This window comes from Mesorhizobium sp. M0862 (assembly GCF_040319795.1).
Classification (GTDB): Bacteria; Pseudomonadota; Alphaproteobacteria; order Rhizobiales; family Rhizobiaceae; genus Mesorhizobium.
Genome location: NZ_JAMYOJ010000019.1, coordinates 1 through 55,342, shown reverse-complemented (window position 1 = coordinate 55,342; position 55,342 = coordinate 1). Strand labels below are relative to the sequence as shown.

Genomic DNA, 55,342 nt, shown 5'->3' with positions numbered 1-55,342 from the left:
AAACAGCGCCGAGCATGGAGGCTTTGCCGCGCAGCAGCGATTCAAGCACGATCCAGGCCACTGCCGCCGCCGCCGTGGCGACGAAGGTGTTGATCATCGCCAGCACCGCATAGGCGTTCGCTTCGAGGTTCGAACCGGCGTTGAAGCCGAACCAGCCGACCCACAGCAATGAAGCGCCGACCATGGTCAGCGTCATCGAGTGCGGCGCCATGATGTCCTTCTTGTAGCCGATGCGCTTGCCGATCATCAGCGCGCCGACGAGACCGGCAATGCCCGCATTGATGTGAACGACCGTGCCGCCGGCGAAGTCGATGGCGCCGAAGCTGAAGATCAGGCCGGACGGGTCGGCATAGGCGCTCGGGCCGCCCCAGAACCAGACCATGTGCGCGATCGGGAAGTAGATTAACGTCACCCATAGGATAACGAAAAGGATCAAGGCGGAGAATTTGACGCGTTCGGCGAATGCGCCGACGATCAGGGCGGGCGTGATGCAGGCGAAGGTCATCTGGAAGACGACGAACACCAGTTCAGGAATGGCGACGCCCTTGCTGAAGGTTTCCGAAAGCGTCGATACGTTGACGCCGGAGAGAAACATCTTCGAAAGGCCGCCGACGAAGGCGTTGCCCGGGGTGAAGGCGAGGCTGTAGCCGTAGAAGACCCAGATGATCATGACCACGCTGGTGATGGTGAAGACCTGCATCAGCACCGACAGCATGTTCTTGGTACGAACCAGGCCGCCGTAGAAAAGCGCAAGGCCGGGAATGGTCATCAACAGCACCAGCACGGTGGAAATCATCATCCACGTGGTGTCGCCCTTGTCGACAGTAAAAGCCGGCGCTGCTGGCGCTGCCGCCGCGACGGCGGGAGCCGCCTCCTGCGCGAAGGCAGCAACCGTGCCCAATGCTCCGAGCGCTAAGGAGCCCAGCAGCGCGGAGCGTGCCACTGACTTCAAGGTGGAAGGTATATTCATTGAACTCTCCATTGGAATACGTGTTCGCCGCTCAAAGTGCGTCGGTGTCTGTTTCGCCGGTACGGATGCGCACCGCCTGATCGATGCCGAAGACGAAGATCTTGCCGTCGCCGATCTGGCCGGTCTTGGCCGCCGCCGTGATGGCTTCGACGGCCTTGTCGACCAGGTCTGTGCTGACCGCGACTTCGATCTTGATTTTCGGCAGGAAACTGACCGCGTATTCCGCCCCGCGATAGATTTCCGTGTGTCCCTTCTGACGCCCGTAGCCTTTGACTTCGGTGACGGTCAGGCCCTGGATGCCGACGGCGGTGAGCGCTTCGCGCACCTCGTCGAGCTTGAACGGCTTGATGATTGCCATCACGATTTTCATAAGGTTTCACCCTTTGCTGTTGCGGTCCCCCGCGTTTGCACACCTTCACCGATCCCAAAAAGCCCGGAGAGTGCCCAACAGGATTCAAGCTCCGTGCCAGTTGCCGAAGCAGGGTGTTAACTCATTGTAAATAAACGGATTGCTCGAGTCCCGGCGGCACGGTGCGCACTGTCAACGGACAGTCACTGATTAAAAAGTAGGCAATTTTTCGAAAATGCCTATTCGGCAGGCGGCCGTTTCAGCCGGATCAGGCCTTCCTGGGCAACCGAGGCGATCAGCGTGCCGTCGCGGGCAAACAGCGAGCCGCGGGTGAAGCCGCGCGACCCCTGCGTCGAGGGGCTGTCCTGCGTGTATAGGATCCAGTCATCGAGCGGATGGCTGCGATGGAACCACATCGCATGGTCGAGGCTCGCCGCCTGGATGTCGCGGTCGAAAATGGCGCGGCCGTGCGCAAAGGTCGAGGTGTCGAGCAGCGTCATGTCGGAGAGGTAGGCAAGCACCGCCGCCTGGATGCCGCGGTCGGCCGGCACCGGGCCGGTGGTGCGGATCCAGATGTTCTGCTGCGGCTCCAGCTTTTCGCGGCTGGTGTAATGCTCCAGCATCACCGGCTTCATCTCAATCGGCCGGTCACGCTCCCAATAGCGCTTGATGCCGTCCGGCACCGCCTCGCCGAACTTGCCCAGCAATTCGCGCTGCGACAACAGGCTGTCGGGCGGCGGCACGTCGCGCGGCATCGGCAGCTGATGCTCAAGGCCAACCTCATCCTGCTGGAACGAGGCTTCCAGCGAAAAGATCGCCTGGCCGTGCTGGATCGCCACCACGCGCCGCGTGGTGAAGGAGCCGCCATCGCGGATGCGGTCGACCTCGTAGACGATCGGCACCTTGGTGTCGCCGGGCCGCATGAAATAGCCGTGCAGCGAATGCACGTGGCGCTCGGGCTCGACGGTGCGCTGCGCGGCGACCAGCGCCTGGGCGATGGTCTGGCCGCCGAAAACGCGCTGCCAGTCGAGCTTGGGACTGCGACCACGGTACAGATTGTGTTCCAGCTGCTCGAGGTCGAGAATGCTGAGAAGCTCGTCCATGGCCGCCGTCATGCTTCGTGACCTCGCCGTAAGATGCTATGGCGGTTTCCGACAGGAATGGCGGGCAGTCAAGGCCGGAATGCCCCAGTGGGCGGGGATGGTCGAGACTTCGAAAGGAATTGACATGGCGAACCGCAACACGGACGCAAAAACCCCGCTCGACGTGCTGGTCGCTGGCGCCGGCTATGTCGGCCTCGCGGCCGCAGTGTCGCTGAAACAGGCGCGGCCGGGCCTGGCTGTCGCCGTCGTCGATGCCGCGCCCCCCGGCGTCTGGCAAAAGGATGGCCGCGCCTCGGCGATCGCCGCCGCCGCCTGCCGCATGCTCGACCAGCTCGGCGTCTGGCAGGAAATCGTCGGGCAATCGCAGGCGATCACCGAGATGATCGTCACCGATTCGCGCACCGCCGATCCGGTGCGTCCGGTGTTTCTCACCTTCGATGGCGAGGTCGCGCCGGGCGAACCGTTCGCCCACATGGTCGCCAACAAGGACCTGAACGGCGCCTTGCGCCGCCGCGCGCAAAAGCTCGGCATCGACATCATCGAAGGTGTCGCGGTCGCATCGTTCGACGGCAATGGCGCCGGCATCACCGTGCATCTGGCCGACGGCGCGGCGATTGAGGCGCGGCTGCTGGTCGCCGCCGACGGCGTCAATTCCAAATTGCGCGACATGGCCGGCATCAAGACGGTGAAATGGGAATATGGCCAGTCCGGCATCGTCTGCACGGTGGCGCATGAGCGCCCGCACAATGGCCGCGCCGAAGAGCATTTTCTGCCGGCCGGCCCGTTTGCAACGCTGCCGCTCAAGCCGACCGAGGACGGCACCAACCGTTCGTCGCTGGTCTGGGTCGAACGTTCCGAGGATGCCGAAAAGCTGGTCTCGGGCGACGACCTCGTCTTCGAGCAGGAGCTTGAATTGCGCTTCGGCCTGAAGCTCGGCGAAATCCGCGTCACCGACAAGCCGCGCGCCTGGCCGCTCGGCCTGACCATCGCGCGCGCCTTCGTCGCCCCGCGCGTAGCACTTGCCGGCGACGCCGCGCACGGCATCCACCCGATCGCCGGCCAGGGCCTCAATCTCGGCTTCAAGGATGTGGCGGCCCTTGCCGAAGTGGTGGTCGAGGCCGATCGCTTGGGACAGGATATCGGCGCGCTCGACGTGCTCGAGCGTTACCAGCAATGGCGCCGCTTCGACACCGTGCAGATGGGCGTCACCACAGATGTGCTGAACCGGCTGTTTTCCAACGACATCGGCCCGCTGCGCCAGCTCCGCGACATAGGCCTCGGCCTTGTCGAACGGATGCCCAGGCTGAAGGAGTTCTTCATCCGCCAGGCGTCGGGGTTGTCCAACGGCACACCACGGCTGCTCAAGGGTGAGGCGATTTAGACCGGGAATGAGTGCCGCTTTGTCATAGACGCGGCTCGGCTCCTGACATCAGCCGCGCAATGTTGGCGCGGTGGCGCACGATCACGTAGATGCCGCCGGCGATGACCAGCAACCGGTAGGGCAATGGTTGTTCCATGCCGCCGACGAGGGCGATCGCGGTGAGCGCCGCCAGCATCGAACTCAGGGACACAATTCGGGAAACTGCCAACACCACGGCAAATGCCGTCGCCGCGCCTAGACCCACAGGCCAGGACATCGCCAACAAAACACCCAACCCCGTCGCAGCCGATTTGCCGCCGGTGAAATTCAGCCAGATCGAACGGCTATGCCCAAGCAAAACAGCGAGTCCGGCCAGGCATACAACCCGAGGAGCCCAAACGGGCATATCAGATATTGCCGACGGCGGCGTTGCGGAAGACCAGAAACAAAACCAACGGGCAAAGATGACCGCTGCCGCCCCTTTCAGCACGTCCACCAGAAGCACCACCAATGCTGGCCATTTCCCGAGTGTGCGCAATACATTTGTCGCACCGGTGGGCTTGGAGCCGTGCTCCCGGATATCGATGCCCTTAAGCAGTTTCCCCGCCAGATAGCCGGCAGGCGTAGAGCCGATAAGGTAAGCGGCAGCCGATCCTACCACGCTCGCTATCCAGAATGACATGCGCCCGGGCTGTTTCTCAGTTGACCTCGAAACCCAGCTTCTGCCGCAGTCGCAGCATGCGTTGGTCGGCGACCTTGAAACTCTGCTCGCCGCTCTTGGCAACACGATCCAGCATCTGCAGCAGATCTTCGCGCTCATGCGGATCGAGGCGCTCGCGCAGGAAGGGCGCCAGTTTGTCGATGACGATCGTCGGGTCGTCGATCTGCGCCGCGGCCCATTTGGCGTAGACGACGGCTTCATCGGTCTTCTTCTGGTTGTCCGCAATCTGCGAGATCACCTCGCGGATGACCGTTTCACGCTTCGGCAGGATCGGGCCGTGCTCCGCTGCCAGTGCGGTGATCAGCGTTGCCGCCGCCACCACCGGATCGTCGATCGCCGTCAGCGGCGACAGCGCCGCCTGCTTGCGCAGCTTCTTGCGCCTTATGTTGCCCTGGACGCGGCCGACGACGTCGGCGACCTCGCGCGCGGCTTCGTTCATGGCCTTCATGCGATACCACCAGAACGCCCCGGCTCCCAGCACGCCGAGAATAGCAATCAGGAAAGGCATGTCGAATTCCCCCGAAAATTGCGGCGACGATAGGAGAACTCCGGCGTTGCTTCAACACGCAAGAATTGTATCTGATGAGAAAACAGAGCTGGCCCCCTAATCATCCAGACGCCGAGATCGGACGTCCTGTGTTCAGGTCGCTCGTCACGGGCACTAATGATGCAACCGCTTGGCGATAACGCCGACTTCGCATCCACCCCACTCTACCTGCAAGATATTTCACATACTGAAATTTCGTTCGCCATCATTGACATGGCACAAATCCCGCCGTATTCAACCCCGCCAGAGATTTCATTTTATGAAATTTCTTGCAAAGCTGATGCGACGAGGCTTTCATCGTCGGGGAACCCGGAGGAGAGAATGAACAGGATTGGGCTGGTGGGCGCGCTGAGCGCCGCCGTGATGACGTTGACCCTGGCGATGCCAGCGTCGGCAGAGAGCAAGTTTCAGTGCAAGCCGGATGAGACCTACGTGATGAACGTCATGGTCTCCGCGCATCCCTATTGGGTGCCGGTCTATCAGGGCTTCAAGCAGGCGGCTGCGGCGATGGGCTGCAAGACAGTGTTTTCGGGCACGCCGGACTATGACATCGCCAAGCAGATCGCTTCCTTCGAACAGGATCTGATCAAGAAGCCGGCCGGCGTGCTGCTGCACCCGATGCAGGCCGATCCGTTCATCGAGCCGATCAACCGCGCCATCGAGAACGGCACCACCGTCGTCACCTTCGCCTCCGACTCGCCAAAATCCAAGCGCGTCTCCTACATCACCTCGGACAATCTGGCGGAAGCCAAGTTTGCCGCCGAGGAGATCGTCAAGCAGGTCGGCGACGACGCCGAATATGGCGTGCTTGAGAACCCCGGCCAGAGCAACCACGATCTGCGCGTCACCGCCTTAATCGACTATCTCGCCAAGAACTATCCGAAGATGAAGCTGGTCGGACGCCAGGCCTCTAACCAGGACGCCAATGTCGCCAACAAGGCGGTGGCCTCGATGCTGCAAGCCAACCCGAACCTCAAGGCGCTTTGGATTCCGGAAGCCGGTTCAGCCGAAGGCGCGGTCGCGGCCGTTCTCGAAGCCAAGGCCAAGGTGCTGATCATGCACGCCGACATCACCCCGGCGACGCTAGAGCAGATCAAGGCCGGCAACATCCACATGGCGCTGAGCCCGAACCAGGGAATGCAGGGTTATCTCGGCTTCGTCGCCACCTTCATGGCGGCGCATCCGGAACTGATCGACCCGTTCAACGACTACAAGACGTCGGGCCACAACCCGATGAGCATCCCCTTCGCCGATAACGGCTTTGCCGTCATCACCAAGGAGAATGCCGACTCGTTCGACCTGAACAAGTACATGCAGGGCCGCGATCCCAGCTAATCGCGTCCATCAGGCAATCGCGCCATCCGGCGCGGTTGCCTTATCCCTCCCTGAGCAGGTGAGCACACAAGTGGAAATCCCGGCCCTCCTCAAAATATCCGGCCTCCGCAAATCGTTCGGCCCTGTCCGTGCGTTGCGCGATGTTGGTTTCGAGCTGCGCGCCGCCGAAATCCACGCCATTGCCGGCGAGAACGGCGCCGGCAAGTCGACGTTGATGAAGGTGATCGACGGCATACTGCCGCCCGACAGCGGCGACATCCAGATCGATGGCCGCTCCGTTTCGATCCCCTCGCCGCTGGCGGCGCAAAAGCTCGGCATCGGCTTCGTTCATCAGGAGATCGCGCTCTGCCCCGATGTCTCGGTGGCCGAAAACATCTTCATGTCGATCACCAACGCCAGCAAGGCGCTGCTGATGAATTACCGCGACCTCGAGAAACGTGCGACAGCCATCCTGGCGCGACTTGGCAACATCGATCCGACCGCGATGGTGCGCAGCCTGTCGATCTCCCAGCAGCAGCTGGTCGAGATCGCCAAGGCGCTGACGCTCGATTGCCGCATCCTCATCTTCGACGAGCCGACCGCCGCGCTGACCGAGCGCGAGGCCAAGAAGCTGTTCGAGATCATCCACCAGCTTGCCGGCGAAGGCATCGGCATCATCTACATCTCGCACCGCATGGCCGAAATCTTCGAAAACTGCGACCGCGTCACGGTGCTGCGCGACGGCCAGTACATCACCACGCTCGACATATCGGCGACGACGCCAGAACAGGTCGTGGCGTCCATGGTCGGCCGCGTCATCGACAGCCTCTATCCCGAGAAGCTGCGCGGCGACGAGCAGTCCGAGGAAATTCTGCTCGAGGTCAGCAACCTCTGCGAGACGACCACCTTCCGCGACATCAGCTTCCAGTTGCGCAAGGGCGAAATCCTCGGCATTGGCGGCCTGATCGGCGCCGGTCGCAGCGAGATCGTTCGGGGTATCTGCCGGCTGGAGGGTCAGGTGACCGGCAATGTCAGCCTGCATGGCAAGCCGCTGTCGCTGGCCCATTATGGCGACAGCATCGCCGCCGGCATCGTCTACCTCTCCGAGGACCGCAAGGGCGACGGCTTGTTCCTCGACATGTCGATCGCCGCCAACATCTCGGCGCTGGCGGTGGATCGGATCTCGACGCGCTTCGGCCTCATCAACGACCGCCACGAGAAGCAGCGGGCGGAAACCATCGGCAGGCAGCTGTCGCTGAAATGCGGCCACGTCGGCCAGCCGGTTTCGACGCTCTCGGGTGGCAACCAGCAGAAGGTGGCGATCGCCAAGATGCTGTCGGTCGACCCGAAAGTGATCTTCCTCGACGAGCCGACGCGCGGCGTCGATGTCGGCGCCAAGGCCGAAATCCACCGGATCCTGCGCAAACTGGCGCGCGACGGCGTCGGCATCGTGGTCATCTCGTCGGAACTGCCGGAACTGATCGGTGTCTGCGACCGGGTGCTGATCGTACGCGAGGGACGCCTCACCGGCGAGGTCACCGGCGCGGAAATGACCGAAGAAAACATCATGGTCCTGGCATCGCTTGCCGATGACGGCCGGCAACGGAGCGCCGCATGAGCATCGTGGGGGAAAGCATGGACAGCGTGACGCCGCCGGCCCGCATCGGGTTCGGTGAAAGGCTTGGCGGCCTGATCAGGATGCGCGAGACCGGTCTGATCCTCATCATCGCCGTGCTCTTTGCGGTCATGTCGTTCGCATCGCCGTACTTCCTGACCTGGGACAACATGCGGGCGATGGCGATGGCCTTCGCGGTCGAAGGCATCGTCGTCGTCGGCATGACGATCCTTCTGATCTCAGGCGGCATCGACCTTTCGGTCGGTTCGGTCACCGCACTCGCCATGGTCATTGCCGGCCTGCTCTTCCTCGGCGGCGTCGACCCCTGGCTGGCATCATTGATTGCAATAGCGGCCTGTGCAGGCATCGGCGCCTTTATGGGCTTCTTCGTCACCAGGGTGGGATTGCACCACTTCATCGTCTCTCTGGCCGTGATGGTGATTGCGCGCGGGCTCTGCCTGCTCGGCACCGGCGGCCGCCCGCTCGGGCTCTATACCCTGCCGCCCGAGTTCAAATTCATCGGCCAGGGCGCCATTGGCGGCATTCCGGTCGTCATCATCATCTTCATCGTCTTCGTCATCCTGTCCGACTTCATGCTGCGCCGCACGACGATGTTCCGCAAAGTTTTCTACACCGGCAGCAATGAGAAGGCGGCCGCCTATTCCGGCATTCGCACCAAGAAGGTCGTGTTCCTGACGACAACTTTGTGCTCGACGCTGTGCGGCTTTGCCGGCGTGATCTACATGGCCCGCTTCGGCTCGGCCCAGCCGACCTTCGGCGCCGGCATGGAGCTGAACGTCATCGCCGCCGCGGTGATCGGCGGCGCCAGCCTCACTGGTGGCTCCGGCACCATTCTCGGCGCCATCCTTGGCACCATCCTGCTCTCCGTCGTTTCAAGCTCGCTCGCTCTGCTCGACGTGTCCGTCTATTGGCAGGACATCATCCGCGGGTCCATTCTGCTGACGGCGGTCACCGCCGATTACTACTTCAACAAGCGGCGGGGCTGAGATGGCGGACGGCAGGGAAGATTTCGAGGCGATCCGGCAGATCCACACCGTTCTGGTGCTGCACTTCGTCGACGGCATGAAGCAGAACGACATTGCGGCGGCGCTCAACCTTTCGGCGTCGAAAGTCAATCGGCTGATCGCGCAAGGGCGCAAGCTCGGCATGCTGAGGATCGCGGTCGAGAGCCCGTTCCAGCGCCTCGTCGACATCGAAAAGCAGCTGATCGAGGTCGCGCAACTGGCAGCCGCGATCGTGACGCCGACCGTGGCCGGCAGTCCCGACAGCACGCTGCAGCAGGTGGGGCGCGCGGCGGCCAACCAGTTGCTCGAGACTTTGCGCGACGGCGACGTCATCGCCATTACCGGCGGCAAGGCGATCAGCGCGCTGGTCGAAAACCTGCAGCCCGAGCGCGCCTTCGACGTCACCGTCGTGCCGCTGACCGGCGGCGTCCAGGGCAAGCACTATACCGACGTCAACCATCTGGCGACGCGGCTGGCCGAACGCCTCGGCGGCACCAGCATGCTCTTGCATGCGCCACTCTTTGCCGAAAGCCGCGAGCAGCGCGATCTCCTGCTGGACATGGCCTCGGTGCGCGAGATCTTCGACCTGGCGCGCAAGGCGGCGATCGCGCTGGTCGGCGTCGGGTCGATTCAGACGCCGGGATCGAGCTACTACGACCTCCACCCAGGCCTCGATCCCGACCGCGAAAAACTCGCCGCCAGCGGCGCGGTCGGCGAGTTCCTTGCGCATCTGATCCGCGACGACGGCGCGCTGGCCGACTACCCGCCCAATGACCGCCTGGTGGCGCTGGCGCCTTCGGAACTTGGCCGCTGCCGGTCGGTGATGGGGGTGGCCAGCGGCGCCGAAAAGATCTGGCCGATCCGTGCCGCGCTTCGCGGCAACTATCTCAAATCACTGGTCGTCGACGAAGAGACGGCCAATGCAGTCCTGAGCAATGCGGGGAGCATACGCAATGTCGCCTGAAATGTTGACGCGCACCATTGGCGCGTCGGGAATATCCGCCTCCGCAATCGGCCTTGGCACCTGGGCCATTGGCGGCTGGATGTGGGGCGGCACCGATGAGGCGCAGTCGATCGACACCATCCGCGCCTCGATCGACGAAGGCGTTTCGCTGATCGACACCGCGCCTGCCTATGGCCAAGGCCTGTCCGAGGAAATCGTCGGCAAGGCGATCAAGGGCCGCCGCGACAAGGTCGTGCTCGCCACCAAGCTTGGGCTGATCTGGCACGCGAAAAAGGGCAACCACTTCTTCGACTATGACGGCGCGCCCGTGCATCGCTATCTCGGTGCCGGCTCTGTCGTCTACGAAGTCGAGCAGAGCCTGCGCCGTCTCGGCACCGACCACATCGACCACTACATCACCCACTGGCAGGATCCGACGACGCCGGTCGCTGAAACGATGGAAGCGCTCGACCGGCTGAAAACCCAGGGCAAGATCCGCTCCATCGGCGCCAGCAATGTCAGCGTCGCCGATGTGAAGGCCTATCTCGCGGCCGGCCAGCTCGATGCGGTCCAGCAGGAATACAGCATGGTTGCGCGCGACATGGAACAAGACCTGTTGCCCTTCTGCGCCGGGAACAACGTGTCGGTGCTCAGCTATTCCTCCCTGGCGCTCGGTCTGCTCTCGGGCAAGATCGGTCCCGACCGCGTCTTTACCGGCGACGACCAGCGCAACGACAATCCGCGCTTCTCGCTCGCCAACCGCCGCAAGGTGGCAGCGCTGATGGAAGCGATCAGGCCGAGTGCCGAGGCGCACGGCGCCAGCGAGGCGCAGGTGGTCATCGCCTGGACGCTGCAGCAGCCCGGCATCACCTTCTCACTCTGCGGCGCGCGCAGCCCGCAGCAAGCCAGGGAAAACGCGCAGGCCGGCCGCATCAAATTGTCGGGACAGGAGATCAACCAGATCAGTGAGGCCGCCAGCCGCCATCTGACCAATCTCGACGCCTGACCGCCACCAGTAACCCGAACCAAGTTGAGCTGCCGTCCACCGGACGGCAGAACGGCCAACCTTGCCCGGCAAAGCCATGCCTGATCAGAGAACCGTCATCCTCGACACGATCCGCCGCAACGGCGCGTTCGATGTCGTCGTCATGGGCGGCGGCATAAACGGCATCGGCGTTTTCCGCGAACTGGCGCTGCAGGGTCTCCGAGTTCTGCTGGTCGAACGCAACGATTTCTGTTCGGGCTGCAGTGCGGCACCCTCGCGCATGATCCATGGCGGCCTGCGCTATCTCGAGAATGGCGAGTTCGGCCTGGTGCAGGAATCGCTGCGCGAACGCGACGCGCTGCTGGCCAATGCGCCGCATATGGTGCGGCCGCTGCCGACGACAATTCCGATCCGCTCCGTCTTCTCCGGGCTGATGAACGGCGCGGCAGGCTTTCTCGGCTTTTCAGAAACGCCTTCCAGCCGCGGCGCGCTGGCGATCAAGGCAGGCCTCGCGCTCTACGACTGGACGACGCGCAAGCGCCGGGTGCTGCCGCGCCACAGTTTCCGTGGCGCCAGGGCGACCTTCGCGCAATGGCCGGCGCTCGATCCCAAACTGCGCTTTTCCGCTACCTATTACGACGCCTGGATCAGCTACCCCGAACGGCTCGGCATCGAATTGCTGCTCGATACCGCACGCCTGGCGCCCGACAGCCTCGCGCTCAATCGCGCCGAGATTGCGCGGGTAGGGTCGGCCTTCGAACTCACCGACACGGCTGGCGGAGAACGTTTCGCCGTGACCGTCAAGGCGATCGTCAATGCGACAGGCGCCTGGCTCGATTCGGCGATCGCCCGGCTCGACGCCTCCGAAAAGCCCGCGTCGCCCCTGGTCGAGGGCACCAAGGGCTCGCACCTCATCCTCGACAACGAGCCGCTCTACCGTGCGCTCGGCGGTCACATGATTTTCTTCGAGAATGCCGACGGTCGCGTCTGCATCATGTTTCCCTATCTCGGCAAGGTGCTGGTCGGCTCGACGGATATCCGCGTCAGCGAAGCCGGGCGCGTGCGCTGCGAACCGGCCGAGACCGACTACATATTGGCGGCGGCGCGGTTGGTATTCCCGTCCATTCCGGTCCGTGCCGCCGACGTCGTCTTCACCTATAGCGGCATCCGGCCGCTGCCGAAGAGCGACCATGCCTTCACCGGCAGGATATCGCGCGGCCATTCCGTGCATCGCATAGCCGGCGGCATCCCGCAGTTCTGCATGATCGGCGGCAAGTGGACGACCTTCCGCGCCTTCGCCGAACAGGCGGCCGACGAAGTGCTGGCCGAGCTTGGCCGCGAGCGCATTCGCGGCACGCTGGCGCTGCCGATCGGCGGCGGCCTCGGTTTCCCCGCAGATCTGGAATCGATGGCAGCCGATCTCGCCGGTGAGTTCGCGATCGGTACCGACCGCGCCGCGTATCTCGTCGATCGCTACGGCAGCGGCGCGCGCGACATCATCCTGTTCTGCCTCGGACGTCCCGACGATATCAGGCTCGACGACAGGACCGAAACCACGACGGCCGAGATCGTCTATCTCGCCCGGCATGAGTTCGTGACCTGCCTCTCGGATGTTGTCTTGCGCCGCACGTCGCTCGCCATTGCCGGCGACATCTCGACGGTATCAATCGAGCGCATCGCCGATGTACTGGCCGCCGAACGCGGCTGGAGCGATCCGTACCGCGACGAGGAGATAAAAAGTCTCATCGCCGAACTCGACACCTATCACGGCGTCTCGCAAGAGATGCTCGACCAACGCACGATCCCAGGAGCAGAACATGAAAGTCAGCACCAAGGCCCGGATGAACCGGATGTTCACCAACGGCAATTGCCTCGACGTGGCGCTCGATCACGGCGTCTGCAATGAGCCGGGGTTTCTCGTTGGCCTGGAGGACATGCCACGTGTCATCGACACGCTGATCGCGGCAGGGCCCGACGCGTTGCAGCTGACCTATGGCCAGGCCGACCTCTTGCAGTCGCGGCAAGACAAGGACAAGCCGGCGCTGGTCATGCGCATCGACATGGGCAACCCCTACAATGCCCAGCGCCACCGCGTGATGTGGTCGATGCTGCAGAATTATGACGAGCCGATCATCGGCGCGCTGGAGATGGATGCGGCCTGCGTCGTCGTCAATTTGTTCATGCTGCCCGACGAGCCGGAGCTGTTTCGCCAATGCGTCGAAAACATCGCCAAGGTCCGCGCCGCCTGCCAGCGATACGGCATGCCGTTGATGATCGAGCCGCTGGTCATGCTGCCCAACGATATCAGGGGCGGCTACCAGGTCGACGGCGATGCGGAAAAGATCGTAACGCTGGTGCGGCTCGCCGCCGAAATGGGCGCCGACATCATCAAGGCCGACCCGACCGAGCACGCGGAAGATTTCCACCGCGTCGTCGAGGCGGCACGCGTGCCGGTGCTGGTGCGTGGCGGCGGCAAGGACGATCTCAAGACGGTGCTGGCAAAATCGTCAGCCCTGCTCAGACAAGGCGCCAAGGGGCTGGTCTATGGCCGCAACATCTATCAGCATGCCAATCCGAAGGCGGTAGTGAGTGCGTTGATGGCGATGATCCACAACGACGCCGGCGGCGAAGAGGCTTGGGACATCTACAACAATGGCTGATCAAGCCGCCTATCTGCTCGGCCTCGACGCCGGCAACACCATCATCAAGGCGGTGCTGTTCGATCATACGGGACGGCAGCTCGCCATGCATGCGGTCGCCGGCCGTTCGCACACGCCGCAACCCGGCTATGTCGAGCGCGGCCTCGGCGGCATGTGGGCCGCTGCGCGCGACGCCATACGCGCCTGCATTGCGCAGGCCGGCATCGATGCCCGCGAGATCGCCGCCGTCGGCTGCGCCGGCCATGGCAACGGCCTTTATCTGGTCGACCGTGCCGGCGAACCGCTGATCGGCATCCAGTCGCTCGACACCCGCGCCGCCGGCATGGCGGCGTCCCTGGCGTCGCGCAATGCCGAGGCACTGCACGCCATCTGCCTGCAAAAGCCGTGGCCGGCGCAGACGCCGACCTTGCTGGCCTGGGTCAAGCAGCATGCGCCCGACCTTTATGCCGCAACCGGCACGGCGATGCTGTGCAAGGATTTCATCACTTTCCGCTTGACGGGCGAGCGTGTCAGCGATGTCTCCGACATGTCCGGCTGCGGCCTCGTCCGCATGCCCGAAGGCGTCTATGATTCCGAGCTTCTCGCGCTCTACGGCATCGAGGATGCGCAGGCCAAACTGCCTCGATTGCTCGACAGCGCCGACATCGCCGGCGCGGTCACCGCGCAAGCGGCTGAAGAGACCGGACTGGCGGAAGGCATGCCGGTCATCGCAGGCTATTTCGACGTCGTCGCCAGCGCCATGGGGGCGGGCGTCGTGCGCCCCGGCGAAGCCTCTGTTATCGCCGGCACCTGGTCGGTCAATCAGGTCTTCTCCACTACGCCGGTTGGCGACCCAGATGTTTTCATGGTGGCGCGCTTCGGCCCCAGCCGTTTCGTCAATATCGAATCCAGCGCTACATCGGCCGCCAATCTCGAATGGTATGTGCGCGAATTCGTCGAGCGCGGTGCCCATTATGACGATCCGTTCGGCCACTGCAACGCGGCTGTCGGCGCGGTGACGCCGGCCTGGGACGATCCGATTTTCCACCCGTTTCTCTACGGCTCCGGACAAGGGGCGGAGTTTCGCGCCGGCTTCTACGGCCTCGCCGGCTGGCACGGGGAAGGCCATTTGTTGCGCGCATTGTTCGAGGGCGTGATGTTCGAGCACCGGCGCCACATCGAAGTCTTGAAAAAAGCCGGCGTCGGCTTCGAAAGAGCCGTGCTATCCGGCGGCGGCTCGCGCAGCGAGCACTGGCCGCAAATCTTCGCCGACGGGCTTGGGGTGCCGATCACCGTGCCTGAGGCGCGCGAGACCGGCGCGCTTGGCGCGGCAATCGGCGCCGGGGTCGCGGCCGGCCTGTTCGCCGACTATGAGGCCGGCGTCGACGCCATGACCCGGTCAAGCGCCGCCTATCGTCCGAACCCGGCCATGCAGGACCACTACAACAGGCGTTATCGCGCCTATTGCGGCCTTGCCGATACGCTGCGATCGTTCTGGGCCGAACAGGCGGCAGAACCGAGTAGAACACCGCCGAGTAAACCACCGCAATGACCCAACGGCTCGATGGCGACTACGACTACATCATCGTCGGCGCAGGCACGGCGGGCTGCGTGCTGGCCAATCGGCTGAGCGAAAACCCGGCGACGCGCGTGCTGCTGCTCGAGGCCGGCGGCAGCGACAATTATCACTGGGTGCATATCCCGGTCGGCTATCTCTATTGCATCGGCAATCCGCGCACCGACTGGATGATGAAGACTGCCCCCGAAGCCGGCCTGAACGGCCGCTCGCTGGTCTATCCCCGCGGCAAGGTGCTGGGCGGCTGCACCTCGGTCAACGGCATGATCTACATGCGCGGCCAGGCGGCGGACTACGATGGCTGGCGGCAGATGGGCAATGTCGGCTGGGGCTGGGACGATGTGCTGCCCTACTTCCTCAAATCCGAGGACCATCATGGCGGCAAGACCAAGCTGCATGGCTCCGGCGGCGAATGGAAAGTGGCGCGGCAACGCCTGTCCTGGCCGATCCTGAACACGGTGCAGGAGGCGGCCAAGGAATTCGGCATCATGCCGCGCGAGGATTTCAATGACGGCGACAATGAGGGGTCCGGCTTCTTCGAAGTCAACCAGAGCAAGGGCGTGCGCTGGAACACAGCCAAGGCATTCTTGCGCCCGGCGCTGCGACGGCCCAACCTTCGGCTGGTCGTCAACGCGCATGTCGAGACAGTGCTGTTCGAGGGCAAGCGTGCTATCGGCGTCCGCTACCGCGCCGGCGGCCAAGCCATAGAGGCAAAGGCCAGGAGCGAGGTGCTGCTGACCGCCGGCTCGATCAACACGCCGAAACTGCTGGAGCTTTCCGGGGTCGGCGAGCCGGATCGCCTCGCCGCGCTCGGCATCGATGTGGTTCACGCCAGCCCCAACGTCGGCGAGAACCTTCAGGACCATCTGCAGATCCGTACCGTCTATAAAGTGTCGGCGGCGCTGACACTCAACACGCTTGCCAACAGCCTGAGCGGCAAGGCGACGATCGCGCTGCAATATGCCTTTGGCCGCTCGGGACCGATGTCGATGGCGCCGAGCCAGTTCGGCATGTTCTCGAAATCCGATCCGTCGATGGCGACGCCGGACCTGGAGTACCACGTCCAGCCCTTGTCTACCGACCGGCTGGGCGACCCGCTGCACCCGTTCCCGGCAATCACCATGTCGGTCTGCAATTTGCGCCCCGACAGCCTCGGCTCCGTGCATGCCACGACGCGCGACCTGGCCGTGCAGCCCGAGATCCGGCTGAACTACCTCTCTACGGTGCGCGACCGCGAGATCGCGCTGCGCTCGGTGCGCCAGGCGCGCAGCATCATGACCGCCAAGGCGCTTGCCGGTTTCCAGCCGGAGGAGATCCTGCCGGGCCTCGCCCACCAGTCGGACGAGGACCTGCTGCACCAGATCGGCTCGATCGCGACGACCATCTTCCACCCGGTCGGCACCTGCCGGATGGGTGTCGACGGCCGCGCCGTCGTCAGCCCGGACCTGCGGGTGACCGGTGTCGAGGGCCTGCGCGTCGTCGACGCCTCGATCATGCCGCGCATCGTCTCCGGCAACACCGCCTCGCCAGTGGTGATGATCGCCGAGAAGGCGGCGGATATGATCCGCCGGCCTGCATGACCTCGCCGCTGCTGCCTTACGACCCCGGCACGTCGTAGATCGCCCTGACTTCGACGGTGCCGATTTCGGCCAGCGGAATTTTGCCGGCGATCTCCAGCGCCTTGTCGAGAGTGTCGGCTTCGATCATGACGAAACCAAGCAACTGCTCCTTGGTTTCGGCAAACGGACCGTCAGTGATCAGCCGCTTGCCTTGGCGCCGCCGCACCGTCTTCGACGTCTTCACCGATTGCAGCGCCTGCGCGATGATCAGCTTGCCTTGCTGGTCCAATGACCGGTCATAGGCCATCGAATCGGCGTCGAGCTTGGCCAGACGCTCCGGCGTCATGGCATGGAGGTCCTTTTCCTCGCCGTAGACCAGACAGACATATTTCATTTCCAGCTCCCTTGCTGTGACGACCCATAGGCGATCACGGTGCCGGCGGCATCCTTGCCGGCAGCAGCGTGGTCGAGCACGCAGACCGCAATGCCGATCACGGCGACCGCAGCAAGCAGCCGGCCGAAGCCGGAAGATCGCGAGCACTCGATCTCGCGTAGACGCGCGCTTTTGTCGGCGTCGTTCCAATGGGCAGAAAACAGATTGTTCATCTTGGATCTCCATCCGCCACGAGAATCCGTGGACGCTCGCAGGACGGCCGGCGCCGATGCAAGTCGACATTTTTGCACGCACATTTTTCAGAAAAGATTTGCAGGGCTCGCCGGCGTCGCATCCGGCCGAAACAGCGCGGTGGTCTTCCCCTGCCGCCGCGCTATAGTTGGAGGGAACGCCGCGTGGCCGGCGCTGTCGCTGTAATCAAGGAGAATCTTATGGACCGCACCGCAAACGCCGTCTGGAAAGGCAATCTGAAGGAGGGCACGGGCACGCTCGACAGCCAGAGCGGCACCTTGAAGGGCACGCCCTATTCGTTCAAGGCTCGCTTCGAGGACGAGAGCGGCAAATCCGGCACCAATCCCGAAGAGTTGATCGCTGCGGCACACGCCGGCTGCTACGCCATGCAGCTGTCGCATTTCCTGGCCGAGAACGGCACGCCCGCCACCGAGCTCGACGCCAAGGCGGTGGTGACGCTGGTGCCCGGCACCGGCATCACCGGCAGCGCCATCACCCTGATCGGCAAGGTGCCGGGCATTGACGCGGCGAAGTTCAAGGAACTGGCCGAGAAGGCCAAGGCGGAGTGCCCGGTTTCGAAGGCACTCGGCGCCATCAAAGTATCGCTCGACGCGAAGCTGGGGTGAAACGAAGGGATTCGAAGTGAGAAACGCCGGCTTAACGCCGGCGTTTGCATTTTCAGAGGCCAGCGATCCGTCGCGCCAACGCTCCGGTGATAGTTAAGCCCCCAGCGCATCAAGCCGGGCGCGAAGCGCTGCGACTTCCTGCTCCAGCGATTCAATCCTTGCTTCCAGGTCAGAGGCCGGCAGGACCGGCGAACTCCGTTGTGCAGAGAGGGCAGCAACGTCCACGGGGCCGGCGAGCAGATGCACAAAACGGTCCTCGCGCTGCCCCGGCCCGCGCGGTATTTCCTGGACGAGCGGCGGTCGGCGGCCGATCAGCATGTCGAGTTCAGCGCGCAGGTCTTCGATCGACGAAAACCGCGCCATGCGCTCAGTTCGCGCCAGCAACTCATGCGCCGTCTGCGGCCCGCGCAGCAAAAGCAGGCCGATCACCGCAGTCTGCGGCCTCGTCAGCGAGAAGCGCTGCGCCATCTGATGCTCATAGCGCTCGACGCGCGAGCCGAACATCTGACGCACCAGCCCCTTCTGCTCGAGCAGCTTCAGCGTCCGATGCACCTCTGTCGGCTCGAGCGCCATCACAGGCTCGCGCGCCGTCTTCTGGTTGGCGGCTACAAGTGCTGCATTCAGCGTCAGCGGATAGACATCCGGCGTCAGCTCCTTCTTCTCGATCAGGCAGCCGAGCACACGGGCTTCGACCGAATTAAGGATTGGAAGCTCTTCGCTCATTGGGTTGAGTATCCTTTCTAGCGCCGGCGAGACAGCGCCCCCCTCTCTGTCCTACCGGATATCTCCCCACGCGGGGGGAGATCGGCAGCTTCGCCGACAGCGCGCCATCCTTCAACCTTGGAGATTGGCGAAAGCCGCGATGACGGCCAATCTCCCCACCCGTGGGGGAGATGTCCGGCAGGACAGAGGGGGGCGCGAAGGATCGCCGCGTTCGAGATTGCCGCGAGCGAACTCGCCTCAACTAAACCCGCCGCTCCACCATCATCTTCTTGATCTCGGCAATCGCCTTGGCCGGGTTGAGCCCCTTCGGGCAGGTCTGGGCGCAGTTCATGATGGTGTGGCAGCGGTAGAGCCGGAACGGGTCTTCGAGATCGTCGAGCCGTTCGCCCGTGGCTTCGTCGCGGCTGTCGATCAGCCAGCGATAGGCCTGCAGCAACGTCGCCGGGCCGAGATAGCGGTCGCCGTTCCACCAATAGCTCGGGCACGAGGTCGAGCAGCAGGCGCACAGGATGCACTCGTAGAGCCCGTCGAGCTTTTCGCGATCCTCATGGCTCTGCAGCCATTCCTTGGCCGGCTCTGGCGACACTGTCTTCAGCCATGGCTGGATCGAGGCGTGCTGGGCGTAGAAATTGGTGAGGTCGGGCACCAGATCCTTGACCACCTGCATATGCGGCAGCGGGTAGACCTTGACGGCGCCGGAAATGTCGTCGCAGCCCTTGGTGCAGGCCAGCGTGTTGGAGCCATCGATGTTCATGGCGCAGGAGCCGCAAATGCCTTCGCGGCATGAGCGGCGCAAGGCAAGCGTCGGATCGATCTTGTTCTTGATCCAGAGCAGCGCATCGAGCACCATCGGCCCACAATCGTCCATGTCGACGAAATAGGTGTCGATGCGCGGGTTCTCGTCATCGTCGGGCGACCAGCGGTAGATGCGGTATTCCCGCAGGTTGGTGGCGCCCTCCGGCTTCGGCCAGGTCTTGCCCGGCTGCACCTTGGAGTTCTTGGGAAGCGTGAGTTCGACCATTACCTCAGGTCCTTTCGGATGACGAGCTTCGGCACCATGGTCAGTACACCCTGGCCTTGGGCGCGATCTTGGCGAGGCTGATGCCGCCGTCCTTTTCCGCCACCAACGGTTCGGTGTGCACCGGACGATAGCTGAGGCTCACCTGGCCGTCCTCGCTTAGCCGGGCCAGCGTATGCTTGCGCCAGATAGTGTCGTCGCGGGCCGAGAAATCTTCGCGCGCATGCGCGCCGCGGCTCTCCTTGCGCGCCTCGGCGCCGTAGACCGTGGTGATGGCGTTGGCCATCAGATTTTCCAGCTCCAGCGTCTCGACCAGATCGGAATTCCAGATCGTCGAACGGTCGGAGACTTTCAGGTCCTTGAGCTCGGTCCATATCTGCGAAATGCGCTTGCAGCCGTTTTCGAGTGACTCCTGTGTGCGGAACACGGCCGCGTCTTCCTGCATCGCCTTCTGCATTTTCTCACGCAGAACGGCGGTTGGCGTCGACCCATTGGCGTGGCGCAGCCGGTCGAAGCGATCCATGATCTTTTCGACCGAGGCTTCGTTGGGCGAAGGGATCGCCGAATTACGGTCGATGACCTGGCCGGCGCGGATTGCGGCGGCGCGGCCGAACACCACCAGATCGATCAACGAGTTCGAGCCCAGCCGGTTGGCGCCGTGCACGGAGGCACAGCCGGCCTCGCCGACCGCCATCAGCCCGGGTGACACCCGGTCAGGATTCTCGACCGTCGGGTTCAGCACCTCGCCCCAGTAATTGGTCGGCACGCCGCCCATATTGTAGTGCACCGTCGGCAGCACCGGGATCGGCTCCTTGGTCAGGTCGACGCCGGCGAAAATCCTGGCCGATTCCGAAATGCCCGGCAGCCGCTCATGCAGCACGGCCGGATCGAGATGATCGAGATGCAGGAAAATATGGTCCTTGTTCTTGCCGACCCCGCGGCCTTCGCGGATCTCCAGCGTCATGCAACGCGAGACGACGTCGCGCGAGGCCAGGTCCTTGGCCGACGGCGCGTAGCGTTCCATGAAGCGCTCGCCCTCGGAATTGACGAGATAGCCGCCCTCGCCGCGCGCGCCTTCGGTGATCAGGCAGCCGGCGCCATAGATGCCGGTCGGATGAAACTGCACGAACTCCATATCCTGCAGCGGGAAGCCGGCCCGTGCCGCCATGCCGCCGCCGTCGCCTGTACAGGTGTGCGCCGACGTCGCCGAGAAATAGGCGCGGCCATATCCGCCGGTCGCCAGCACCACCATCTTGGCGGAGAAGCGATGGATGGTGCCGTCGTCGAGGTTCCAGGCGACGACGCCGGTGCAGGTGCCGTCCGGTTCCATGATCAGGTCGAGCGCAAAATACTCGATGAAGAACTGTGCATTGTTCTTCAGCGACTGGCCGTAGAGCGTGTGCAGGATGGCGTGACCGGTGCGGTCGGCGGCAGCACAGGTGCGCTGCACCGGCGGGCCGTCGCCATAATTCATCATGTGTCCGCCGAACGGCCGCTGGTAGATCTTGCCCTCTTCGGTGCGCGAGAACGGCACGCCGTAATGCTCGAGCTCGTAGACCGCCGCCGGTGCCTCGCGCACCAGATATTCCATGGCGTCGACGTCGCCCAGCCAGTCCGAACCCTTGACGGTGTCGTACATGTGCCACTGCCAGGAGTCCGGACCCATGTTGGACAGCGACGCGGCAATGCCGCCTTGTGCCGCCACCGTGTGCGAGCGGGTCGGGAACACTTTGGTGATGCAGGCCGTGCGCAGGCCCTGCTCGGCCATGCCGAGCGTGGCGCGCAGGCCGGCGCCGCCGGCGCCGACGACCACCACGTCGAACTTGTGGTCGACAAAGGCATAGCCGGTGGCCGATTTCGCGTCCTTGGACAAATCAGCCTCCGAATGCCAGTTTGAGCAGGGCGAAGATCGAGGCGACGCCGACCGCTATGGTGAAAAACGTGCTGAGTGCGATCAGCGCCAGCTTCATGCCTTCGGCATGCACGTAATCCTCGATAATGACCTGCATGCCGACACGCATATGGGTGAGACCGGAAACGAGCACCAGCGCCAACACCAGCGCCACGAACGGACTGGCGAGCGCCGCCCGCACCTCGGCGAAGCCGGCGCCATTGAGCGCGATCAGGAACCCGACGAAGAACAGTATCAGCGGGATGTTGGCAATGGCCGTCAGCCGCTGTCGCCAGAAATGCCCGGTGCCTTCGCGGGCCGAGCCCAGACCGCGGACCTTGGCCAGCGGCGTGCGCATATCGTTGTTGTTCGTGCCGCTCATCACAAGGTTCCCCGCGCCATGTAGCCGGCGACCCAGATCAGCAGCGTGAGCAGGATGGAACCGGCGAGCGTCGCCCAGGCGATCTTCGATGCCGTGTGTTTCTCCAGCCCGGCGCCGGTGTCCCAGACGAGATGGCGCACGCCGCCCAGCATGTGGTGCATCAGCGCCCAGGTGTAGCCGAACAGGATGAGCCGGCCGAGCCAGGTGCCGAAGGCCCAGTTGATCCAATCGAAAGCGCCTTGCGAACTCGCCGCCGCCATCAGCCACGCGGCGACCAGCAGCGTGCCGAAATACAGCGCCCCGCCAGTGATGCGGTGAATGATCGACATCGTCATGGTGATCGGTGGGCGGTAAATCGTCAGGTGCGGCGAGAGCGGCCGTTCACGTCTGGCGGTTCGGGTGGCTGGTGATTTGCTCATGGCTGCCCCAGTTCGATGTCCGGAGCCGCGGTGGAAAGCGGCACTTACCGCCTCGATATATGACTTCAGACAGCCGGTTTCTAATGCTCTTTTTGCACCGCGTCAAAGCCGGAAAATCGTTTTGAAAACGTCATTTAGTCTGACAAAAGGCTGCTGTTTCGCTTCAATCGATTTGGCCACCGTCGAAAGCCGGCGCACCGTTCGCTGCAGTGCGGCATTTCCTTTGCAATCGACGCCAGGCTATCGTTTGCAGGTCTGTGGTGTCGAGCCCCTCTTCATCACCAGCGCCTCGCGCGCGTCGATCACGATTGCGTCATGCGACGCGGCTTCCTGGTAGCGGCTGGACTGGTTGGCGGGTGATGCGGCAAACTCCTCGGTCGTGCCATCGGGCCTGACAACGCGCAACGCCGTGCCGAGGTTCTGGATGGTGATCATGCCGCCATTGCCGCATCTGTAAGTTGCCGTGCCGACAGCAGACCGCGGCGCGGTAAGGTCGGTGACGATCTTGGCTGAAGGTGCGGCAGGCGCTGTCGGAGCCGTTGCGGAAGCCGGGGGCGCCACAGGTGCGGCGGACTGCTGAGCCGGCACGGGCGCGACAGTGGGTGGTACGGTATTCACCGCCGTCGGCGCGCCGTTCTGCGGCACGCAGGCTGCGGCAGTCAGCAAGGGGATCGACAACAGCGTCACCCGAAACGTCCGGCGTAACGCCATATGCTGTCCTCCTGCGCGGCTAACTAGCCGCGATGTTCCACCAAGATCAAGCTCACCCCACGTCAGCGTAGTTGTGTGCGTCGCGGCCGATGGTGCGGGCAAGCATGGCCGAATGATGACGCCCAGGTTTCCATCCCGTCGGATATTAACCATGTTTGGCGAGAGATCGCCGCCGGATGCGCCTGCCCTCTTAACAAAGGTTAAGAACAGGTTAATTTCCGATTCGACCGGGTCCACAGCAGAGAGGACACCATGCTTTCGAATTCAGGAAGAGCGCGCCTTGCGGCGCTTGTGCTGGCGACAGCCAGTCTCGGCTTCGCCGCCCCGGCAATGGCCTGGTCGCGCCATCATGACCGCGTCTATGCCGATTCCCTGGGCAATCTCGTCATCGACAGCGCCGCCGGCTACAAGCGCATCATTGTCGGCCAAGGCAGGCTGGCCAAGAAATTGTCCGACTACACCAGCGCCGGGCAGCCGGAAGCGGAACCGGAAGTCCTTTATGAAGACGAGGCGGATCACATCTCCAGGCGTGGCTGCTACCAGCCGCCGGTGTTCGTGAAGGGCCGCTCCTATATGTACGGCCTCTCCGATGGCGAAATGCCCAACCTCAGCCCTTGCCGCTGATGATCCGGCACGGCCGAGAGGCCGTTTAAGCGAGACGCTAACCGACGCTGCCTGTATCCGGGATGAACACCGTTTCCGCCCGCTCATAGGACAATCGCACACTGTCGCGGCCGTTCTTCTTGGCCTTGTAGAGCGCTTCGTCGGCGCGCCGCATCAGCGGCTCCAGCCCTTCGTCGCCGGTGCGCGCCGCGACGCCGAAGCTCGCGGTCACCCTGGTGCCCGGCGGCAACCCGTCGACACTGCCGGCCGAATAGTGCGTGCGCACGGCTTCGGCAAACAGCCGCGCCGTGGCAAGATCGCTCAGCGACAGAAGCACAGCGAACTCCTCGCCGCCGATGCGGCCGGCAACCGCACGCGTGCCGGCGGCCGCGCGAAGCTTGGCGGCGAAGTCGGCGATCACCTGGTCGCCCGCGGCATGTCCGTATTTGTCGTTGAGCGCCTTGAAGTGATCGAGATCGGCCAGCACCAGCGCGACCGGCACCTTGGTAACAGCGCAATGCTGCAGCACCAGCAAGGCGCGCTCCTCGAAACCCCTGCGGTTGAGCAGGCCAGACAGCGGATCGGTGTGCGTCTCGGTCTTCAGCGCCTTCATCACGTCGAGCGCAGCTGCCGAGAACAGGCAGAGCGCGATCAGCAACGACAGCAGCGCGTGCGTCAAAAGCGCCGTCGTCCAGTAGGACGAGCCATAAAACCCGTCATAGCTGGTGAACGGCCCGTGCCAGATGACGACGAGCAGCGTGCGGCCGATGAAGTTCAGCCCGGACAGCAGCGACAATACGAACAGGATTTTTTCCGTCGGGCCGTTCTTGCGCACGGCGCGCAGCTCGGCGGCGACCAGCAGGCTGAGGCCGCCAAAGCCGAAATTGATCGACAGGATGCGCCAAGTTAAGTCCGGCTGGACGAACAGGGACCAGCAGAATGCGACCATCCCGCCACCCGCCAGAATGCCGATCGCGATATAGGGCACGCGCCTGCCGTAGCGCGAGATGATCGCACCGACGAGGCAGCAGGCGGCGAGCGTGAAGCAGAGGTTGGAGACCAGCTTGGTCAGCACCATGCCGCCGGGCAGCGTGAAATACTGCAGCAGGAAGCCGGGCGCGGACACGCAATAGCTCGTGCCGAGCACAGCCAGATAGGGCCGGTGGCGCTGGTAGAACCACAGCACGAGGAACGCCGCGCCGAGCGCCAGCGCGATCGTCGGATTGAGCAGCGCTATGAACAGGCCGGTGTCCAAAGGACGGTGACTTCCCCGCTTGACGTCAGGGAAGACCTTAGAGCGCAAGCCCCAACAAGCGGTTAAGCCTGGACGAATATGCAAGTCGCCACTCATGAAGCTGCTGCACGGAACCGGGACCTGAGGCAGGCGTTTCGTGACAGCATCAAGGAGAAGTTATTCATGGCCGACACGATCACGCTGACCGACCACGAAGCAATTCGCTCATGGGCCGCAGGGCGCGCCGGATTTCCGGCGATCGTCGATGTATCGCCCGAAACCGGAACGCAGCCGTTGCTGAGGCTCGTCTTCGGCCAGCACGCCTATCAGGACCAGGATCAGCCTGAACGCCCGGTCAACGCAGGCGGCTACGAGCTGGTCGAATGGGACGAGTGGTTCAAGATCTTCGACGAGCGCGAACTGGCGCTGGTGGTCGCGGCCGACGAACCCGGCAGCCGGGAGGAATTTCATGAAATCATCCGGCGTGCCGGCTAGGGCATATACCCCAAGGGTCTTAGAGCGGCGCGCTTTAAACAAAACCCCGAACGGTTTTGCCGTTCGGGGTTTTGCATACGCTCAGATCAGGCTTGAACCAGTCTGCGCTATTTCCAGTCGCGGATGTCGACGAAATGGCCGGCGATCGCCGCCGCCGCCGCCATGGCCGGCGATACCAGATGGGTGCGGCCCTTGAAGCCCTGCCGGCCTTCGAAATTGCGGTTCGAGGTCGAGGCGCAGCGCTCATGCGGCTTCAGCCGGTCGTCGTTCATGGCCAGGCACATCGAGCAGCCCGGCTCGCGCCAGTCGAAACCGGCGGCAATGAAGATCTTGTCGAGACCCTCGGCCTCCGCCTGTTCCTTGACCAGACCGGAGCCCGGCACGATCATCGCATCGACATGCGCACTCACCGTCTTGCCTTCGACCACCTTGGCCACCGCACGCAGATCCTCGATGCGGCCATTGGTGCAGGAGCCGATGAAGACGCGGTCGAGCGTGATGTCGGTGATCTTCGTGCCCGGCGTCAGCCCCATATAGTCGAGCGCGCGGATCTTTGACGTCCGCTTGTTCTCGTCCGTGATCTCTTCCGGATCGGGAACGACGCCCTGCACCGAAACGACGTCCTCGGGCGAGGAACCCCAAGAGACGATCGGCGGCAGCTTGGCCGCGTCGAGCACGATCACCTTGTCGAAATGCGCGCCCTCGTCGGACTGCAGCGTCTTCCAGTATTCGAGCGCGGCGTCCCACGACGCGCCCTTCGGCGCGCGCGGCTTGCCCTTGACATAGGCGAAGGTGGTTTCGTCGGCCGCGATCAGGCCGGCGCGCGCGCCGCCCTCGATCGACATGTTGCAGATTGTCATGCGGCCTTCCATCGACAGCGCGCGGATCGCCTCACCGGCATATTCGATGACATAGCCGGTGCCGCCGGCGGTGCCGATCTCGCCGATGATGGCGAGGATAATGTCCTTGGCGGTGACGCCTTCCGGTAACTGGCCATCGACACGCACCAGCATGTTCTTGGCCTTGCGCTGGATCAGCGTCTGGGTCGCCAGCACATGCTCGACCTCGGAGGTGCCGATGCCATGTGCCAATGCGCCGAAGGCGCCATGCGTCGAGGTGTGGCTGTCGCCGCAGACGATGGTCATGCCAGGCAGCGTGAAGCCCTGCTCCGGCCCGATGATGTGGACGATGCCCTGGCGGATATCGTTTTCGGAGTAATATTCGACGCCGAAATCCCTAGCGTTCTTGGCCAAGGCCTCGACCTGGATGCGGCTTTCCTCGTTCTTGATGCCGAACTTGCGCTCGGGCGAGGTCGAGACATTGTGATCGACCACGGCCAGCGTCTTTTCCGGATGCCGGACTTTTCTGCCGGTCATGCGCAGACCTTCGAAGGCCTGCGGGCTGGTCACTTCATGGACGAGATGGCGGTCGATGTAGAGCAGACAGGTGCCATCATCCTGGCGGTCGACGACATGGTCGTCGAAAATCTTGTCGTAGAGGGTGCGCGGTGCGCTCATGTGCGTAAATCCGTCGATTTGCAAAAAGGGGAAGGGCAGACGCGCCGAAGCCTTCGGCCCAGCGAAAGCGGCTTAGCTAAGTCGGCTGGTGAGCGCGCCGGAAATGCGCGAAGAGAAACGCGACGGCAGGCGTTTTCTGTCCTGCAGCACGAAACCCTTATAGGCCGGATCGCCAAAAAGCTCTTCCATGGCGTGGCTCATACCAATGTTTTGGCTTTTCGGCAATTGCGGCGTGTTTTCCCTTCTCCCCTTGTTGTGGGAGAAGGCGAAGAGGGCGGCGCTCAAACCACCTCGAATACGAAAGTCTTCACCAGCGCGTCCGCCTCGGCGATCGCATAGCAGCGGAACCATGGGCTTTGCTCGACCGGCTGCCATTTCCCGGCCCGTTCCAACCCGTCGAACACGGCCTGGAAGCCACCGCTGTCGAACACCTGGTCGCGCACGGTGAAGATAGCGTGGCCGCCTTTCCTGGTGATGCGGACAAGCTCGTGCAGGCCGGACGCCGGCGCATGGCTGATGGTGAACACGCCAGTCGAGAAGAAGGCGCGGAAATGCCCGTCTGGCCAGGGCAGCGGCCCGCCGAGCATTGCCTGCTTCAGATCGCCATAGGCATTGCGGCTGCCGGCGATCTTCAGCATGTCGTCGGAGAGGTCGAGCCCGGCAATGTCGTGATAACCCAGCGCCTTCAATGACGGGCCCGACAGGCCGGTGCCGCAGCCGGCGTCGAGCAGCGGGCCTTCACCCACCTTCACATGGCGCGCCACCCAGGCGGTGATCAGGAACGGCAGCAGATAGCCGAGCGAAGCGGTCTCGCCGTCATAGGTCGCGGCCCAGTCTGCATAGGCCTTGGCCAGCCCTTCCGGCGTGTCGGCCGAATAGACGGTACCCAGCGCCGCATTGGCCTTGTCGATCGTCATCGCCTGCATCCTCCGGAATCCTGTCCTCCGCGATCATAGCCGTGCCCGCGTCGGACTTCTATTCCTGCTGCGCCCGCCGCAGTCGTTGCTCCAGCCCCCGCAGCGCCAGCGACAGGCTGACGGTGAGGATGAGATAGATATAGGCGACGATCGTATAGGTCTCGAAGAAGCGGAACGAGCCGGCGGCGTAGATCTTGCCCATCTGCGTGATGTCGGCGACGCCGAGCACCGAGACCAGCGAGGAATCCTTGACCATGGCGACGAAGTCATTGCCGAGCGGCGGCAGGATGGTGCGGATCGCCTGTGGGAAGACGATCAGACGGAAGCGCTGCGTGCGCGTCAGCCCGAGCGCCTTGGCAGCCTCGATCTGGCCTTTCTCGACCGACTGGATGCCCGCGCGAAAAACCTCGGAGATGAAGGCGGAATAACCGATGGTCAGCGCCATGATTGCACGCCACAACAGCGACACGTCGCGCACCAAAAGCTCGCCGAGATAGCCGGCGTTTTGCAGCGGCGCGGTCAGCGCATTCCACGCAGCCACGAAGGCCGGCGCGCCGGCGAAGGCGATCCAGAACAACAGCACCAGGATCGGCACGCCGCGGATGATTTCGACATAGAAACGAGCGATCTGCCTGAGCCAACGCGACCCCGACAACCCCATCAGCGCAACTCCGAGCCCGGTGGCGGAAGCCAGCGCGAAGGCGACCACGGTGACAAGAATGGTGATGCCGATGCCTTTGGCGACGGTGGCAAAAACCTGGGCGTAGAGATCGCTGGCGGCAATGGAGAGCGCAGCGACGACGGCGAGCGCGATCGCGGCGGCAAGCCACCAGGGGAAATCGGATTTGAGAGTCGAAGCGGGGGGCGTGGCCATCAGGGCGCTTCACCCTCCCCCTTGTGGGGAGGGTCGGCGAACAAGCTTTGCATCGCAAAGCTGGTGAGCCGGGGTGGGGGTCGTGACAAAGCGCCGGCGCTGGCACCCCCACCCCGCTCCGCTTCGCGGATCGACCCTCCCCACAAGGGGGAGGGTAAGGAGTCGGACATCACTGCCCCATCTTGTAGTCGAGAAACCACTTCTTGTTCAGCGCCTCGATCGTGCCGTCGGCCTTCAGCGCCGCGATCGCCGCGTTGACCGGCTTCACCAGATCCGAGCCCTTCGGGAAGATGAAGCCAAAATCCTCGGTGCCGAGCGGGCCGCCGATCAGCTTGAGCTTGCCGCCGGAGGCATCGACATAGCCTTTGCCGGCGGTGCCGTCGGTCAGGACGACATCGACGTCGCCGGATTTCAGTGCCTGCACCGAAGCGCCGAAGGTCTCGAACTGCTTGATGCGCGGGTTCTGCTCATTGCCGTCGAGCACGCTGTAGACGGCGGTGTAGAACGGCGTCGTTCCGGCCTGCGCGCCGATCAACCCGTCCTTGAAGGCGGCGAAGGTCTTGGCGTCGGTGAAGCGGCTTTCATCGGCGCGCACCAGCATGAACTGCTCCGAACGCATATAGGGGTCGGAGAAATCGACCTTCTCCTTTCGGTCGTCCTTGATGGTGATGCCGGTCATGCCAATGTTGTACTGGTTGTCGGAAACCGCCTGGATCATCGCGTCCCAGGAGGTGTTCTGGTACTCCACCTTGAAGTTCAGCCGCTTGGCGATTTCGTCCATCGCGTCATACTCCCAGCCGATCTGCTTGCCGGTCTTGGCGTCGATGAACTGCAGCGGCGGATAGGCGTTTTCCGTCACCACCACGACCTTCTTGCCGCCGAGATCGGGCAGCGCATCGGCCGCCCATGCAGCGACGGGCGCGAGGAAACAGGCCGCGAGGGCGGCCAGCAGCAGCTTCGATTTGGTCATGACACGCTCCAGGATGAGAAGCCCGCTTGCAGCCGGGCTCGCATGAAAATCCAGGCGCGACTTTAGCCGTCCGCAGACGGCTTGCAAGCCGGTCCGGTGCTCAGCGTCCGGTGAAAGCGGATTCCAATGCCTTCAACCAACGCGGTTTTAGAACGCCCCGTGGTCGGAATTTATTCCGTGATTGCGCCGCCGGCAAACCAGGCCCCTCCTGGACACGGGAACCCGTCAGATGACGGATCAGGATGGTGACGTCGCCTCACGCAGCTTGGCGACAAATCCGGTCAAGGTCCGGTGCAGCGACTTCAGCTCCTCGACTTCCAGCGGCATGGCGCAGGCAAGGCCTGCGGATACGTCCTTGATGCGGGCGCGCAGCGCCTGGCCCTTGGCAGTCGGTTCGACCAGCACGCGGCGCTCGTCGGCCGGATCGCGACGGCGGGTGACGAGACCAGCCGCTTCCATCCGCTTGAGCAGCGGCGTCAATGTCGCCGAATCCAGCCCCAGCGCCTCGCCGAGTTCGCCGACCGTGCTCGGCGCATGCTGCCACAGCGCCAGCATCGCCAAATATTGCGGGTAGGTCAGGCCGAGCGGGTCAAGCAGCGGCCGATAGAGCTTGGTCATCAGCCCGCTCGCCGAATAGAGCGCGAAGCAGAGCTGTTGGTCGAGGCGCGGAACGGCGATCCTCCCGGCGGTGTCCGCCGGGACTTCGCTGGCCCTGGTTTCGGTCTTCGTCGTCATGCTGCCTTTGCCGGAAGCGCCACTGTCGAAAGCGCCACCTCGATATTGCCTTTGATCGCATTGGAATAGGGGCAAATCTGATGCGCTGCCGATACAAGCGCTTCCGCCGCCGCCTGATCAAGGCCTTTGGTCTCCGCGGCGAGTGCGACACCAAGTTTGAAGCCTTCACCATTGGGAAGCAGGCTGACGGTGGCGCTCACCGCCGCATCCTCCAGCGGCAGCTTCTGCTTGCGCGCGACGAAGCGGATGGCGCTTTCGAAGCAGGCGGCATAGCCGACCGCGAACAGCTGCTCGGGATTGGTGGCGCCACCCTGTCCGCCGAGCTCCTTCGGCAAAGCGAGGTCGACGTTCAGCAGGCCGTCGCTGGTCTCGCCGTGGCCGGCGCGGCCGCCGGTGACGCGAGCCTGTGTGGTGTAGAGTGCCATGTCAGTTCTCCATTTGATTTGTAAACGATTATTTAGTGTACAATGTAATTCGGGTCAACAGCCGTGGCCAAACTCTCGGCCGGCAATCGTTCACAGTCTGGTGAAACGAAAAAAGGCGGCCGAAGCCGCCTTTTCAAAATCCTTGGACGAGATCTTATTCGGCCGGGGTCGCTTCAGCCGCCTTTGCAGCCTCGTCGGCGGCCTTCTTCTCGGCGGCTTCCTTGGCGGCCGTCTCGGCGGCCAGCGCCTGGGCAGCGGCAACCTTCTCGGCTTCGATGCGGGCCTTCTCGGCGTTCAGCGCGTCGCGTTCTTCATCGTTGAGCTTGCGGGCGCGCACGCCGGTGTTTTCCGAAATACGGGCCGACTTGCCGCGACGGTCGCGCAAATAATAGAGCTTGGCGCGGCGCACCTTGCCGCGGCGCACGATCTCGACGCCTTCGACCATCGGCGAGTAGACCGGGAAAACGCGCTCGACGCCTTCGCCGTAGGAGATCTTGCGGACGGTGAAATTTTCCTGGAAGCCGGCGCCGGCGCGGGCGATGACGACGCCCTCATAGGCCTGGACGCGGGTGCGGGTGCCTTCGGTCACGCGGACCTGCACGCGCACGGTGTCGCCGGGCTGAAACTCGGGAAGCTTGCGCTTGGCTTCGATCTTGGCGGCCTGTTCGGCCTCGAGCTGACGGATGATATCCATCTCAATAGTCCACTTCTTGTTCTTCCGACAGTCAGAGCGTCCGACACTCGCCTTGCAGTTCCATTGACCGCTCGGCTATGCCCTTTGTCCCCGAGACATCTTGTCTTCGAAACATTGGGCAGGGGCGACTACACCGTCATTGTTGACGGGTCCGGGAGATTTTTCTCGCCAGTACGGGCGGGCACATACAGCTATTTCACTGACTTGTCACGCCTTGGCCCTGTCTTTTTTGGTCGCATGCCACCACGCAATCGTCCAGTGCAGGGTTGCGCCGGCCCTTCAAGCTTCCTAATCCGGGAGCAGCACACTTGTCCGGCGGCCTCACAATGTCTGTTTTCGACGCAGTCCTGCTCTTCCTCGCGGGTTTTCTGTCAGGCGCCGTCAACGCCGTTGCCGGCGGCGGCACCTTCATAACCTTCGGCGCCATGACGCTGGCCGGCCTGCCGCCGATCGTCGCCAACGCCACGTCCTCGGTAACGCAGTTTCCCGGTTACATCACCTCGACGCTGGCTTACTGGACCGACATCAAGCATTTCTGGCGCGGCGCGCTGCTGCTTTGCCTGATCTCGGCTTTGGGCGCGCTGGCTGGTGCGCTCATCCTGCTGGCGCTCTCAAATCCGTCGTTCCGCGCCCTCGTGCCGTGGCTGCTGCTGGCCGCAACCGCCTTGTTCGCCGCCGGGCCGTGGCTGAAACCAACGCCGAAGCCTGGGCATGAAGCCACGGTCGGCTCTCTGGCCGGTTCGCTGGCGCAGTTCGCTACCGCCATCTATGGCGGCTTCTTCGGCGCCGGCATGGGCGTCATGATGCTGGCGACGCTCGGCCTGACGCAATCCGGCGACTATCACCGGCTGAACGCGCTGAAGAACATGCTGGCCGTGGTCATCGCCGCCGTTGCCATACTGGTCTTCGTTTCCGGCGGCGTTGTTGCCTGGCCTCAGGCAATCGTCATGATCCCCGGCGGCGCGCTCGGCGGCTATGCCGGCGTCTGGATCGCCAAGCGCGTGCCGCAAAACGCAGTACGCGGCTTCGTCATCGCCGTCGGCCTGTTTCTCGCCGTCTACTATTTTGCCAAGGGCTGAGCGGCGAGCAAATCCGGCCGCCGCTCCTTCGTCAGCCTCTCGGACTCTGCGCGGCGCCAGGCGGCGATCTTCTTGTGATTGCCGGAAACCAGCACGTCGGGGATTGGCCTGCCTTCGAACTCCTGCGGTCGCGTGTAATGCGGATGTTCGAGCAGACCGTTCTCAAAACTTTCTTCCTCGCCTGATACCGCATTGCCCATCACACCGGGCAACAGCCGGACCACGGCATCGAGCAGCACCAGGGCTGCCGGCTCGCCACCGGAGAGGATGAAATCGCCGATCGAGACTTCCTCCAGCCCACGCGCCTCGATCAATCGCTGGTCTACACCCTCGAAGCGGCCGCAGACGATGACGGCGCCCGGCCCGGCGGCCAGCTCGCGCACCCGCGCCTGCGTCAACGGCTTGCCGCGCGGGCTCATCAGCAATTTTGGCCGCGGATCGCCGGACGGCGAGGTGTGGTCGATCGCCTTGGCCAGCACATCGGCGCGCATCACCATGCCGGCGCCACCGCCGGCCGGCGTGTCGTCGACGGTGTGATGGCGATCGCTGGCGAAGTCGCGGATCTGGATAGCTTCCAGCGACCATGTCCCGACTTCGAGCGCCCGTCCGGCCAGCGACAGGCCTAGCCCGCCCGGAAACATCTCGGGATAGAGCGTCAGCACCGAAGCCTTGAACGTCACCGGTTGCCCCCGGCGTCGCGTGGCCCGCGCGGCCGGCCCTTCGCGTCGAAGTCTTCTTCGCGCGGCGCCTCGCCATCCTCGTCCTCGACCAGCCCGGCCGCCGCCGGATCGACACGGACAAAACCTTCGGCAACCACCACCTGCGGCACGGCGGCCTGCGTGAACGGGATCAGCACGCCTTTGCGCCCGCCAAGCGTGACATCGAGAATGTCGCCGCCGCCGAAATTGTGTACCGCGACCACCTTGCCGACAACCGCATCCGTGTCGTCGCGGACTTCCAGCCCGACGAGATCGGCGTGGTAGAACTCGTCCTCTTCGCCATCGTCCGGCAGCATCGAGCGGTCGACGAACAGCTCCGTGCCGGCCAGCGCCTCGGCGGCGTTGCGGTCGGCAATGCCCTTGAAACGCACCACGACGACAGTGTTTGCCGGCCTTATGTCGATGATCTGGAAGGCGCGGCCGTCCTTGGCATAGAGCGGGCCATAATCCGCCAGCGCCAGCGGCTCGCCGGTGAAGGTTTTCACCCGCAATTCGCCCTTGATGCCGTGGGCGGCGCCGATCACGGCCATTTGCACGGGGTTCTGGGGCTTCGACATGGCTGATATCCTTTGCCCTGCTCTAACGCCCTACCGGCGTCATTTCAATGATCGCCCGTGGCCATTTCAATGACAGGTTCTTCACCGCTTCCTAACCCGGCTGCCTGACAATGGCGGCATGCAGGAATTTCTCATCCCGGCAAAACCCGACCTCCAGGCAGCGCGCGAAAGCTGGCTGAAGATGCTGGCGCGCGAGCGCCGGCTGTCGCCGGCGACCGTCGAAGCCTATGAGCGCGACACGCGCCAGTTCCTGCATTTCCTCACAGGGCATTGCGGCGGCTCGCCTGGTCTTTCCGACATCGCCACTCTCCGCCCGGCCGATCTGCGCGGCTTTCTTGCCGCGCGGCGCAACGCCGGCGCCGGCGCCCGCACGCTCGGACGCGGCCTCGCCGGCATCCGCTCGCTGCTGCGCTTCCTCGAACGGCGCGGTCTCGCCAATGCCGCCGGTGCCGCTGCGTTGCGCGCGCCGCGCCAGCCGAAATCGCTGCCCAAGCCGCTGACCGCCAGCGATGCCAAACATGTCGTGTCGGTGGAAGGCCAGCTGGCTGAAGAGCCCTGGATCGCCGCCCGCAACGCCGCCGTGCTGACGCTGCTTTATGGATCGGGCCTGCGCATTTCCGAAGCGCTGGGCCTCAGCGCCGCCGACCTGGCATCGGAAGCCGACACCGTGCTGCGCGTCACCGGCAAGGGTGGCAAGACACGGCTGGTGCCGGTGCTGCCGGTGGCGCTGCGGGCCATCGCCGAATACCGAAAACTGTGTCCCTACCATCTCGATCCCAAGGGCCTGCTGTTTCGCGGCGCCCGGGGCGGGCCGCTCAACCCGGCCATCGTCCAGCGCGACATGGCCAGGCTGCGCTCGGCGCTGAACCTGCCCGACACCGCGACGCCGCACGCGTTGCGCCATTCCTTCGCCACCCATCTGCTCGGGCGCGGCGGCGACCTGCGCACCATCCAGGAACTGCTCGGCCACGCCAGCTTGTCGACGACGCAGGTCTATACCGGCGTCGACACGGCAAGGCTGCTCGAGATCTACGAATCCGCCCATCCCCGCGCGTGACACTGTATAAGTCCAGGACAATTTCCCCACGCCGGTTAACCGTTTCGCCGCTTTTCAGTCCTAGAACCGCACCATGAAACGCGCCCTTGCCATCGCCGACCGCGCGGCCCTTGTGTCGCTGAAGCTGCTCGTCGCGCTCAACGCCCTGTTTTTCCTGTCTTTTCTCGTCGCGTTGCTGCTTGCCATGGGCAAGGCGCATGCCGAAGCCCCGGCCTGCGCCGGCGCCGATCTGCTATCGGCCCTGCAGAAGGAAGACCCCGCCGCCTATGCCAGGATCGAGACGGAAGCAGCAGCGACGCTGAACGGCAAGGGCCTGTTGTGGAAGCTGGAGAAATCAGGCGAAAAGCCGTCCTTCCTGTTCGGCACCATGCACATGACCGACCCGCGCGTGACCACTCTGCCGCCGGCAGCCAGGAAAGCCTATGACGCTGCCGGCACCATCATCATCGAGACCACCGACGTGCTCGACAAGCAGAAGATGATGGAGGCCATGCTCAAGGAACCCGAGCTGATGATGTTCACCGACAACACGACGTTGTCGTCGCTGTTGTCGCCGGAGGATGCGGCGGTGGTGAACAAAGGGCTCGATGCGCGCGGCATTCCGCCGGCGAGCGTCTCCAAGATGAAGCCGTGGCTGCTGTCGGCCATGGTCGCGCTGCCGGTCTGTGAGGTCGCCCGTCAGGCAGGCGGCGCACCGGTTCTGGACGTCAAGCTGGCGCAGGACGCCAAGGCCTTGGGGAAGCCGGTGGAAGGGTTGGAGACCGCTGCCAGCCAGCTGCACGCCATGGCCTCGCTGCCGATTGCGTTCCACATCAAAGGGCTGGTCGAGACCCTGAAGCTCGGCGACAAGATAAACGACATCAACGAAACCATGATCGTGCTTTACCAGCGCGGCGACACCGGCACCTTCTGGCCGCTGTTGCGTTCGATCTCGCCCGACGAAGACGACGACGCAGGTTACGCCGAATTCGACCGGACGATGATCACCGGCCGCAACAAGGTCATGGCCGACCATGCCGCACCGATCCTGGCCAAGGGCAATGCCTTCATGGCCGTCGGCGCCATGCATCTTCCCGGCCCCGAAGGCCTGGTCGAGGATTTTCGCAAGGCCGGCTATACCGTCACCGCCGTCGACTGAGCAGCGCCCGTCTTGAATACCGAATCACGTAAGCCCGGCTCTGTGCGGTGCGCAACTGATTCGCAAAGCGGAGGCGGTTGGCCCTATTTTTGGCGGAAAAGGCCAGCTAAGCTCGTTCTACCTCGTTCGTGATTGATTTTGCGGGGGAAATACAGGCCAACAAGCGGTTGCGAATCAGAATTTTCCTGCGTTCGTCAATTTGAAGGCCTAGTATGAACCCGTTCAACGGTTGCGCGTTGAGGGGTGTTGATTGATGCTTTTCATCCACGGAGGACACTTTTATGGCGAACCCTAACGATCCAGCGCCCAGGTCGGGTGGTGGCAGCGGCTGGCTGATTGCGCTGGTCGTCGTCATCCTTGCGATTGTCGCGTACTATGTTTTCGGCAGAAGCGGCGAACATCCTGCGCCCGCAGAGCCGCCGGCAGCCAGCACACCGGCGCCCGCACCTGCACCGGCTGAGCCGATGAAGCCCGCCGAACCGGCTCCCGCACCAGCCCCTGCGCCCGCACCGGCTCCTGCGCCAGCTCCGGCACCCGCGCCTGCTCCGGCGCCGAGCCCGTAATCTGGCCAACTGATCTGGCATCTTGATTCCAGCCAAGAACGGCCCGCTGAAAAGCGGGCCGTTTTGTTTGGGGCACCTATCGGCGAGCGTCGCGATTCTTCACCGCCCCCTCTGTCCTGCCGGACATCTCCCCCTCGAGAGGGGAGATCGGCAGTTCACGAACAGCGCCAGGTTAGAAACGTGAGAAACTTGAAAGCTCGCGACGCGGCGGTGAAGTCCAATCTCCCCCCTTGAGGGGGAGATGGCCGGCAGGCCAGAGGGGGGTGCTGTCCCTCCAGCGTTTCCTTAAATATGGATCGGCTTGAAGAACGTCGCCAGCGCTGCTTCCTTCACCGCTTCCGACATTGTCGGATGCGCGTGGCAGGTGCGGGCGAGGTCTTCGGAAGAGCCGCCGAACTCCATCAGCACCGCCGCCTCATGGATCATCTCGCCTGCGCCGAAGCCGACAATGTGGACGCCGAGCACGCGGTCGCTGGCTTTGTCGGCGAGGATCTTCACGAAGCCGTCCGTGTGCAGCATGGCGCGCGCGCGGCCGTTGGCGGTGAACGGGAATTTGCCCATCTTGTAGTCGATGCCGGCCTTCCTCAGCTCTTCCTCTGTCTTGCCGACCGAAGCGATTTCCGGGCTGGTGTAGACGACGCTCGGAATGACGTCGTAATTCACGTGGCCGGCCTGGCCGGCAATGGTCTCGGCCACCGCCACGCCTTCATCCTCGGCCTTGTGCGCCAGCATCGGCCCGGCGATGACGTCGCCAATGGCGTAGATGCCGGCCACGTTGGTCCTGAGATGCCCGTCGGTCTTGACCCGGCCGCGCTCGTCGACCTCGACGCCGGCTTCTTTCAACCCGAGGCTGTCGGAATAGGCCCGGCGTCCGGTCGAGATCAGCACCGCGTCGGCCTCGATGGTCTCGGCCGCACCACCCTTGACCGGCTCGAAGGTAACGGCGGCGCCCTTTTTGGCCTTGGTCACCCCTGTCACCTTGGCGCCGAGCTTGAACTCGAAACCCTGCTTGGAAAGCAGGCGCTGGAACTGCTTGGAGACCTCGCCGTCCATGCCGCCCAGGATGGTGTCGAGGAATTCGACCACGGTGACCTTGGCGCCGAGCCGTGCCCAGACCGAGCCGAGCTCCAGACCGATGACCCCACCGCCGACCACCACCAGATGTCCCGGCACTTTCTCCAGCGACAGCGCGCCGGTCGACGATACGATCACCTTCTCGTCGATGTCGACCTTGACGCCGGGAATGCCGGCGACATCGGAGCCCGTGGCGATAACGATGTTTTTCGTCTCGATCTCCTCGACCTTGCCATCCTCAGCCGACACCGACACCTTGCCGGCCGCGACCACCTTCCCGGTGCCGCGAAACGAGTCGATCTTGTTCTTCTTGAACAGGAAGGCGACGCCATTGACGTTGGCCGAAACGGTCGCGTCCTTGTGCGCCATCATCTTCTTCAGATTGAGTTTCGGCGCCGGTATCTCGACACCCAGCGCATCGAAGGAATGGCCGGCCTCGGCGAACATCTCCGAGGCATAAAGCAGCGCCTTGGATGGGATGCAGCCGATGTTCAGGCAGGTGCCGCCGAAAGTGGCGTTCTTCTCGACCACCGCGACATTGAGCCCGAGTTGTGCCGCCTTGATGGCACAGACATAGCCGCCCGGTCCCGACCCGATGATAACGACATCATAAGCCATGTTCGTTTCCCTTAGCTTGGGGCTCAGCGGCCGCCGCTTACATTCAGGATTGCGCCCGTCGTGTAGGACGCTTCATCCGACAAAAGATAGAGAACGGCATGCGCGACTTCATCCGCCGTGCCGGCTCGTTTCATCGGCAGCATGTCGCGGAACCGCTCGACCCGGTCCGGCTGGCCGCCCGAAGCGTGGATCTCGGTGTCGATGATGCCCGGCCGTATCGCATTGACCCGCACGCCTTCGGTCGCGACTTCGCGCGCCAGTCCGAGCGTGAAGGTGTCGATCGCCGCCTTGGACGCGGCATAGTCGACATATTCGCCTGGCGAGCCGTGTAGCGACGCAGCCGACGAGATGTTGACGATGGCGCCGCCCTGGCCGCCATGCTTGCTCGACATGCGCCGCACCGCTTCGCGGGCGCACAGAAACGAGCCGATGACATTGATGCGCATCATGCGCTCCAGCCGCGCCAGGCTCATCTCGTCGACACGCGCCTTGACGTCGACGATTCCGGCATTGTTGACCAGGGCGTCGAGCCGGCCATAGGCGCCATCGACGGCTTCGAACACGGCGACGATGTCAGCCTCGACGCCGACATCGCCCTTGACCGCTATCGCTTCACCGCCACCGACCTCGATCTCGGCGACCAGCGCCTGGGCCGCGGCCTCGTTTGCGGCATAGTTGACCGCGACGCGGTAGCCGGCCTTCGCCGCAAGCCGGCAAGTGGCCGCACCAATGCCGCGGCTGCCGCCGGTGACCAGAAGCACTTTTTGCGATGCACTCATTCCTGGCAGCCCTTCAGCAGAAACACATCCCACGGCAGTTTCGAGAAGCCTTTCGGACCGAAGGCCGACGACATCTGCAGCGACGGGCCGAGATCGGGGAAGATCAGGCTCTGCGGCGCGTCCGTGCCTTCGGCTGCCAGCAGCGCAATGTTGCCCTTGTCGTCGGCGCTGTAGACGACACCCTGCCACACCGTGCAGCCGGCAAGCTCGTCACCGGTGACGTCGCCGGTCGGGCATTTGTACATCAGCGATCCATGCGGCCGCGAAACGCCCGATGTCCACATGACGATGCCGTCGAGCACGATGCCCTTGTCGAGCACCATCTTGAAGGTATTGGTGACGGTGGCCGCACCCATCGTCGGCCGAAAATCGATTCCGGCATCGCTCTCGGCATCGCCATAAACGGCAAGCGCCAGAGGGCAGGCGGCGTGTGCGGGGATCGGCGTCGCCACCGCTGCTGCTAGCGACAGGGCCAGAACACGCTGCGAAATGCGGAAGGACCGGATTGTCATTCGTCGCCCTGAACATCCCGGTCGACAAGGAAGACCGCTGCTAGAAAGTAATCTATCTCAAAGACAATTTTCGCATCCCCGTCCACCGGAATGGTGTTGATCTCATACTTGAGGGTCAAATAGCGGGAGCCTTCCGACAGTTCGATATAGATGTCGCGCTCATCGCCGCCACCGATTGTCCAATTGAACTCAGGCTTGTTCAGGACCTGCAGCGCTTTCGGCAACGCGTGAAATGCAATCGGGTCGTTGCCAGCCAGAATGGTTGGATGTCTTCCCAGATTGAGTTCGAAATCGCCGCGCCAGGTCGCCATCATGCCATTGAGTGCCAAGGCGGTCTTGGAAGGCTCGACGCTGATCGATCGCAAGCGAAAATCGGGGCTGAAGAAGAATTCGCAATTGGCGCCATAGATACACCACGCGGACTCCGTGTCCCCGTGGCGATAATGACCGTCCACCCGCACATCCTCCGCGTCGATCAGTTGTCGAACCGCCTCACGGCTGCTTTTGCCGAGTTCGAGAGGACCCGCGCGGCCAGTCGTCAGGAGTTCGAACAGGTCGATCGGCTGGGCGGGCTCGGCCATCCCGGATCACTCACAGATCGAGCACCAGCCGTTCGGGATCCTCCAGGCTATCCTTGACGCGGACCAGGAAGGTCACGGCTTCCTTGCCGTCGACGATACGGTGATCGTAGCTCAGCGCCAAGTACATCATCGGCCGGATCACGATCTGGCCGCCGACCACGACCGGCCGGTCCTGGATCTTGTGCATGCCCAAAATGCCGGACTGCGGCGCATTGAGGATCGGCGTCGACATCAGTGAGCCGTAAACGCCGCCATTGGAGATGGTGAACGTACCACCCTGCATGTCGGCGACCGACAGCTTGCCGTCCCGCGCGGCAATGCCCAGCCGGCCGATGTCCTTTTCGATCTCGGCAATCGACATTTGGTCGGCATTGCGCACCACTGGCACGACGAGACCCTTTTCGGTGCCGACGGCAACGCCGATATGGGCATAGTTCTTGAAGATGATGTCGGTGCCGTCGATCTCGGCATTGACCGAGGGGATTTCCTTCAATGCGTGCGTAACCGCTTTGGTGAAGAAGCCCATGAAGCCGAGCTTCACGCCGTGCTTCTTCTCGAAGATGTCCTTGTACTTGGTCCTGAGCGCCATCACCGCCGACATGTCGACCTCGTTGAAGGTGGTCAGCATGGCGGCGGTCGACTGCGCTTCCTTCAGCCGGCGCGCAATGGTCTGGCGCAGCTTGGTCATGCGCACGCGCTCCTCGCGCGACGCATCGTCGCCCGAGGACGGCGCACGCACGGCGACCGGAGCCGGTGCGGCCTTCGGAATTTCGGCCGGCTGCGACGGCGCGCCCTTGGAAATCGCGTCGAGCACGTCGCCCTTCAGCACCTGGCCGCGCTTGCCCGAGCCAGAAACCTGGTCGACCGACAGATTGTTCTCGGCGATCAGCTTTGCGGCAGCTGGCGCCGGCGGCATTGTGCGCGGCTCGACCGGCCCGGCATCGCCGGCGATCTTGGCGGTCTCGGCCGCGGCCTGCTTGGTCGTATGTGCCGCGTCGGGGCTCGACGCCTGCGACACAGCTTGCGGCTTGGTCTCCTGCTTGGACGCCGGGGCGGCCGTAGCGACGCCTGCCGAGATCGAGCCGAGCAGCGCACCGACGCCGACGGTCTCGCCTTCCTTGGCGGTGATCTCGCCAAGCGTGCCGGCGGCGGCGGCAGGCACCTCCACTGTCACCTTGTCGGTTTCGAGCTCGACCAGCGGCTCGTCGACGGCAATGGCATCGCCGACCTTCTTGAACCACTTGCCGATGGTCGCCTCGGTGACGGATTCGCCGAGAGTGGGAACGCGGATTTCGGTAGCCATTGTGCTGTCCGTTTCTTCTCTGTCTGTTCTATTCGCCGGGTTTGTTCTATTCGCCCAGCGCGTCTTCGAGCAGGGCGGCGAGCTGTGCCAGATGCTTCGACATCAGCCCGGTCGCCGGCGACGCCGCCGCCGGCCTGCCGGTGTAGCGCACCCGCTGATGCTTGGCGTCGATATGAGCCAGCACCCATTCCAGATACGGATCGATGAACGACCAGGCGCCCATATTCTTGGGCTCTTCCTGGCACCACACCATCTCCGCATTGCGGAAGCGCGACAGCTCGGTGATCAGGGCCTTGGCCGGGAACGGGTAGAGCTGTTCGACGCGCAAGAGATAGATGTCGTTGATGCCGCGCTTCTCGCGTTCCTCGTAGAGGTCGTAATAGACCTTGCCCGAGCACAGCACGACGCGGCGGATCTTGGAATCCTTGGTGAGCTTGATCGCCTGGTTCTGCAACAGCTGGGCATCGTCCCACAACAGCCGATGGAACGAGCTTTCGCCCGAAATTTCCGGCAGCGTCGACACTGCCCGCTTGTGGCGCAGCAGCGACTTCGGCGTCATCAGGATCAGCGGCTTGCGGAAGTCGCGCTTCAGCTGCCGGCGCAATATGTGGAAGTAGTTGGCCGGCGTGGTGCAGTTGGCGACTTGCATATTGTCTTCGGCGCAAAGCTGCAGAAAGCGCTCGAGCCGGGCCGAAGAATGCTCCGGACCCTGGCCCTCATAGCCATGCGGCAGCAGGCATACTAGGCCTGACATTCTGAGCCACTTGCGCTCGCCCGACGAGATGAACTGGTCGAACACCACCTGGGCGCCGTTGGCGAAATCGCCGAACTGCGCTTCCCAGAGCGTCAGCGCCTTCGGCTCGGCCAGGCTGTAGCCATATTCGAAGCCAAGCACCGCCTCTTCCGACAGCATCGAGTTGATGACTTCGTAGCCGGCCTGTGCCGCCGACAGATTGTTGAGCGGGATGTAGCGGGTCTCGTCTTTCTGGTCGTAGAGCACGGAATGGCGCTGCGAGAAGGTGCCGCGTTCTGAATCCTGGCCGGAGAGCCGGATCGGATTGCCGTCGAGCAGGATGGCGCCGAAGGCCAGCGCCTCGGCCGTCGACCAGTCGATGCCTTCGCCGGAGTCGATCGCCTGGCGGCGATTTTCGAGGAAGCGGATGATGGTCTTGTGCGCCTCGAAGCCCTTCGGCACCTCGGTCAGTTTCTTGCCGATGTCCTTCAGCACCTTGACCGGCACGGCGGTCTTGCCGCGGCGTTGTTCGTCCTGGTTGTCGGCCGTGCGCAGGCCGGACCAGGCGCCGTCCAGCCAGTCGGCCTTGTTGGGCTTGTAGTGCTGGCCGACTTCCCATTCGGATTCCAGATGGGCGCGCCAGTCGGCTTTCATCTTGTCGAGTTCGGCCTGGCTGATATGGCCCTCGGCGATCAGCCGCTCGCCATAGATCTGCACCGTCGTCTTGTGGTTGCGGATGTTGGCGTACATGATCGGCTGGGTGAAGGCCGGCTCGTCGCCCTCATTGTGGCCGAAGCGGCGATAGCAGAACATGTCCACCACCACCGGCTTGTGGAACTTCATGCGAAATTCGATCGCCACCTTGGTGGCATGCACCACCGCTTCCGGGTCGTCGCCATTGACGTGGAAGATCGGCGCCTCGATCATCTTGGCGACGTCGGACGGATAGGGCGACGAGCGCGAGAAGCGCGGATTGGTGGTGAAGCCGATCTGGTTGTTGATGATGAAATGCAGCGTGCCGGCGACGCGGTGGCCGCGCAGGCCCGACAGGCCGAGGATTTCCGCGATCACGCCCTGGCCGGCAAAGGCGGCGTCGCCATGCAGAAGCAGCGGCAGCACCTTGGCGCGCTCTTCCAGCGGCACGATCTCCTCGCGGCTGCGGCCGAACAGATAGTCCTGCTTGGCGCGCGCCTTGCCCATCACAACCGGATCGACGATTTCCAGATGCGAGGGATTGGCGGTCAGCGACAGATGCACCTTGTTGCCGTCGAATTCGCGGTCCGACGAGGCGCCGAGATGGTACTTGACGTCGCCCGAGCCCTCGACCTCGTCAGGAGCGGCCGAGCCGCCCTTGAATTCGTGGAAGATGGCGCGGTGCGGCTTGGCCATCACCTGGGACAGCACGTTCAGCCGGCCGCGATGCGCCATGCCGAGCACGATCTCCTTCATGCCGAGCTGGCCGCCGCGCTTGATGATCTGCTCCAGCGCCGGGATCAGGCCTTCGCTGCCATCGAGGCCGAAGCGCTTGGTACCCTTGTACTTGACATCGATGAACTGCTCGAAGCCTTCGGCCTCGACCAGCTTCTGCAGGATCGCCTTTTTTCCCGTAGCGGTGAAGGAAATCTCCTTGTCGGCACCCTCGATGCGCGCCTGGATCCAGGCCTTCTCCTCGGGGTCGGAAATGTGCATGAACTCGACACCGAGCGTCGAGCAATAGGTGCGGGTCAGGATCTCCAGCATCTGCCGGATGGTGCCGAATTCGAGGCCGAGCACATTGTCGAGGAAGATCGGCCGGTCGTAGTCGGCTGCGGTGAAACCGTAATTCTCCGGGGACAGCTCGTTATAGTCCTCAAGCGGCTTGGCGATGCCGAGCGGGTCGAGATTGGCATGCAGATGGCCGCGCATGCGGAAGGCGCGGATCATCATGATGGCGCGCACCGAATCGCGCGTCGCCTGATGCACGTCGGCATCCGACAGCACGACGCCATTGGTGACCGCCTTGTCCTTGACCTTCTTTTCCAGATGCTTCTCGACGATGCCCCAATTGCCGTCCAGCGCCGACACCAGTTCGCCATTGGCCTGCAGCGGCCAGGACGGCTTTGCCCAGGAAGCGCCCTTGGCGTTCTTGCGCACATCGCCGGCATCGTCCTTCAACCCGGCGAAGAAGTCCTGCCATTCGGGGTTTACCGACTCCGGATCGTCCTCATAGGACGCGTACAGCGCGTCGATATAGTCGGCATTGCCGCCATAGAGGAAAGAGGTGAGCGAAAATTGGTCGTTGGCCTGATCTTGTCTTGCCATTTTTGTCCGCGGAGCCTGGCTCCGTCTCCTTTTCAAAAGCGAATAGTGAGTAGCGAGTAGCGATTTTTCCCGGGTCGCGCCGTTACTCTCTTTTCCCTATTCGCTATTCACTACTCGCTACTCACTTAGCCTTGATCGCCTCGACCAGCGTCGTGCCCAGCCGGGCCGGCGATGGCGATACCTTGACGCCGGCCGATTCCATCGCCGCGATCTTGTCTTCCGCGCCGCCCTTGCCGCCGGAGATGACCGCGCCCGCATGGCCCATGGTGCGACCGGCCGGCGCGGTGCGCCCGGCGATGAAGCCGGCCATCGGTTTCCTGCGGCCGCGCTTGGCCTCGTCCTTGAGGAACTGCGCGGCGTCTTCCTCGGCCGAACCGCCGATCTCGCCGATCATGATGATCGACTTGGTCTCGTCGTCGGCGAGGAACATTTCGAGCATGTCGATGAACTCGGTGCCTTTGACGGGGTCGCCGCCGATACCGACGGCGGTGGTCTGGCCGAGGCCGACATTGGTGGTCTGGAACACTGCCTCATAGGTAAGCGTTCCCGAGCGCGAAACAACGCCGACCGAGCCCTTGCGGAAGATGTTGCCGGGCATGATACCGATCTTGCATTCGTCGGGGGTGAGCACGCCGGGGCAGTTCGGGCCGATCAGCCGCGAGGTCGAGCGGTCGAGCCGCGCCTTGACCCTGACCATGTCCATCACCGGAATGCCTTCGGTGATGCAGACGATCAGCGGGATCTCGGCCTCGATGGCTTCGAGGATGGCTTCGGCGGCGCCCGCCGGCGGCACATAGACCACCGAGGCATTGGCGCCGGTCTTTTCCTTGCCCTCGGCAACGGAAGCGAAGATCGGCAGGTTCTCGCCCTTTGCGCCGGTCCAGGTCTCGCCGCCCTTCTTGGGATGGATACCACCCACCATCTTGGTGCCGTGATAGGCCAAGGCCTGCTCGGTGTGGAACGTGCCGGTCTTGCCGGTCAGGCCCTGAACCAGCACCTTGGTGTTCTTGTCGATGAGAATGGACATCGGAGCCCTTTTCTAAAAACCGTTGATCGAGGAAGGCGAAACGCGCCGGTAGACGCCGCTCACCATGTCTTGCCAGCTGTCGCTGCCGGCAGGTTTGAAATGCAGTCGCATCCGGTAGGCATCGACATTGTCGAAAATATACGTCACGCGTGCTGAGCCACGCGGCGACGACCGCTCCAGAACCAGCTCATCGCCGTTCCACGTTCCTGTGGCCGGCGAGGCCGGCACAAAACCCATGGAGTCGAACTGGTGCATGGTGAAGAGCCTGTTTGGCTGGTCGAAGCCGAACACGCTGTGCGAGCCGAACGAGACCGTGCCGTCGCGGCGCTGGCGATAGCGCTGCACCACGAACAGGCCGCCGAACTGTGGCTCTGCCAGCACTTCCGACGCCGCCGGTCCGCCATCGGCCCACTGCGTTTCCGCCACCTCTTCCTCGCCGCGCCAAGCGCCGACCAGTGCCTGCAGGCGCTGGTGATCGGCCGAGAGCGAGGAGAACGCGTTCATGGGTCAGAGCCGCTTCAAATCGGAGACGGTAAGGTCGCTCTTGGCGTTGCCGGTGTTGAGCGTCGTCGCCGGCTCGAACATCAGCACCACCGGCTCGGCGGTCAGCGACCGCGGTCGGTGCTCGACGCCCTTCGGCACGACAATGAAATCGCCCTCGCCGAGCTCGACCGGGCCGTCGCGAAAATCGATGGCGATCTTGCCCCGCAGCACGAGAAAAGCCTCGTCCTCATGCTCGTGCGCATGCCAGTCGAAGGTCTCGCCGAACTTGGCGACCTTGGCCTGGCTGTCATTGACGTCGCCGGCAATATGCGGATCGAAGACCTTGGTGATCGTTCGATCCGCCGCCTCGACGAGGTTTATCTTGCGCGGAGGCATTCGCCTTCAGCCCTTCACCGCCGCCACGATCTTCTTGGCTGCGTCGTCGAGATCGTCCGCCGACACCACGTTGAGGCCGCTGTCGTTGATGATCTTCTTGCCGAGTTCGGCGTTTGTGCCTTCGAGGCGCACCACCAGCGGCACTTCCAGGCCGACTTCCTTGACCGCGGCAATGACGCCCTCGGCAATGATGTCGCACTTCATGATGCCGCCGAAGATGTTGATCAAAATGCCTTTGACCGCCGGGTCCCTGGTGATGATCTTGAACGCTGCCGTCACTTTTTCCTTGGACGCACCGCCGCCGACATCGAGGAAGTTGGCGGGTTCCGCGCCATAGAGCTTGATGATGTCCATCGTCGCCATGGCAAGGCCGGCGCCATTGACCATGCAGCCGATATTGCCGTCGAGCGCGACATAGGCGAGGTCGTATTTCGACGCCTCGATCTCCTTCTCGTCCTCTTCGGTGGTGTCGCGCAGTTCCATCAGCTCGGGATGGCGAAACAGCGCATTGTTGTCGAACGACACCTTGGCGTCGAGCACGCGCAGCCTGCCGTTCTTCATCACGATCAGCGGGTTGACCTCGAGCAGGCTCATGTCCTTCTCGACAAAGGCCTTGTAGAGGATCGGGAACAGCGTGCCGGCATCCTTGGCGGCATCGCCGGTGAGGCCCAGCGCTTCCACCAATATGTCGACGTCGATGGTCGTCACGCCGGCCAGCGGGTCGATGGCGCGGGTGATGATCTTTTCCGGCGTGTCGTGGGCGACGCCTTCAATGTCCATGCCGCCCTCGGTCGAGACGACGAAAGCGATGCGGCCGACCGAGCGGTCGACCAGGATGGACAGATAAAGCTCGCGATCGATGTCGGCGCCGTCCTCGATATAAAGGCGGTTGACCTGCTTGCCGGCCGGGCCGGTCTGCTTGGTGACCAGCGTGTGGCCGAGCATCTCATTGGCGTTGGCGACGACGTCGGCCACCGACTTCGCCAGCCGCACGCCCCCCTTGGCGTCGGGCGACAGTTCCTTGAACTTGCCCTTGCCGCGGCCGCCGGCATGGATCTGGCTCTTCACCACATAGAGCGGACCGGGCAGCGCTTGTGCCGCGGCTTCCGCCTCGCTTGCCTTGAACACCGGCACGCCCTCGGCCACCGGCGCGCCAAAGCTCTTCAGCAGCGCCTTGCCCTGATATTCATGGATGTTCATCTGGATGGTCTCCGGATCGGCTGCTTGGGGGGATCACTTCGAGGCGAGGTGCGGGGCGATCTTGACGCAGGCCTCGGTCAGGCCCTGCACCGTCGCCACCGAGGCGTCGAACATCTTCTGCTCGGCCTTGTTGAGGTCGATCTCGATAATGCGCTCGACGCCGCCGGCGCCGATCACAACGGGAACGCCGACATAGGTGCCCTTGACGCCATACTGGCCCGAGAGATGCGCCGCGCAAGGCAGCACGCGCTTCTTGTCCTTGAGGTAGGATTCGGCCATCGAGATGGCCGAGGCTGCCGGCGCGTAGAAGGCCGAGCCGGTCTTGAGCAGACCGACGATCTCGGCGCCGCCGTCGCGGGTGCGCTGGACGATCTGGTCGAGCTTTTCCTTCGAGGTCCAGCCCATCTTGATGAGATCGGGCAACGGAATGCCTGACACAGTGGAGTAGCGGATCATCGGCACCATGGAATCGCCGTGGCCGCCGAGCACGAAGGCGGTAACGTCCTCGACCGAGACCTTGAACTCCTCGGCTAGGAAATAGCGGAAGCGCGCGCTGTCGAGCACGCCGGCCATGCCGACGACATGGGTCTTGGGCAGGCCGGAAAACTTCTGCAGCGCCCAGACCATGGCGTCGAGCGGGTTGGTGATGCAGATGACGAAGGCCTTGGGTGCATATTTCTTCAGCCCGGCGCCGACCTGTTCCATGACCTTGAGGTTGATGCCCAGCAGATCGTCGCGGCTCATGCCTGGCTTGCGCGGCACGCCCGCGGTGACGATGCAAACGTCGGCGCCCTCGATGCCGGCATAATCATTGACGCCGGTCAGCCGGGAATCAAAACCGTCGACCGGCGACGACTGCGCGATATCGAGCCCCTTGCCTTGCGGGATGCCCTCGGCAATATCGAACAGCACCACGTCGCCGAGGTCCTTGAGGCCGATCATGTGAGCGAGCGTGCCGCCGATCATGCCGGAGCCGATGAGCGCTATCTTGTTGCGTGCCATGTGAGGAAATTTTCCCTTTGTCTGTGACGACGCCCAAAATCCCTGGCGATCTGTTGACGGCGTCGAGGAAGAGGCCGGAATGCTATGGTCTCAGCTAGATTTCGCCGCATCCAGTAGCCCCGGTGGAAAATATATTCAATCGATTATTTTCGAGTGAATGATTTCAATCGGTTAGAAACATTGGTACTTACGTAAACGTCAAAGTTTGTAGGCCAGCTTGGGAGATTTTACCCAATGAGCGTGGAAATCAGAAGACTATATCCAGGCGATGACGCCCTTGTGAAGCGCATCGCCGAAGACGTGTTCGATGAACCGGTACGGGCCGACAGACTGTCCGCCTACCTCGCCTCCTCAGGTCATATGATGATTGTGGCACTGGCCGATGGCGTCGTCGTCGGCCAGTGTGCTGCCGTCATCCACCGCCACCTGGACAAGGTCAGCGAACTCTACATCGACGAGGTCGGCGTCTCACCCGCCTACCAGCGCCATGGCATCGCGCGAAAGATGCTCGACGCCATGTTCGCGCTCGGCCGCGAGCAGGGATGCGGCGAAGCCTGGGTCGGCACCGAACCGGACAATGTCCCAGCGCGCGCGCTTTATGAATCGCGGGAGGTGCATGGGCCGGCGGAGTCGTTTGTGATGTATGTGTACGAGCTTTAGGCGTCGGCGGGACAGCGCCCCCCTCTGCCTTGCCAGGCATCTCCCCCACGAGGGGGGAGATCGGACGTCACGCGACCTTTCGCCAATCTCCAATGGCCGCAGGAATGAGCGGAGCGCCGAAACCGCCAATCTCCCCCCGTGTGGGGGAGATGTCCGGCAGGACAGAGGGGGGCGCGAAGGATCACTACATAATGACCTCTTGGAACCCTCAGACCTGCGCTTCCGCGTTGTCCTTCTGCCGTTCCGCCCAGTCCTCCAGCCAGTCGCGGCTTTGCATCTCGATCAGCCGCGAGGCGGTGCGTTCGAATTCGAACACCTCGACGCCGCGCCTGGCCGTGTAAAGCTCAGGCGGGGGAGCCTCTGCGCTCACCACCAGCCGCGTGTGATGATCGTAGAGCGTGTCGATCAACAGGATGAACCGCTTGGCCTCGTTGCGCTTGCCTTCGCCCAGCACCGGCACGTGATCGATGAAGACGGTCGAGAAGCGGCCGGCAATGGCCAGGAAATCGCGTGCGCCGAGCGGCTTTTCGCAGAGGTCGGCGAAGGAAAACCGCGCTGCATCCCCGGCGGCAGCCGGTATCCTCACTTGCCGCCCCTTGAGCGTCAGCGAGGTCTCGGCCGTCAGCGCTCCACGCGTCATCGCCTGCCAGGCCTCGTCGAGCACACGGTCGGCTTCGGCATCCGCCGGGGTGACATAAACCGGCGTGCGGGCGAGCTTTTCCAGCCTGTAGTCCTTGTCGGCATCAAGCGTCAGCACATGGGCGTGGCGCTCGAGAATGCTGATGAAGGGCAGGAAAAGCTGGCGGTTCAGCCCGTCGCGATAAAGGTCCTGCGGCGCGACATTCGAGGTGGCGACCAGAACCACGCCATTGGCGAACAGCGCCGAAAACAGCCGCGACAGGACCATCGCATCGGCAATGTCGGTGACCGAAAACTCATCGAAGCACAGCACCCAGGCCTGTTCGGCAAGCTGAAGCGCGACCGGCGGGATCGGGTCGTCCTCCTTGACGTCGCCGTTCTTGCGCGCCTGCCGGTGCTTCTGGATGCGGTCCTGCACATCGGCCATGAAGTCGTTGAAATGAACGCGGCGCTTGCGCCTGACCGGCAACAGCTCGAAGAACATATCCATCAGCATGGTCTTGCCGCGACCGACGCCGCCATGAATGTAGAGGCCCTTGACGACCTCGCGCGTCTCGCGCTTGCGGGCAAACAGCCAGCCGAGCGCGCTCGACTTGTGCGCCAGCCGCTTGACCGAGATCTCGTCGGTCAGCCGGTCGAGCGCGGCGGCGATGCGCTCCTGCGCAGGATCGCGCTCGATGGCGCCGGTTGCGACCAGATGGTCGTAGCGCTGCCTGACGGTCGCATGGGTCTGGAGGCCGTCACGCAGATGCATCGGTCACGTCGCTTACTTTGAGCGGATTGCTCCAGGAAAGATCAGGGTGTGTTGAGGTTCAGGTCAGGCCGAGCCGAGAATGGTGGCTCCTGAGAACCGGAGCGGAGCGTACTTAAGTACGCACCGGAAGCGCAGGAAGCCGCCGTTCGCAGGCCGGCCTCACCTGAATATCAGCATACCCTGCCTACCTTGTAAGCGATATCGGCAAGCCGTTGGTAGTCTGGCCGTCGAATTTCGAACCGCCCGAGGAATAGAGCCGCGCCAGCGTGCCGCCATTCTCGTCATAGAGCGTCAGCTGCTTGCCGGCGACGTTCCACGATTTGATGCCGTCGATGGGCGGCGGGCAATGCAGCGGCCCGGCGCGGAAGCCGGCGCCGAATTTGGTCTGCGGCGTCGCCACCTTGCAGCTCTGTCCGGACACGCTGGCGTTCCAGACGCCGGCAACGCTCGCAGCGGTAAGGTCGGAGGCTCCGGCCGGCGCCGATCCGTCCGGCGGCAGCGAGGCGACCTGCGCGCCTGCCGGCGCGGTCGGGAATTGCGATGGGTCGGTGGTGCCCGGCGCTGCCGGGGGCGGCAGTTGGCTTCCGCTCACCGTGCCGGCGGGCGCGGGCTGCAGCGGGGCGGGCTGCTGGTCATCCATCGATGAAAAACGCGAGGTCGAACAGCCGCTCGCAACGAGCGCTGCCAGCGATACGGCCATCAGCCCGCTTCTCGAAAAAATCATTCAAACCTCCGTCGGATCCGGCTGGGGGGGAAGCCGTCCGCACAATCTCACCCCTCACCAAGATGGAGAAGGTGGCGAAATTTCAACCCGATATGGTTAAAATAGGGTTTGCACCACGAATTGTTGTAAATTTGTCGCAAAATGGCTGGCGGACAAAAGGCATGTCTTCGCTCTAGCGCGGTTCCAACCAGTACATTGGTTGCGAAAGCGGCACCGGAGCCCGCAGCAGGTCGGCGCATCGGCGGTCGAGCGCAACTGCCGGCGCAAAACTGACTGAAGCGCTTGAGGCGCAAGGCCTGGCGCGTGAGCGGTTTCGCGCCTTGCGTCCGGGCGAGGTTTGGGACGTTCCCGAGATCGAGCGCGGCTGGAGTCTGCATTTGGCCGTTTACGGCACTGCCATTTTAGCCGATGGTCTATCGCAACAGGGGGAACAGATGAAATCAATCTTGGCAGTTTTGATCGCGCTGGTAATTTCGACGCCGGCCGCTTTCGCGGGTGAAATCACCGATCGCGCCGCTGAAGCCGAAAAGGCACTGCAGGCGGGTGATGGCGCCGGCGCGCTGGACAAATTCCGCAGCGCCGAGGACGCTCTGTGGCAAGCGATGCCGCTTGGCGTGCAAAATGTGAAGCATATCCTGTCGGCCAGCGGGTTCGGCGCCTACGCCGAGCGCCCGAACCATGTCTACAAGCCGGGCGAAGAGATTGTGCTTTATATGGAGCCGGTCGGTTACGGCTACGGCTCGGATGGGCTCGGCAACAACCAGATCGCGCTTTACGTTGACCTTACCGTGCTTTCCCAGTCGGGCGAGAAGCTGGGAACCGTCGAAAAGCTTGGCCGGGTCCAGCTCGCCTCGCGCTCGCATAACCGAGAGATGTTCTTCAAATTAAACGTCTCCCTGGATGGCGTTCCCCCCGGCAAATACCGAGCGGATTTCCTCATGCATGACGAGAACTCGCAAAAGACGGCGCCTTTCACGACCGACTTCGAGATTGCCGAATAGCGCGCCCAGTCGGAGAGAGCCTCGCGGCAAGAGGGAACCAGAGCGCGGCAGATGCGTTCTTAGGCCGCTGCAGTCAATTTGCGAGGCATTGTCCATGATCAAATGGATCATCATTCTTCTCATCGTTGCTGCCGCCGCCAGCCTGCTCGGCATGCCGGCGCTGGCCGGTGCCGCCGCCACCGGCGCGCGCGTGCTGATCGGCATCGTTCTCGTCATCTTCCTGCTGATCGTGCTCGGCGTTTTCGCGGTAACCTAAACGCAGCCCACACTGGTAATTCCCGCCCGTTTCCGCCATATAGCGGCGAAACGTACAGGAATTACCTCAGATCATGGCAGGCACTGCCCCCTTCGCCAAGATGAACGGCATCGGCAACGAAATCATCGTCGCCGACATGCGTGGCCGTGCCGATAGGGTCACGGCGGCGTCGGCTGTCGCGCTGAACGCCGATGCGGCGACTAGGTTCGACCAGATCATGGCGATCCACGATTCGCGCACGCCGGGCACCGCCTTTTACATCGACATCTTGAATTCCGACGGCTCGGGCGCGCAGGCCTGCGGCAACGGCATGCGCTGTGTCGTCCAGGCGCTGGCCGCCGAAACCGGCCAGAAGACTTTCACCTTTGAGACCCGCGCCGGCATCCTCAACGCCGTCGAACATGCCGACGGCACCATCTCGGTCGACATGGGCACGCCGCGCTTCGGCTGGCAGGATATCCCGCTGGCTGAGGAATTCCGCGACACCCGCATGATCGAGTTGCAGATCGGCCCCATCGACGCGCCGGTGCTGCATTCGCCTTCGGCTCTCTCGATGGGCAACCCGCACGCCATCTTCTGGGTCGAAAACGATGTCTGGTCCTACGAACTCGAGCGTTTCGGCCCGCTGCTCGAAAACCATCCGATCTTCCCCGAGCGCGCCAACATCACTATCGCCCAGGTAACGTCGCCGGAGACGATGATCATCCGCACCTGGGAACGCGGCGCCGGCCTGACCAAGGCCTGCGGCTCGGCCGCTTGCGCTTCCGTCGTCGCCGCTGCCCGCACCCGGCGCACCGGCCGCAGCGTTACGCTGATGACGCCCGGCGGCGGCTCGCTGCATGTGGAATGGCGCGACGACGACCACGTCATCCTGACCGGTGCCGCTGAATGGGAATTTTCCGGCAGTTTCGATCCGTCGACCGGCACCTGGGCCCGCGACACCGAAAGCGCGGCCTGATGTCTGCACTTGCCGATACCAAGGGCCTCAACTCCCAAGGCATAGACGTCGTCACCTTCGGCTGCCGTCTCAACACCTATGAATCCGAGGTGATGCGGCGCGAGGCCGAAAGTGCCGGCCTCGGCGCGCTCAAAGGCGGGGCTATCATCTTCAACACCTGCGCCGTCACTTCGGAAGCGGTGCGCCAGGCCAGGCAGTCGATCCGCAAAGCCCGCCGCGAAAACCCGGCGGCGCGCATCATCGTCACCGGCTGCGCCGCGCAGACCGAACCGCAGAATTTTGCCGCCATGGACGAGGTCGACCTCGTGCTCGGCAATGAGGAGAAGCTGAAGGCGAACTCCTATCGCGCGCTGCCGGATTTCGGCGTCAACGACACCGAAAAGGCGCGCGTCAACGACATTTTCTCGGTGCGCGAGACCGCCGGCCACATGGTCGACGCCATTGAGGGCCGGGCGCGTGCTTTCGTCCAGGTGCAGAACGGCTGCGACCATCGCTGCACCTTCTGCATCATCCCCTATGGCCGCGGCAACTCACGCTCGGTGCCGATGGGCGCGGTTGTCGAGCAGGTCAAGCGTCTGGCCGGCAACGGCTACGCCGAGATCGTGCTGACCGGCGTCGACATGACCAGCTTCGGCGCCGACCTGCCGGGCGCGCCGAAGCTGGGAAAGCTGGTGAAGACCATCCTGAAGCAGGTGCCTGATGTGAGGCGGCTGCGGCTGTCCTCAATCGATTCGATCGAGGCGGATGATGATCTGCTCGACGCCATCGCCACCGAACCCAGGCTGATGCCGCATCTGCATCTGTCGCTGCAATCAGGTGACGACATGATCCTGAAGCGCATGAAGCGCAGGCATTTGCGTGACCAGTCGATCCGCTTCTGCGAGGATGTGCGCAAGCTGCGCCCCGAAATCGTCTTCGGCGCCGACATCATCGCCGGCTTCCCGACCGAGACCGAGGAAATGTTCGAGAATTCGACAAATATTGTCGAGGAATGTGGGCTGACGCACCTGCATGTCTTCCCGTTTTCGCCGCGCGAAGGCACGCCCGCCGCGCGCATGCCGCAGGTCCGCCGCGAATTGGTCAAGCAGCGCGCGGCCCAGCTGCGCGCCGCTGGTGAGGCTGCGTATCGCCGCCATCTGTCATCCCTCCCGGGAACGCGCCAAACGATCCTTATCGAGCGCGACGGCCTCGGCCGCACCGAAGGGTTCACGCTTGCCGCGCTAGGCACAGGCGCGCCGGGCGAGATCGTCGAGGCAGACATCACCGGCCATGACGGCGCGCGCCTGATAGCAGCCCCGCTCACTGCCCGCGCCCCCTGAGACGATTGAAGCATGGCCGGTTTTTTCAAGAACATATTTTCGTTCGGCAAGAAGGAAGTCGTCGAGGAGCGCATCGACGAAACCGCTCCCCTGCCGCCGATCAAATGGGATGCGCTTGAGGCGCTGAAGCCGGCGGCCGAGCAGGTCGTTCCGGAGTTCTTGAAGCGCGAGGAGCCCGAGCCGCCGACGCCCCACCCTCCCCTCGATGGGGAGGGTCGCCACGAAGTGGCGGGGAGGGGTGAGAGCGCCGACGCCGGCGCCCCTCACCCCCCACCCCCAGCGTCGGGTGGGGCCGCCCCCCGCGAGGGGGGGGGAAAGGCCGGTGTGGTTTTAAAAAATACGAG

General features: G+C 63.6%; 58 protein-coding genes and 1 pseudogene (1 of these 59 cut by a window edge). 22 read left to right on the top strand and 37 right to left on the bottom strand.

Annotated elements, in window-relative coordinates; translation table 11 throughout:
• From NKI15_RS24510 to tesB, 3 genes are all read right to left on the bottom strand, one after another.
• Positions 1–988 carry the 5' portion of an ammonium transporter gene (locus NKI15_RS24510; protein ID WP_373420142.1) on the bottom strand. It extends 461 nt beyond the left edge of the window, so only the first 988 of its 1,449 coding nucleotides appear in the window; its start codon is at positions 986–988; its stop codon lies off the left edge, out of view.
• A gap of 13 nt (positions 989–1,001) precedes the next feature.
• Complete coding sequence (locus tag NKI15_RS24505) at positions 1,002–1,340, bottom strand: P-II family nitrogen regulator (protein WP_023670499.1); 339 nt, start codon at positions 1,338–1,340, stop codon at positions 1,002–1,004.
• A 218-nt stretch (positions 1,341–1,558) separates the two neighbouring features.
• Positions 1,559–2,434, bottom strand: coding sequence for an acyl-CoA thioesterase II (gene tesB / locus NKI15_RS24500; protein WP_023705020.1), 876 nt, complete (start codon positions 2,432–2,434; stop codon positions 1,559–1,561).
• A 112-nt stretch (positions 2,435–2,546) separates the two neighbouring features.
• Between tesB and NKI15_RS24495 the strand changes: the two genes are divergently transcribed.
• Positions 2,547–3,803 (top strand): ubiquinone biosynthesis hydroxylase, encoded by a 1,257-nt coding sequence (locus NKI15_RS24495; protein WP_023705021.1) that lies wholly within the window; start codon positions 2,547–2,549, stop codon positions 3,801–3,803.
• Positions 3,804–3,825: 22 nt separating this feature from the next.
• Here the strand turns inward: NKI15_RS24495 and plsY are convergent, their stop codons facing one another.
• Both plsY and NKI15_RS24485 read right to left on the bottom strand, forming a co-directional pair.
• Positions 3,826–4,464: a glycerol-3-phosphate 1-O-acyltransferase PlsY gene (gene plsY / locus NKI15_RS24490; RefSeq protein WP_031246262.1), complete on the bottom strand. Its 639-nt coding sequence runs from the start codon at positions 4,462–4,464 to the stop codon at positions 3,826–3,828.
• A gap of 16 nt (positions 4,465–4,480) precedes the next feature.
• The gene (locus NKI15_RS24485) at positions 4,481–5,011 is read right to left on the bottom strand and encodes a hypothetical protein (RefSeq protein ID WP_023706709.1); all 531 of its coding nucleotides are present in this window, start codon (positions 5,009–5,011) and stop codon (positions 4,481–4,483) included.
• Positions 5,012–5,413: 402 nt separating this feature from the next.
• Here NKI15_RS24485 and NKI15_RS24480 point away from each other — a divergent pair, with 402 nt between their 5' ends.
• The 9 genes from NKI15_RS24480 to NKI15_RS24440 all read left to right on the top strand — a co-directional run bounded on the left by NKI15_RS24480 (position 5,414) and on the right by NKI15_RS24440 (position 16,727).
• Complete coding sequence (locus NKI15_RS24480) at positions 5,414–6,385, top strand: substrate-binding domain-containing protein (protein ID WP_352887280.1); 972 nt, start codon at positions 5,414–5,416, stop codon at positions 6,383–6,385.
• Between the two features lie 70 nt (positions 6,386–6,455).
• Positions 6,456–7,982, top strand: a complete 1,527-nt coding sequence (locus NKI15_RS24475; protein WP_352515131.1) for a sugar ABC transporter ATP-binding protein — start codon at positions 6,456–6,458, stop codon at positions 7,980–7,982.
• A 17-nt stretch (positions 7,983–7,999) separates the two neighbouring features.
• A complete protein-coding gene (locus tag NKI15_RS24470) occupies positions 8,000–8,986 on the top strand; it encodes an ABC transporter permease (protein WP_031193170.1) in 987 nt (328 codons plus the stop codon).
• A gap of 1 nt (position 8,987) precedes the next feature.
• On the top strand, positions 8,988–9,968 hold the full coding sequence (locus tag NKI15_RS24465) for a sugar-binding transcriptional regulator (RefSeq protein WP_352515132.1): 981 nt from the start codon (positions 8,988–8,990) through the stop codon (positions 9,966–9,968).
• Positions 9,958–10,953: an aldo/keto reductase gene (locus tag NKI15_RS24460; RefSeq protein WP_352515133.1), complete on the top strand. Its 996-nt coding sequence runs from the start codon at positions 9,958–9,960 to the stop codon at positions 10,951–10,953. The genes NKI15_RS24465 and NKI15_RS24460 overlap by 11 nt, the downstream gene beginning before the upstream one ends.
• Positions 10,954–11,029: 76 nt before the next feature.
• Positions 11,030–12,838, top strand: a complete 1,809-nt coding sequence (locus tag NKI15_RS24455) for a glycerol-3-phosphate dehydrogenase/oxidase (protein ID WP_352515134.1) — start codon at positions 11,030–11,032, stop codon at positions 12,836–12,838.
• Positions 12,750–13,592, top strand: a complete 843-nt coding sequence (locus NKI15_RS24450) for a class I fructose-bisphosphate aldolase (RefSeq protein WP_352515135.1) — start codon at positions 12,750–12,752, stop codon at positions 13,590–13,592. Before NKI15_RS24455 ends, NKI15_RS24450 begins: the two co-directional genes overlap by 89 nt.
• The gene (locus NKI15_RS24445) at positions 13,585–15,123 is read left to right on the top strand and encodes an FGGY-family carbohydrate kinase (RefSeq protein WP_352887250.1); all 1,539 of its coding nucleotides are present in this window, start codon (positions 13,585–13,587) and stop codon (positions 15,121–15,123) included. Before NKI15_RS24450 ends, NKI15_RS24445 begins: the two co-directional genes overlap by 8 nt.
• Positions 15,120–16,727: a GMC family oxidoreductase gene (locus NKI15_RS24440; protein ID WP_352515137.1), complete on the top strand. Its 1,608-nt coding sequence runs from the start codon at positions 15,120–15,122 to the stop codon at positions 16,725–16,727. The genes NKI15_RS24445 and NKI15_RS24440 overlap by 4 nt, the downstream gene beginning before the upstream one ends.
• Positions 16,728–16,743: 16 nt before the next feature.
• Here NKI15_RS24440 and NKI15_RS24435 read toward each other — a convergent pair whose 3' ends face one another.
• A complete protein-coding gene (locus NKI15_RS24435) occupies positions 16,744–17,100 on the bottom strand; it encodes a YciI family protein (protein ID WP_023698373.1) in 357 nt (118 codons plus the stop codon).
• Positions 17,097–17,312 (bottom strand): hypothetical protein, encoded by a 216-nt coding sequence (locus tag NKI15_RS24430; protein WP_023726056.1) that lies wholly within the window; start codon positions 17,310–17,312, stop codon positions 17,097–17,099. The genes NKI15_RS24435 and NKI15_RS24430 overlap by 4 nt, the downstream gene beginning before the upstream one ends.
• 219 nt (positions 17,313–17,531) lie before the next feature.
• Here NKI15_RS24430 and NKI15_RS24425 point away from each other — a divergent pair, with 219 nt between their 5' ends.
• Positions 17,532–17,957 (top strand): OsmC family protein, encoded by a 426-nt coding sequence (locus NKI15_RS24425; RefSeq protein ID WP_023670508.1) that lies wholly within the window; start codon positions 17,532–17,534, stop codon positions 17,955–17,957.
• Between the two features lie 93 nt (positions 17,958–18,050).
• Here the strand turns inward: NKI15_RS24425 and NKI15_RS24420 are convergent, their stop codons facing one another.
• The 6 genes from NKI15_RS24420 to NKI15_RS24395 all read right to left on the bottom strand — a co-directional run bounded on the left by NKI15_RS24420 (position 18,051) and on the right by NKI15_RS24395 (position 23,101).
• Complete coding sequence (locus NKI15_RS24420) at positions 18,051–18,680, bottom strand: YceH family protein (protein ID WP_352444995.1); 630 nt, start codon at positions 18,678–18,680, stop codon at positions 18,051–18,053.
• Between the two features lie 241 nt (positions 18,681–18,921).
• On the bottom strand, positions 18,922–19,701 hold the full coding sequence (locus NKI15_RS24415; protein WP_023670510.1) for a succinate dehydrogenase iron-sulfur subunit: 780 nt from the start codon (positions 19,699–19,701) through the stop codon (positions 18,922–18,924).
• A gap of 40 nt (positions 19,702–19,741) precedes the next feature.
• Positions 19,742–21,571: a succinate dehydrogenase flavoprotein subunit gene (sdhA, locus tag NKI15_RS24410; protein ID WP_352515138.1), complete on the bottom strand. Its 1,830-nt coding sequence runs from the start codon at positions 21,569–21,571 to the stop codon at positions 19,742–19,744.
• Between the two features lies 1 nt (position 21,572).
• Positions 21,573–21,971, bottom strand: a complete 399-nt coding sequence (gene sdhD / locus NKI15_RS24405; RefSeq protein WP_023683885.1) for a succinate dehydrogenase, hydrophobic membrane anchor protein — start codon at positions 21,969–21,971, stop codon at positions 21,573–21,575.
• Entirely contained in the window at positions 21,971–22,390 is a 420-nt protein-coding gene (gene sdhC / locus NKI15_RS24400; protein WP_023683884.1) for a succinate dehydrogenase, cytochrome b556 subunit, read from the bottom strand. The genes sdhD and sdhC overlap by 1 nt, the downstream gene beginning before the upstream one ends.
• Before the next feature lie 240 nt (positions 22,391–22,630).
• The gene (locus tag NKI15_RS24395; RefSeq protein ID WP_023709350.1) at positions 22,631–23,101 is read right to left on the bottom strand and encodes a hypothetical protein; all 471 of its coding nucleotides are present in this window, start codon (positions 23,099–23,101) and stop codon (positions 22,631–22,633) included.
• Between the two features lie 252 nt (positions 23,102–23,353).
• Between NKI15_RS24395 and NKI15_RS24390 the strand changes: the two genes are divergently transcribed.
• A complete protein-coding gene (locus NKI15_RS24390; protein WP_023687709.1) occupies positions 23,354–23,725 on the top strand; it encodes a hypothetical protein in 372 nt (123 codons plus the stop codon).
• A 37-nt stretch (positions 23,726–23,762) separates the two neighbouring features.
• Here NKI15_RS24390 and NKI15_RS24385 read toward each other — a convergent pair whose 3' ends face one another.
• Positions 23,763–24,959, bottom strand: a complete 1,197-nt coding sequence (locus tag NKI15_RS24385; RefSeq protein WP_352515139.1) for a GGDEF domain-containing protein — start codon at positions 24,957–24,959, stop codon at positions 23,763–23,765.
• A gap of 162 nt (positions 24,960–25,121) precedes the next feature.
• Here NKI15_RS24385 and NKI15_RS24380 point away from each other — a divergent pair, with 162 nt between their 5' ends.
• Positions 25,122–25,433, top strand: a complete 312-nt coding sequence (locus NKI15_RS24380; protein WP_023670517.1) for a hypothetical protein — start codon at positions 25,122–25,124, stop codon at positions 25,431–25,433.
• 107 nt (positions 25,434–25,540) lie between these two features.
• Here the strand turns inward: NKI15_RS24380 and leuC are convergent, their stop codons facing one another.
• From leuC to rplS, 8 genes are all read right to left on the bottom strand, one after another.
• Positions 25,541–26,950 (bottom strand): 3-isopropylmalate dehydratase large subunit, encoded by a 1,410-nt coding sequence (gene leuC, locus NKI15_RS24375; protein ID WP_023698368.1) that lies wholly within the window; start codon positions 26,948–26,950, stop codon positions 25,541–25,543.
• 72 nt (positions 26,951–27,022) lie between these two features.
• Positions 27,023–27,235 carry a hypothetical protein gene (locus NKI15_RS24370; protein WP_198022458.1) on the bottom strand — a complete coding sequence of 71 codons (213 nt, stop codon included), beginning with the start codon at positions 27,233–27,235 and terminating at the stop codon, positions 27,023–27,025.
• Entirely contained in the window at positions 27,232–27,867 is a 636-nt protein-coding gene (locus NKI15_RS24365; protein WP_023745409.1) for a class I SAM-dependent DNA methyltransferase, read from the bottom strand. Before NKI15_RS24365 ends, NKI15_RS24370 begins: the two co-directional genes overlap by 4 nt.
• A 58-nt stretch (positions 27,868–27,925) precedes the next feature.
• Positions 27,926–28,741 carry an amino acid ABC transporter permease gene (locus tag NKI15_RS24360; RefSeq protein ID WP_023745410.1) on the bottom strand — a complete coding sequence of 272 codons (816 nt, stop codon included), beginning with the start codon at positions 28,739–28,741 and terminating at the stop codon, positions 27,926–27,928.
• A gap of 169 nt (positions 28,742–28,910) precedes the next feature.
• Positions 28,911–29,711 carry a transporter substrate-binding domain-containing protein gene (locus tag NKI15_RS24355; protein ID WP_023687705.1) on the bottom strand — a complete coding sequence of 267 codons (801 nt, stop codon included), beginning with the start codon at positions 29,709–29,711 and terminating at the stop codon, positions 28,911–28,913.
• 237 nt (positions 29,712–29,948) lie between these two features.
• On the bottom strand, positions 29,949–30,446 hold the full coding sequence (locus NKI15_RS24350; protein WP_023683877.1) for a MarR family winged helix-turn-helix transcriptional regulator: 498 nt from the start codon (positions 30,444–30,446) through the stop codon (positions 29,949–29,951).
• Positions 30,443–30,871: an organic hydroperoxide resistance protein gene (locus tag NKI15_RS24345; RefSeq protein ID WP_352515140.1), complete on the bottom strand. Its 429-nt coding sequence runs from the start codon at positions 30,869–30,871 to the stop codon at positions 30,443–30,445. The genes NKI15_RS24350 and NKI15_RS24345 overlap by 4 nt, the downstream gene beginning before the upstream one ends.
• A 154-nt stretch (positions 30,872–31,025) precedes the next feature.
• Positions 31,026–31,565, bottom strand: coding sequence for a 50S ribosomal protein L19 (rplS, locus tag NKI15_RS24340; protein ID WP_023683875.1), 540 nt, complete (start codon positions 31,563–31,565; stop codon positions 31,026–31,028).
• Between the two features lie 326 nt (positions 31,566–31,891).
• Here rplS and NKI15_RS24335 point away from each other — a divergent pair, with 326 nt between their 5' ends.
• Positions 31,892–32,644, top strand: a complete 753-nt coding sequence (locus NKI15_RS24335; protein WP_023683874.1) for a sulfite exporter TauE/SafE family protein — start codon at positions 31,892–31,894, stop codon at positions 32,642–32,644.
• On the opposite strand, the gene trmD is transcribed toward NKI15_RS24335, so the two are convergent.
• Positions 32,626–33,324 (bottom strand): tRNA (guanosine(37)-N1)-methyltransferase TrmD, encoded by a 699-nt coding sequence (gene trmD, locus NKI15_RS24330; protein ID WP_023670527.1) that lies wholly within the window; start codon positions 33,322–33,324, stop codon positions 32,626–32,628. The genes NKI15_RS24335 and trmD overlap by 19 nt on opposite strands.
• Entirely contained in the window at positions 33,321–33,920 is a 600-nt protein-coding gene (gene rimM / locus NKI15_RS24325) for a ribosome maturation factor RimM (protein ID WP_023814767.1), read from the bottom strand. Before rimM ends, trmD begins: the two co-directional genes overlap by 4 nt.
• Before the next feature lie 118 nt (positions 33,921–34,038).
• Here rimM and NKI15_RS24320 point away from each other — a divergent pair, with 118 nt between their 5' ends.
• Complete coding sequence (locus NKI15_RS24320) at positions 34,039–34,977, top strand: tyrosine recombinase XerC (protein ID WP_023706731.1); 939 nt, start codon at positions 34,039–34,041, stop codon at positions 34,975–34,977.
• Between the two features lie 73 nt (positions 34,978–35,050).
• Positions 35,051–36,115, top strand: coding sequence for a TraB/GumN family protein (locus NKI15_RS24315; RefSeq protein ID WP_023706732.1), 1,065 nt, complete (start codon positions 35,051–35,053; stop codon positions 36,113–36,115).
• 848 nt (positions 36,116–36,963) lie between these two features.
• Here NKI15_RS24315 and lpdA read toward each other — a convergent pair.
• From lpdA to mdh, 11 genes are all read right to left on the bottom strand, one after another.
• On the bottom strand, positions 36,964–38,370 hold the full coding sequence (gene lpdA / locus NKI15_RS24310; protein ID WP_023706733.1) for a dihydrolipoyl dehydrogenase: 1,407 nt from the start codon (positions 38,368–38,370) through the stop codon (positions 36,964–36,966).
• A 23-nt stretch (positions 38,371–38,393) separates the two neighbouring features.
• A complete protein-coding gene (locus tag NKI15_RS24305; RefSeq protein ID WP_023706734.1) occupies positions 38,394–39,149 on the bottom strand; it encodes an SDR family oxidoreductase in 756 nt (251 codons plus the stop codon).
• Positions 39,146–39,661, bottom strand: coding sequence for a hypothetical protein (locus NKI15_RS24300; protein ID WP_023706735.1), 516 nt, complete (start codon positions 39,659–39,661; stop codon positions 39,146–39,148). The genes NKI15_RS24305 and NKI15_RS24300 overlap by 4 nt, the downstream gene beginning before the upstream one ends.
• The gene (locus NKI15_RS24295) at positions 39,658–40,242 is read right to left on the bottom strand and encodes a hypothetical protein (protein WP_023706736.1); all 585 of its coding nucleotides are present in this window, start codon (positions 40,240–40,242) and stop codon (positions 39,658–39,660) included. Before NKI15_RS24295 ends, NKI15_RS24300 begins: the two co-directional genes overlap by 4 nt.
• Positions 40,243–40,252: 10 nt before the next feature.
• A complete protein-coding gene (gene odhB / locus NKI15_RS24290) occupies positions 40,253–41,545 on the bottom strand; it encodes a 2-oxoglutarate dehydrogenase complex dihydrolipoyllysine-residue succinyltransferase (RefSeq protein WP_023683869.1) in 1,293 nt (430 codons plus the stop codon).
• A gap of 46 nt (positions 41,546–41,591) precedes the next feature.
• The gene (locus tag NKI15_RS24285; RefSeq protein WP_023706737.1) at positions 41,592–44,579 is read right to left on the bottom strand and encodes a 2-oxoglutarate dehydrogenase E1 component; all 2,988 of its coding nucleotides are present in this window, start codon (positions 44,577–44,579) and stop codon (positions 41,592–41,594) included.
• A gap of 121 nt (positions 44,580–44,700) precedes the next feature.
• Positions 44,701–45,606, bottom strand: a complete 906-nt coding sequence (sucD, locus tag NKI15_RS24280) for a succinate--CoA ligase subunit alpha (protein ID WP_023724452.1) — start codon at positions 45,604–45,606, stop codon at positions 44,701–44,703.
• A 12-nt stretch (positions 45,607–45,618) separates the two neighbouring features.
• A complete protein-coding gene (locus NKI15_RS24275; RefSeq protein ID WP_023706739.1) occupies positions 45,619–46,110 on the bottom strand; it encodes a DUF1579 family protein in 492 nt (163 codons plus the stop codon).
• A gap of 3 nt (positions 46,111–46,113) precedes the next feature.
• A complete protein-coding gene (locus tag NKI15_RS24270; RefSeq protein WP_023706740.1) occupies positions 46,114–46,485 on the bottom strand; it encodes a cupin domain-containing protein in 372 nt (123 codons plus the stop codon).
• Positions 46,486–46,491: 6 nt separating this feature from the next.
• Entirely contained in the window at positions 46,492–47,685 is a 1,194-nt protein-coding gene (sucC, locus tag NKI15_RS24265) for an ADP-forming succinate--CoA ligase subunit beta (RefSeq protein WP_023706741.1), read from the bottom strand.
• 33 nt (positions 47,686–47,718) lie between these two features.
• Entirely contained in the window at positions 47,719–48,687 is a 969-nt protein-coding gene (mdh, locus tag NKI15_RS24260; RefSeq protein ID WP_023670541.1) for a malate dehydrogenase, read from the bottom strand.
• A gap of 234 nt (positions 48,688–48,921) precedes the next feature.
• Here mdh and NKI15_RS24255 point away from each other — a divergent pair, with 234 nt between their 5' ends.
• Complete coding sequence (locus tag NKI15_RS24255) at positions 48,922–49,347, top strand: GNAT family N-acetyltransferase (protein WP_023708755.1); 426 nt, start codon at positions 48,922–48,924, stop codon at positions 49,345–49,347.
• Between the two features lie 208 nt (positions 49,348–49,555).
• Here the strand turns inward: NKI15_RS24255 and zapE are convergent, their stop codons facing one another.
• Both zapE and NKI15_RS24245 read right to left on the bottom strand, forming a co-directional pair.
• Positions 49,556–50,740 (bottom strand): cell division protein ZapE, encoded by a 1,185-nt coding sequence (zapE, locus tag NKI15_RS24250; protein ID WP_023699243.1) that lies wholly within the window; start codon positions 50,738–50,740, stop codon positions 49,556–49,558.
• 184 nt (positions 50,741–50,924) lie between these two features.
• A complete protein-coding gene (locus NKI15_RS24245; protein ID WP_023687689.1) occupies positions 50,925–51,464 on the bottom strand; it encodes a protease inhibitor Inh/omp19 family protein in 540 nt (179 codons plus the stop codon).
• A gap of 434 nt (positions 51,465–51,898) precedes the next feature.
• Here NKI15_RS24245 and NKI15_RS24240 point away from each other — a divergent pair, with 434 nt between their 5' ends.
• The 5 genes and pseudogenes from NKI15_RS24240 to NKI15_RS24220 all read left to right on the top strand — a co-directional run.
• Positions 51,899–52,465 (top strand): hypothetical protein, encoded by a 567-nt coding sequence (locus tag NKI15_RS24240; protein ID WP_023706743.1) that lies wholly within the window; start codon positions 51,899–51,901, stop codon positions 52,463–52,465.
• A gap of 94 nt (positions 52,466–52,559) precedes the next feature.
• Positions 52,560–52,721 (top strand): DUF1328 family protein, encoded by a 162-nt coding sequence (locus tag NKI15_RS24235; protein ID WP_023683859.1) that lies wholly within the window; start codon positions 52,560–52,562, stop codon positions 52,719–52,721.
• 73 nt (positions 52,722–52,794) lie between these two features.
• The gene (gene dapF / locus NKI15_RS24230) at positions 52,795–53,679 is read left to right on the top strand and encodes a diaminopimelate epimerase (protein ID WP_023706744.1); all 885 of its coding nucleotides are present in this window, start codon (positions 52,795–52,797) and stop codon (positions 53,677–53,679) included.
• Positions 53,679–54,998 (top strand): tRNA (N(6)-L-threonylcarbamoyladenosine(37)-C(2))-methylthiotransferase MtaB, encoded by a 1,320-nt coding sequence (mtaB, locus tag NKI15_RS24225; protein ID WP_023706745.1) that lies wholly within the window; start codon positions 53,679–53,681, stop codon positions 54,996–54,998. Before dapF ends, mtaB begins: the two co-directional genes overlap by 1 nt.
• Positions 54,999–55,010: 12 nt before the next feature.
• Positions 55,011–55,342: pseudogene (locus tag NKI15_RS24220) on the top strand (hypothetical protein); the annotation flags it as partial.

Bases quoted from the DNA above. Each gene is read 5' to 3' on its own strand.
- lpdA (WP_023706733.1), bottom strand. From the start codon at position 38,370: ATGGCTTATGATGTCGTTATCATCGGGTCGGGACCGGGCGGCTATGTC.
- NKI15_RS24365 (WP_023745409.1), bottom strand. From the start codon at position 27,867: ATGACGATCGACAAGGCCAATGCGGCGCTGGGTACCGTCTATTCGGCC.
- NKI15_RS24380 (WP_023670517.1), top strand. From the start codon at position 25,122: ATGGCCGACACGATCACGCTGACCGACCACGAAGCAATTCGCTCATGG.
- mdh (WP_023670541.1), bottom strand. From the start codon at position 48,687: ATGGCACGCAACAAGATAGCGCTCATCGGCTCCGGCATGATCGGCGGC.
- NKI15_RS24415 (WP_023670510.1), bottom strand. From the start codon at position 19,701: ATGGTCGAACTCACGCTTCCCAAGAACTCCAAGGTGCAGCCGGGCAAG.
- NKI15_RS24245 (WP_023687689.1), bottom strand. From the start codon at position 51,464: ATGATTTTTTCGAGAAGCGGGCTGATGGCCGTATCGCTGGCAGCGCTC.
- NKI15_RS24470 (WP_031193170.1), top strand. From the start codon at position 8,000: ATGGACAGCGTGACGCCGCCGGCCCGCATCGGGTTCGGTGAAAGGCTT.
- NKI15_RS24285 (WP_023706737.1), bottom strand. From the start codon at position 44,579: ATGGCAAGACAAGATCAGGCCAACGACCAATTTTCGCTCACCTCTTTC.
- NKI15_RS24395 (WP_023709350.1), bottom strand. From the start codon at position 23,101: ATGGCGTTACGCCGGACGTTTCGGGTGACGCTGTTGTCGATCCCCTTG.
- NKI15_RS24445 (WP_352887250.1), top strand. From the start codon at position 13,585: ATGGCTGATCAAGCCGCCTATCTGCTCGGCCTCGACGCCGGCAACACC.
- rplS (WP_023683875.1), bottom strand. From the start codon at position 31,565: ATGGATATCATCCGTCAGCTCGAGGCCGAACAGGCCGCCAAGATCGAA.
- leuC (WP_023698368.1), bottom strand. From the start codon at position 26,950: ATGAGCGCACCGCGCACCCTCTACGACAAGATTTTCGACGACCATGTC.
- NKI15_RS24450 (WP_352515135.1), top strand. From the start codon at position 12,750: ATGAAAGTCAGCACCAAGGCCCGGATGAACCGGATGTTCACCAACGGC.
- mtaB (WP_023706745.1), top strand. From the start codon at position 53,679: ATGTCTGCACTTGCCGATACCAAGGGCCTCAACTCCCAAGGCATAGAC.
- tesB (WP_023705020.1), bottom strand. From the start codon at position 2,434: ATGACGGCGGCCATGGACGAGCTTCTCAGCATTCTCGACCTCGAGCAG.
- NKI15_RS24435 (WP_023698373.1), bottom strand. From the start codon at position 17,100: ATGAAATATGTCTGTCTGGTCTACGGCGAGGAAAAGGACCTCCATGCC.
- NKI15_RS24360 (WP_023745410.1), bottom strand. From the start codon at position 28,741: ATGGCCACGCCCCCCGCTTCGACTCTCAAATCCGATTTCCCCTGGTGG.
- dapF (WP_023706744.1), top strand. From the start codon at position 52,795: ATGGCAGGCACTGCCCCCTTCGCCAAGATGAACGGCATCGGCAACGAA.
- NKI15_RS24430 (WP_023726056.1), bottom strand. From the start codon at position 17,312: ATGAACAATCTGTTTTCTGCCCATTGGAACGACGCCGACAAAAGCGCG.
- NKI15_RS24505 (WP_023670499.1), bottom strand. From the start codon at position 1,340: ATGAAAATCGTGATGGCAATCATCAAGCCGTTCAAGCTCGACGAGGTG.
- NKI15_RS24460 (WP_352515133.1), top strand. From the start codon at position 9,958: ATGTCGCCTGAAATGTTGACGCGCACCATTGGCGCGTCGGGAATATCC.
- NKI15_RS24305 (WP_023706734.1), bottom strand. From the start codon at position 39,149: ATGAGTGCATCGCAAAAAGTGCTTCTGGTCACCGGCGGCAGCCGCGGC.
- sucC (WP_023706741.1), bottom strand. From the start codon at position 47,685: ATGAACATCCATGAATATCAGGGCAAGGCGCTGCTGAAGAGCTTTGGC.
- plsY (WP_031246262.1), bottom strand. From the start codon at position 4,464: ATGTCATTCTGGATAGCGAGCGTGGTAGGATCGGCTGCCGCTTACCTT.
- NKI15_RS24320 (WP_023706731.1), top strand. From the start codon at position 34,039: ATGCAGGAATTTCTCATCCCGGCAAAACCCGACCTCCAGGCAGCGCGC.
- odhB (WP_023683869.1), bottom strand. From the start codon at position 41,545: ATGGCTACCGAAATCCGCGTTCCCACTCTCGGCGAATCCGTCACCGAG.
- NKI15_RS24255 (WP_023708755.1), top strand. From the start codon at position 48,922: ATGAGCGTGGAAATCAGAAGACTATATCCAGGCGATGACGCCCTTGTG.
- NKI15_RS24335 (WP_023683874.1), top strand. From the start codon at position 31,892: ATGTCTGTTTTCGACGCAGTCCTGCTCTTCCTCGCGGGTTTTCTGTCA.
- NKI15_RS24485 (WP_023706709.1), bottom strand. From the start codon at position 5,011: ATGCCTTTCCTGATTGCTATTCTCGGCGTGCTGGGAGCCGGGGCGTTC.
- NKI15_RS24465 (WP_352515132.1), top strand. From the start codon at position 8,988: ATGGCGGACGGCAGGGAAGATTTCGAGGCGATCCGGCAGATCCACACC.
- NKI15_RS24345 (WP_352515140.1), bottom strand. From the start codon at position 30,871: ATGGCACTCTACACCACACAGGCTCGCGTCACCGGCGGCCGCGCCGGC.
- rimM (WP_023814767.1), bottom strand. From the start codon at position 33,920: ATGTCGAAGCCCCAGAACCCCGTGCAAATGGCCGTGATCGGCGCCGCC.
- NKI15_RS24240 (WP_023706743.1), top strand. From the start codon at position 51,899: ATGAAATCAATCTTGGCAGTTTTGATCGCGCTGGTAATTTCGACGCCG.
- NKI15_RS24350 (WP_023683877.1), bottom strand. From the start codon at position 30,446: ATGACGACGAAGACCGAAACCAGGGCCAGCGAAGTCCCGGCGGACACC.
- NKI15_RS24355 (WP_023687705.1), bottom strand. From the start codon at position 29,711: ATGACCAAATCGAAGCTGCTGCTGGCCGCCCTCGCGGCCTGTTTCCTC.
- NKI15_RS24455 (WP_352515134.1), top strand. From the start codon at position 11,030: ATGCCTGATCAGAGAACCGTCATCCTCGACACGATCCGCCGCAACGGC.
- NKI15_RS24480 (WP_352887280.1), top strand. From the start codon at position 5,414: ATGACGTTGACCCTGGCGATGCCAGCGTCGGCAGAGAGCAAGTTTCAG.
- NKI15_RS24390 (WP_023687709.1), top strand. From the start codon at position 23,354: ATGCTTTCGAATTCAGGAAGAGCGCGCCTTGCGGCGCTTGTGCTGGCG.
- zapE (WP_023699243.1), bottom strand. From the start codon at position 50,740: ATGCATCTGCGTGACGGCCTCCAGACCCATGCGACCGTCAGGCAGCGC.
- NKI15_RS24425 (WP_023670508.1), top strand. From the start codon at position 17,532: ATGGACCGCACCGCAAACGCCGTCTGGAAAGGCAATCTGAAGGAGGGC.
- NKI15_RS24315 (WP_023706732.1), top strand. From the start codon at position 35,051: ATGAAACGCGCCCTTGCCATCGCCGACCGCGCGGCCCTTGTGTCGCTG.
- sdhC (WP_023683884.1), bottom strand. From the start codon at position 22,390: ATGAGCAAATCACCAGCCACCCGAACCGCCAGACGTGAACGGCCGCTC.
- sucD (WP_023724452.1), bottom strand. From the start codon at position 45,606: ATGTCCATTCTCATCGACAAGAACACCAAGGTGCTGGTTCAGGGCCTG.
- NKI15_RS24440 (WP_352515137.1), top strand. From the start codon at position 15,120: ATGACCCAACGGCTCGATGGCGACTACGACTACATCATCGTCGGCGCA.
- NKI15_RS24295 (WP_023706736.1), bottom strand. From the start codon at position 40,242: ATGGCCGAGCCCGCCCAGCCGATCGACCTGTTCGAACTCCTGACGACT.
- NKI15_RS24300 (WP_023706735.1), bottom strand. From the start codon at position 39,661: ATGACAATCCGGTCCTTCCGCATTTCGCAGCGTGTTCTGGCCCTGTCG.
- sdhD (WP_023683885.1), bottom strand. From the start codon at position 21,971: ATGAGCGGCACGAACAACAACGATATGCGCACGCCGCTGGCCAAGGTC.
- NKI15_RS24235 (WP_023683859.1), top strand. From the start codon at position 52,560: ATGATCAAATGGATCATCATTCTTCTCATCGTTGCTGCCGCCGCCAGC.
- NKI15_RS24275 (WP_023706739.1), bottom strand. From the start codon at position 46,110: ATGAACGCGTTCTCCTCGCTCTCGGCCGATCACCAGCGCCTGCAGGCA.
- NKI15_RS24270 (WP_023706740.1), bottom strand. From the start codon at position 46,485: ATGCCTCCGCGCAAGATAAACCTCGTCGAGGCGGCGGATCGAACGATC.
- NKI15_RS24420 (WP_352444995.1), bottom strand. From the start codon at position 18,680: ATGAGCGAAGAGCTTCCAATCCTTAATTCGGTCGAAGCCCGTGTGCTC.
- NKI15_RS24495 (WP_023705021.1), top strand. From the start codon at position 2,547: ATGGCGAACCGCAACACGGACGCAAAAACCCCGCTCGACGTGCTGGTC.